The organism is Bacillus sp. SDLI1, from assembly GCF_001553895.1.
Classification (GTDB): domain Bacteria; phylum Bacillota; class Bacilli; order Bacillales; family Bacillaceae; genus Bacillus; species Bacillus siamensis.
This window is the reverse complement of the sequence record NZ_CP013950.1, coordinates 2,638,701-2,694,935: the sequence shown is the minus strand read 5'-3', so window position 1 is coordinate 2,694,935 and position 56,235 is coordinate 2,638,701. Positions and strand designations below refer to the sequence as shown.

Genomic DNA, 56,235 nt, shown 5'->3' with positions numbered 1-56,235 from the left:
GTCAGCCATATCAAAATCTCCGTCATATACTCCGTCCAGCAGAGATGTCATTGTTGATACTTGATAGATCTGATCCTCAGGTGAGCCTTTTTCTCCGCGGCTCATCACTTGGATGTCATTTGCATTTTTCATTCTCTTCACTCCTTTTAAATTAGGCTGTTTTAGAAAACAGGTCATGGTGCGCAGAGTGCTAGAGAGCTTTTGCTTTCATTCTTTCTTTGAATTGCTTCGGAAGCATGTCACTTGATAAATGAACGTTGTCACTGTAATCGACAGGAATGTCGATGATGACAGGGCCTTCTGTGTTCAAGCCTTTTTGCAGCACGTCTGCCAGCTGTTCCGGTGACTCGACACGCAAGCCGGTGGCGCCGAAGCTTTCTGCATATTTTACGATGTCAATGTTTCCGAAATCTACGCATGATGTACGGTTATATTTTTTCATTTGCTGGAATGCGACCATATCATATGTGCTGTCATTCCATACAAGGTGAACGATCGGCGCTTTTAAGCGGACTGCCGTTTCCAGTTCCATTGCGGAGAACAGGAATCCTCCGTCTCCTGAAACGGATACGACTTTTTCACCCGGATTCACCAATGTGGCGGCAATCGCCCAAGGAAGCGCTACGCCCAATGTCTGCATGCCGTTGCTGATCATCAGCTTCAACGGCTCATAAGCGCGGAAGTAGCGGGACATCCAGATCGCGTGAGAACCGATATCGCAAGTGACGGTTACGTCGTCATCAATTGCATTGCGCAGTTCTTGGACGATTTGCAGAGGATGCGCTCTGTCGGATTTATGATCGCTTGGCGCCTTCTCGCTGTCTGATAGCATTTGTTTTAATTCGCTCAGCACTTCTTGTTCACGGCTGCCCATTTCAAATGTCACAGCGTCGTGTTCAATTTGTTTAACCGTAGCGGCGATATCACCTAATAATTCTAATTCCGGCTGATACGCATGATCGATATCGGCCTGAATTTCATCAAGATGGATAATAGCACGGTCGCCGTTTACGTTCCAGAACTTCGGATCGTATTCAATCGGATCATAACCGATCGTTAATACGACATCCGCCTGTTCAAGCAGAAGATCGCCCGGCTGGTTGCGGAACAGTCCGATCCGGCCGAAATATTGGTCCTCAAGCTCTCTGGACAATGTGCCGGCCCCTTGGTACGTTTCTACGAAAGGCAGTTTTGTTTTGGCAAGCAGCTTGCGGATTTGTTTTACCGCCTCCGGTCTTCCGCCTTTCATGCCGACTAACAGAACGGGAAGTTTCGCCGTCTGGATTTTCGCGATAGCCGCGCTGACCGCTTCTTCCGGTGCAGGGCCTTGTTTCGGCGCCGGCACGCTGCGTACGTTTTTAACGTTTGTGACTTCATTCACAACATCCTGCGGAAAGCTCACAAAAGCCGCGCCTGCCTGACCTGCTGACGCTGCCCTGAAGGCGTTTGTTACCGCTTCTGGTATATTCCCTGTTTCCTGTACTTCTACACTGTATTTTGTGATCGGCTGAAATAGTGCCGCATTGTCTAATGATTGGTGTGTCCGTTTTAACCGGTCCGCGCGAATCACGTTTCCCGCCAGTGCCACTACCGGATCACCTTCTGTATTAGCCGTTAACAAGCCGGTCGCTAAGTTGGATGCCCCCGGGCCTGAAGTAACGAGACAAACGCCAGGTTTTCCTGTCAGTCTTCCGACAGCCGCTGCCATAAACGCAGCGTTCTGTTCGTGACGGCATAAAACCAGTTCAGGTCCTTTATCTTTTAACGCATCAAATACTGCATCAATTTTTGCACCCGGAATGCCAAAAACATGTGTGACACCTTGCTCCACTAAGCAATCAACAACAAGCTCCGCCCCGCGATTTTTTCCAGAGGTTTTCAGTTCATTTGTTGCTTTTGCCAACACCCTCACTCCTTATTATGCATATTAAATATAAAATTTTAAGTAATTTGTGATATTATTCACTATACACCCTTTGGAAATTGACCTCCAATATCAATTCGCCGTATGATTAATATGTTTCACGAATAATTAACAAAGGGAAAGGAATGGATAAGGATGGAGCTTCGCCATCTTCAATACTTTATTGCCGTCGCTGAAGAACTTCATTTCGGCAAAGCCGCGCTTCGGTTAAATATGACACAGCCGCCTCTCAGCCAGCAGATCAAACAGCTTGAGAAAGAAGTCGGCGTGACTTTATTAAAGCGTACGAAACGGGTTGTAGAGCTTTCAGCTGCCGGAGAAAGTTTTTTGAAACACAGCAGAAACGCGATCGAACAAATAGACAAAGCGATTGAAATGGCGCAGAGGACGGCGCGGGGAGAGCTCGGACGGCTTGTCGTCGGTTTTGTCGGCTCAGCCACATATGAATTTCTGCCGCCGATCATTCGGGAATTCCGCGAAAAATTCCCCTCCGTCAAGCTTGATCTGCGTGAAATTTCTTCTTTCAGACAGCAGGAAGAGCTTCTGAAGGGCAACATTGATATCGGCATCCTTCATCCGCCTTTACAGCATTCGGCTTTACATATGGAAAAGGTGCAGAGCAGTCCTTGCATTCTGGCCTTGCCGAAGCAGCACCCGCTTACCGCCAAAGAGACAATCGACATTGAGGATTTAGAAAATGAACCGATTATCACACTGGCGAAAGAAACATGGCCGACTTTATATCTGGAATTTGTAAACTATTGCGAGCAGGCGGGCTTTAAACCGAAAATTGTTCAGGAAGCGACGGAGTATCAAATGGTGATCGGATTGGTAAGCGCCGGAATCGGTGTAACCTTCGTGCCTTCTTCAGCTAAAAAGCTGTTTAATCTCGAAGTCGCCTATCGCGACATCAATCAGGTTCAGCTTACCGCCGATTGGGTCATCGCCTATCGCAAGGACAACCAAAACCCGATCCTGAAACATTTCTTGGAGATTATCAATAAACGCCAGGCTTTATTGCAGGCGGATAAGGAAAAAGTATAAAAAAGAGGACGCCGAGAAGCAGCCTCTTTTTTTTGTGCTTTTATGGAATTTTACTAAATTAGTAGAAACGCTCAGTACACCTTTCGGCCTGTACTCGTATACATACAGTACAACTGATCAGGAGGGATAAAAATAACGGGGCGGCAATGACCCATCCAAAAAGGAGGCAGAACACATTACACATATTAGCGTCATATTGACCCTGATTTCTTTCTTTGTGACCATTATTTTTATTTTTTGGAGACCCCGGGGATTAAATGAAGCCGTTCCGGCATCGCTGGGCGCCATTTTCGTTTTGTTATGCGGAACCGTTTCCTTTCATGATTTGGGAGATATAGGGTCTAAAGTCACCGGAGCATCGATCACCATTATTTCCACAATGATTATGGCGATCGCGCTCGAAAGCTTCGGTTTTTTTAATTGGGCGGCAGCCAAGCTGCTCCATCGCGCCAGAGGATCAGGCATCCGGCTGTTTTGGCTGACCAACCTGCTTTGTTTTTCAATGACGCTCTTTCTGAATAATGACGGCAGCGTCTTAATCACCACTCCTATTTTACTGTTGGTATTAAAGTATCTCGGACTTAAAAAACATCATAAAACGCCCTATTTAATCAGCGGCGTCTTAATCGCGACGGCAGCAAGCACTCCTATCGGCGTCAGTAATATCGTCAATTTAATTTCTCTCAAAATGATAGGCATGGACCTTTATTTGTACACCAATATGATGTTTATCCCCGGCACGCTGGGGCTCGTGTTTATGGCCTTTCTGCTGTTTGCTGTTTTTTACCGCCGCTTGCCGAAACAGCTCCCCGATATTCCGGTTCATTTTGATTCACTGGAACATAAAAGATATCATCCGCTCCTGCCTCCGCCAGATCAGGCCCAAAACAGCCGTACGAAAATCATGTTTTGTGTTTTGGCGTTTGTATTGTTAGTGCGGGTCAGTCTGTTTGCCGCTTCATACAGCGGCATATCCGTTTCACTTGTGGCAGTCATCAGTTCAGTCATCCTGCTTGCCTGGAGATGGTTTCATTTGAAAATCAGTCCGGCAGACTTATTAAGGAAAGCGCCCTGGCATATCTTTGTTTTTGCCTTCACGATGTACATTATCATCTACGGACTGCATAATATCGGACTGACCGCATTGCTTGTTCAGTATATTGAGCCTTATGTCTCACAAAGCATTGCCCACGCGGCATCTATTATGGGTATTGCTACATCCGTCCTCTCTAATTTGTTTAATAACCATCCTGCCCTAATGATCAGCACCTTGACATTAACTGAAATGTCAATTGACCCATTAACCGTAAAAATCATTTATTTGGCTAATATTATCGGCAGTGATATCGGATCATTGCTTCTGCCGATCGGGACATTAGCCACACTGATCTGGATGCATATCATCAGACAGCACGGCGAAAAAGTCTCTTGGTCAGAATATATCAAAACGACCATTGTCGTTGTCCCTCTCACCGTTGTGTTTACCATTACCGTTTTATATGTTTGGATCAGCTGGATATATCTTTAGCACCGATGAAAAAAACTGCCTGCTGTATAAGAGAGGCAGTTTTATCATTTATGGGAGGTGCATGGTTTTTAAATGATTCAATTTCCAAAAGACCGTATCTCCGTCCGCATTGGTCAATTCAAGAATGTTATCTGAGACGTCCTGTAACAGCCCCACTTTATTCGGTATATCTCCTAAATCCAAAATAATCAATTTGCCGGTATATTTTTTTAATTGCTCCTCAAAATTCCGGACAAGGGGCACACTAGCGGGAACGACCGGCAGTTCTGAGCTGTTTAATGTATACGGCGTCTGCTCATCGGAATATGGTGTCAGCCATTTTAAATGATGCATTGAGATGAAAAGCGTCTTATAAACCGGAGAGAAGAAAACAAAATAATCGTTTAAAACACTTGTTACATACCCATGAATGGACCGGTCTCCCGTAACGAATATTTCTGTAAATCTGCCTTTTATATGCTGGAGGGTATTCCGGTAAGAAAATGAATGTTCCTGTTTTTCAGGATGCGGACTTTCTTCTCTTGTGTACGGCCCTTTATTCTCATCATCCGGCACAGTTAAAGTCATCCGCTGCAGATGCAGCAGCGGGATATAAAGAAAGGTCCGGCCGTCATGGATCACAATGATATCATGACCGATATCCAAAAGAGTTCCTGAAAATGTTGTATTTCCCGATATCTCAATATCGACTTGTTTATCCAGAAATCTGCTTAACCCAGCCAATTCATCCTCCCCTCCCCCTCGTTTTCGGACAATCTTTCCGGTCATTTACGGCCGTGTTTCCACCGGTAATCTATTGTTCTTAATACAGTGGCGTAACTATAAGATTCATCTTTTTCCTGTTTTGAGGATCGTACGGACTTTGATGATCTTTTCGATTTTTTAGAGGAAGTCTGCTGCTCTTCATGTGATTCTTCTTCAGCGCACTCTTTCTCATCTTTATTCTCGTCTTTTTTGGCCGCTCCTTTTGCCCCTGCGCTGATGCTCTTGATATGAAAAGGGTAGATCCGCAGCACTTCTTTATCTTTCACAAGAGTATAGTGGCCGTCAGAATTATCCACAAGTATCCCTTCAACGGCTTCAGGACCCCCGCGATTGATTGAAACCCATTTGTGGATCAGGCGTTTAAATATGCCGTGAAAATCATCAGCCATTTCAAATTCCGGGCGCTCCTCCTCTTGGCCGTCCTCTTCTTGTTCGGCGCTGATGCTTTTGACATGGTCGGCGTTAAAATAGACGATTCCGTCATCTTCTGTTTCCAGCACGAGAAAATCATCCCCTGTTTCGTGAAGCTTTCCTCTTTTCGATTCCGGACCTCCCTGATTCAATTGCACCGTGCGATTGGTCATCCTGCTGATCAAGTCTTGAAAATCATCAGCTTTCTCGCATTCTGCCGGCTCAACCGGCGATAAGGTCTCACTCGTATTTTCCGTTACGCTTTTCACGTGCTTCCATTGATAGTAAACGATTTTATTATCAACCTGAAGAGCGATATAATCCGATTGAATGTCTGCCAATCTTCCTGTCTTGGACTCCGGGCCTCCCCGATAGACTGTAATCACTTTTCCTTCCATCGCATGCAGAAAGTTGTCATCAGACCGATGCCGATTCGTATTGCGTTTCATCTATTGTCCTCCTAGTCATATTTCTCATTAATTTCAAACATAATGCATATATACGTATCCCGATTCTTTTCGGGAACTGGTTCACCAGCCTATTTGTAAAAAATCTTTCTTCCTTCCCAAATCAGATATTCCACTGCTCTAACTCGCTGCTGATGAAAGCAGACCGTTCCTTAATGTACTCGCAAATCACATCAGGCTCCCGATCAAAGCGTTCAAGCTCATCTTTTTTATAAGGATCCTTCGCGACATGCGGCCTGATTTGCTCATACAGCGACATGACCTTCGGCTTCATATGTTCAATGGTAAACCGGGTCTGAAGCGTCTCTTTCAAAAGCTGTTTGTACGCTTTGCGGAAATACGGTTCATCCAGAAGTCTTGCAGTCAAGGTATTAAATCCTTGTATTCTGACATAATCAGCATCCATCCGGTCACCGTGAATATCTCTTCCCCACGTCGCATCGTAATCCCACGGAATGACTTCAAAAAGTCCCGTTTCATGGCTGCGGTACAAGGCGTAATTATGAACAAACCCATCGTAGTTTGAGGTAAACACGATGCCCGCAAGCCACCGCAAATACTTATCCGCGTCCAAGTGTTTGACAATCTCCCTCTTGAACTCTGACTTCGGCACGGTATTAATTTTATAAATCATATCCTGCAGATAAAAATCGTCTTCTTTCGTTCCCGTTTTCTTTTCATAGCCAAGTTCGAGCGATGTTTTCGTGTCCCGCTCCAAATCACTGACGAGGGAGAAATTTGCATCATCATCCACCGCGTAAAAAACAGCGCCGTCAGCCAGGTTCCGTTTCGCCAGAAAATATTCATCCACTGACTCCAGCTCAAGGTACACACCCTCATATTTGCCGTTGATCTGCAAGGATACGAAATTCGCCTTTGGTGACAGCGTTCCAAGCTCCGCGAAGAAATCGAGAGACAGCTTATTCCGCATCATCGACGGATCTTTGTACTCGGCGTTTAAATGTATTTCTTTAGCCCTGCGAAATGTTTTCGGCGAATAAAAAGTGACGTGATACGATTTTTTCTTAAAGTCTCTTATATGAGAGCCGCGGTACGCCAGATCAATGTCAAGCCGTTTTTGATTCACTCTCAGCACCGCGGGCACCGGATCATCATCCCAAATGTCTTTTTTCAGCTCCAACAAGTCCTTCGGGTGAATAAACAGCTGGTATAAAGGCAATGCTGATTGGTCTTTCACCTGAAAACCTCCTTGTATTAATTTAGGCTGTGCTTTTTCGATAAAACTCAGCGGAACACACATACACTTTTTTTATCCATGCGTACTATGTGGTAGTAAGGATCGCATCCTTAAAACATATATCAAGAGGAGGTTTCAAAATGGGCCACTATTCCCATTCTGATATCGAAGAAGCAGTAAAGTCCGCAAGCACCGAGGGATTAAAAGATTATTTGTACCAAGAACCAAAGAGCAGTAAGAAAAGAAAGTCCCGCAAAAATAAAAAATCTCGCAGCCACAAGAAATCACGTTCTCACAAAAAATCCCGCAGCCATAAAAAATCATGCCGCTCTCACAAAAAATCTCGCAGCCATAAAAAATCACGTTCTCACAAAAAATCCCGCAGCCATAAAAAATCACGTTCTCACAAAAAATCACGCAGCCATAAAAAATCACGTTCTCACAAAAAATCACGCAGCCGTAAAAAATCGTGCCGTTCTCACAAAAAATCACGCAGCCGTAAAAAATCACGTTCTCACAAAAAATCACGCAGTCAGAAAAAATCGTGCCGCCGCAAGAAAAAACGCACTCAGAAAAAACCTTACCGTTCTCATAAAAAACAAAGCCATAAAAAAGACGATTACTGCACCAAAACAGAGTACTGGAAAGATGGAAATGTCTGGGTTGTAAAGAAAAACTATAAGAAGTAATCCCCCAACAACCTAATATCACTTGTAAATAGGCTGCCGGCTAAACGGAAGCCTTTTTCCTCAAACAGATATATGCCACGAAATAAGATATGCATCCGGGTTTCTTTTGTTGTGCTTCCGAATTTTCTTTCGGTATAATCAGGTCATACGAAAAAGAAAGGCGGCTGACATGATGCATATCTTACGAGCAGACGAATTGAACGCGAAAGATACCTACAAATTGCTTTCGGGCACAGTAGTTCCCCGGCCGATTGCATTTGTCACTACGCGTTCATCTATCAACGGCGCCGTAAACGCGGCGCCCTTCAGTTTTTATAACGTTGTCTCCGCAGATCCGCCGCTTCTTGCCATTTCTGTAAACCGCGCGGAGGGACAGCAGAAAGACACTGCGAGAAACATAATCGCTCATCAGGAATTCGTCGTGCATGTCAGTGATGAGTCCATCATTGAAGACATTAACAAAACGGCGGCAAGGCTTGGCCCTGATGTCAGTGAGCTTGACATGACAGACCTTTCCGTGACAGACAGCGCCTGCATCAGCGTTCCCGGTATAAAAGAAGCGAAGGTCAGGTTTGAATGTATACTCGAACGCCACCTTCCGTTCCAAAATGACGGCGGGGAAACGACGACAGATCTCATCATCGGCAGAGTCGTTTGTTTTCATTTGAATGATCAAGTATATGATGCCGATAAGGGCTACATACGGACCGATGAACTGCAGCCTGCGGCGAGGCTCGCGGGGAATGAATACGCCAGACTCGGGAAGACATTTACACTTGTCCGCCCGATCTGAAACAGGAGACAATATAATAGAAGAAACTAGTCAAAAAGACCCCTTTTAAAAGGGGTCTTTTTTATCTGTTGACCGTTTAACTCAGTCTAATGTCTTATAGAATATTGAAACTTACAAGGTCCTAAACGAATGACAAGTGTTTAGGGGGCAGACGATGGATTTCATTCAGTTACTGATTTTTCAGCCGTATTTATTTTGCTCAGCCTTATGTTTCACGTATTTGCCGTCAAAGTTCTCCATTTGCCAAAGCCTGTTAAAAAGCAGAAGCCGATAAACGGCACACATCGATTAATCGAAATCACACTGCTTATTTCAGGCATCGCAGCGGTGTCATTATTCGATGAAATGTACGTATTTGCGGGAGTTGTTTCCATGCTTTTTTGCTGCAGCGGCTTAATGGAGCGGCGGCACCGACGGGAGAAAAAGCAATATGTGTACGATTCGTTTTACGCGGGTTTATCTGCCGCACTTGGCGTGCTTATTTTTTTCATCAGTTAGCGTAGCTCTATACTCCTGCGGCCGCTCCGTCGCCGCGCGGGTCGGCACCGCCTTGGAGAAAACCTTCGTCATCAATGACGATCGCTGCCGCGTGTCCCATGATCCGGTCAAAATTGCTAACCGTCTCGACGCGGTGGCCGCTTCGCTTTAATGCTTCTCTCGTTTCACGGCTGATCCGGCTTTCGACCCTCAGCCCTTCATACGCCTCTCCCCATGTCCGTCCCCACACCCAGCGCGGCTCACTGACCGCCTGCTGCGGGTCCATGTTGTAATCAATGATGCGTGTAATCAGCGCCGTCTGAGTTTGCGGCTGGCCTTCTCCTCCCTGGGTGCCGTACAGGATGTGCGGCTTCCCTTCTTTACAGGCCATCGCCGGCATGAGGGTGTGGAAGGTCCGTTTGCCGGGTTCGAGCGTATTGACATGAGATTCATCCAGCGAAAAAAATGACCCGCGATTTTGCAGCAGAATGCCCGTCTCCCCCGCCGTAACGGCTGACCCGAACTCAAAATAAAGGCTCTGTATAAAGGAAACGGCATTTCCTTCCGCATCTCTGACGGCGGCATAAGCAGTGTCGCTTCCGACCGGACGGCTTAGCGCCGGCGCAGCCGTGTAACCGATTTCTTCCGCCAGCTGCTTTGCATACTGTTTATCCAGTAACCGATCCAGCGGAATATGAGAAAACGCCGGATCAGTCAGCACTTCATTCCGATGCTGAAAACTCTTTTTCAGCGCCTCGATCAGCAGATGATAATATTCAAACGAGCCGTGTTCGATCTTAGAAAAATCATAGTTTTCCAATATATTAAGCGTCATTAAGCCTGTAAACCCCTGTGAATTCGGGGGAGCCTGATAGATGCGGTACCCGCGGTAATCAGAGGATACCGGGTCCGACCACTCGCCGCGATGGGCTTTAAAGTCTTCAAGCGTCAAACGGCCGCCGTTGTTTTGCAGAAATGATATGATGCTTTGGGCGATATCCCCTTCGTAAAAAGCGCTCCTGCCTTTTTCGGCAAGCTGCTCCAAGCTGGCCGCCAGATCCTTTTGGACAAACCGCTCGCCGGGCAGGGGCGCTTTTTTGTTTCTCGTAAAAATGGCTGAGGTATAAGGTGTTGAGGCTAAAAGAGCGAGATTTCGTTCTGTGTGGGCGTACTGGTCGGCGGACACCGGGAATCCGTCTGCCGCATAATCAAGGGCGGGCTTCAGCACCTCAGCGAGCGAAAGACGCCCGTACGCCGAAAGCACGGCATCCCAGCTGTCCGCCATTCCCGGAACGGTAATGGCGCTTTCTGTACCGCGCATCGGTATCGCTTCTCTGCCTCGATACAAGTCTCTCGTCACATGTTTTCCTGAGCGGCCGCTCCCGTTGTAAGCTTTGATTCGGCCCGTTTCTTGATGGTAAGTAAGCCAAAATGAATCTCCGCCAAGCCCCGTCATATGCGGATACACGACTGCCAGGCAGGCGCTGACCGCCACCGCTGCATCAAACGCGTTTCCGCCCTTTTCAAGAATGCCGGCCCCCGCCTGGGAAGCAAGATAATGCGGACTGACGACCATTTGTTTCGTTCCGATGGTAGAAGTATTCATGGCAAGCCCCTTTACAAATTTTCTCAAGTATAAAAAGCGGCACCGACGGCATCCACTTTTCTGAGAGAAAATCTCACACACTATTTTCTTTCCGATATAAAAAAATCACTTTTTATTACGTAACGAAAACAATTAAAAAATTTATCCTTCATACCGTAAGATTTCATGATACAATAATGTCTACCAGATGAAGGAAGTGGAAGCCGATTGGAACATGAGTACAGCATTCCGAACCTTGTACTTGATGAAACGGATAAACATATTCTCTCGATTTTGCACGAGGAAGGGAGGATTTCCTATACAGACTTAGGAAAGCGGGTTAATCTGTCGCGTGTGGCGGTTCAGCACCGCATCCAGCATTTAATGGATGCCGGCGTAATTGAAAAATTCACCGCTGTTATCAACCCGGCGAAAATCGGCCGCCATGTGTCCGTGTTTTTTAATGTGGAAGTGGAGCCGCAGTATTTGGAGGAAACAGCGTTAAAGCTTGAAAAGGAGCCGGCCGTGACAAGCCTTTATCACATGACCGGCCCGAGCAAGCTGCATATGCACGGCATTTTCGCAAATGATCAGGAGATGGAAGAGTTTTTGACAAAACGGCTCTATACGCAAAAAGGCGTCGTCAGCGTCGATTGCCAAATGCTGATTAAACGGTATAAAAGCAGAATGGGCATGAAGCTGTAAGGAGGAAACGGCAATGAAAAACCCCTATTGGGACATTACGGCAGCAATGGCGCGAACAGGCATTCTCGGATTCGGGGGCGGCCCGTCCGTAATTCCGCTCATCCGCCATGAAGCCGTCAATAAATACAAATGGATAGATGATGATGAATTCGGAGAAATATTAGCGATCGCAAATGCGCTTCCCGGGCCGATTGCCACAAAAATGGCCGCGTACTTGGGCTTTAAGCTAAAAGGCACGTTAGGCGCAATCTTGGCAACCCTCGCCCACATTCTGCCTACATGCCTTGCTATGGTAGGCTTGTTTGCCGCTGTAAATGTCTTAAGCCACTCAGCGGTTGTTGCCGGCATGATTGGCGCCGTCACGCCGGTGATCGCCGTCATGCTCGGCATCATGGCGTACGAGTTTGGCCAAAAAGCGCTAAAAGGTTTCGGCTGGGTCACCGGCATCCTGTTTTTTATCATCGCTTTTATCGGCCTGCAAACGCTTCAGATCAATCCCGGCTTTGTCATTATTATTTTCTTAGCATACGGCGCGTTTCATTTTAAATTGAAAGACAAAATCACAAATAAACGTTCAAAAGATAAAGGAATGTCGGCTTCATGATGATGATCTATTTATTTATGGCGTTTTTTATTGCAAATGTACTCGGATATGGCGGCGGCCCTGCGTCTATCCCGCTCATGTTTGAAGAAGTCGTCAACAGATACAGCTGGCTCTCAAACGATCAATTCTCAAACATGCTCGCCCTTGCGAACGCATTACCCGGCCCGATCGCCACTAAAATCGCCGCGTATGTAGGCTACAGCGCAGGCGGATGGCCCGGCTTCCTGATTGCGCTGATCGCCACCGTCGTACCGTCAGCACTCGCATTGATCGTGCTGCTTCGCATCATTCAGCGCTTCCGCCAATCACCCGTCATCAAAGGCATGACGCTGTCCGTCCAGCCCGTCATCGCCGTCATGATGCTCATTCTTACGTGGCAAATCGGCGCAGACGGCATCAAAGCGATCGGCTGGATTCAATCACTAGTCATTGCGGGGATTTCCCTCCTTGCCCTGACAAAATTCAAGCTGCATCCGGCCTTTCTGATTATCGCGGCGTTTTTGTATGGAGGTCTTGTGGTTCCTCATTTGTAGAAAAAAGCACCTGGACAGGTGCTTTTTTCTAGTATTCATTTTTCATTTCTTTCATAAAAATATGATCCAATTGTGTTGTTAATTCTTTAAGTCCTGTACACATAATATCCTCTAAAGGATTTTCCCAATCTCCGTTTTTTATCAGTTCAATGCCATAACTGCCGGTTGGATCCCCTTCTGGGTACCATCCTACGTCAAGCAACAAGTTTTTTGCCTTATGAGAGATTTGCAGAAGATCTTGATTGAAGTCAAATAACCACGCATCATCATTTGCCTCTAGAGTCTTAGGGTCAGTATCTTTTAATGAAATATAATCAACAGTCCAGCCCTCCGGTATCTTAAGCCTTAAGAAATTGGGAACATGTTGGCTTAGCGGCTGCAAACCCTCTAAAACCCCACTTCCCACAGTCCAGATTTGATATTCTAACTCTTCTAATAATTGCTCTATTTCATTAAAAGATTTTTCTTCATAAATCTTTTCTGTTTTTAAACCCGCTACTTTGACATGGTATTGATCATTTTCAAATATTACCTTAATAACAGCATTACGTTTTTCATTTTGTAGTTTTAGTAGTTCATATTTTTCTTGCATTCTTTTTTCTGAACTTAAATTGTTCAGTACTACAGACCAGCCATTACAGATTTTTAATGGCAGCAATTGAGAAATATGGTCTCTGTCCATCCAGTTTCTCCTTGTACTTTGTTGGCCTATCTTTAAAAAGCTTCATCATTCTAAAAAAACTTGCCGATACAACACAGCAAGTTTTTATATATAGTAATTCTAATACATCAGTAAACCAATGCATCTCCTAATGTTAATCTCCGGAATGCATATTAGCTTTTAGAACATCTAATTTAATATATTTACTTACCATGAGAACCTCTGTTAGCAACTATTCATTTCCTAAGCTTTATTTTTTATAAGGTTCAATGCTATAACTTCCGGTTCAATCTCCTTCTGGGTACACCCCAAATAAACTAATCATTCATATCTTTAGGGGGTATAAAAGCGACTAATTGACCTTCAGGATATATACCTTTCCATCCACAAGGCCATCCGCCTGTTTTATACACTTGAAACATTTTCTCAAAAAGATTGTCTTTATTACCGTTTACTAGACGATTGATTGCACATTTATACAGATCTGACTCTACTTCTTCAGCAATATCCCAAAAATCCATAGGAATGAAATCTTCAGAATAGTTATCATCAGAATTGAAAATATTCGACAATTCTTCATCTAATGTTTTTAAGTGATCATCACTTAAAATTATACCCAATAACTGTCCGCTTTCATCTGATTTTACATCTTGCCAAACTACTTCAACTTCATCAGTATCTTGAGACCATGCTAATTGTTGCGCTATCTCAAAATCTTCTATAAGTGTAATATCAGACAAATTCCTATTATTATTCTTAAATAATTCTTCGTGCTTAATAAAGTCAATTACCTCTTCCACTAAATCGCTATATTTACCGTAACTACTCATTTATTTAACCACCTTTCCCATAATTCCTCTGTAGCCTCCGCCTCTTTGCTAAAAAGAAGGCTTTTTGTTTTATTCCCCTCTTTAGTTTCATACCTATAAAAAACCTGAAAGGCGTAAAACCAATTCAGGTAGGAGTTCTATCGTTTTTTAATCAATTAGTAACTCCAAATAATATATTTAATTAAGGTTTCTCTCCAATGTTCATAAAAAGAGTAAAAACTAAAAAGCAGGTACAGTATAATACCTGCTTTTCACAACAAATTTATGCTCAGGAAATTTTTATTCCAAATGACGTTCCAATTATTATCCATTACATAAATTGCATAAGTTAAAGGACTATCAGTAAACTCATACGCTAAATCCAGAATAAAGCAATCATCTACTTTAACTATATGAGGTGAAATAATATCCTTTGATAGGACATCTTTCTCTGATCAGGTCTCAACGCATCAAAATGAAAATTCATTATTCATATAAACTTTCTATTTCAATACCCCAGAAGTTCCCTTCATTTATACAATTTGAGTCTACTCTTTTCAGTTCTTCTTTCAACCGTTCAATTACATATTCAGGAATATCATTGTCGATAAAAGCATCTTCTCCATTAATTTGAATAGCTTTGTCAATCATTTCTGAGAAAAGCAGTATACTTTCTGCAAATTGATTTATTGAAGAGTTAATAAATACTTCTTTATATTCATTACCATTATCTAAATAAACAATTCTCTCGTTATTTTCTATAATACAAATTGGATCTCCGGAACCAGTAGAACCTAACAACCAATATTTTCGAAACGTTTCCGACACATCAAAGATACTTGTAATTGGTTTAAATGATGTTTGAAAAGAAGTGAAATCCAAATATGGCGGAGGGGTTTCAGGTAAACCTCCTAAAGAAATAAATTTTTTAAATCCCTCCGAAAAAGGAGTCTCTACTAAGTCATCATATGGGAACTTTAATATCGGACCATTTTTATTAACATCCCAACTTCGATTAAATTCTTCGGGTAATAACATCGTGTCACCTTCCTGATTCTTTTCTGAATGTTTCTAGTCTATTCGCAATTTGATCGTCTACCCCAGTAATTCCCCATTCTTTCTCAACATTATGAATACCACCATACCCAGGGTGAAGGCTTTTAGGTAAAGCTGCGGCCTGGCCTCCTTCTCCAATATGATGATGTCTCATTGGGTCTTTTAAGTAATCTGCATACTGTGGAAAGTGTTTTATAAATTGTTCATCAACAACTGGGACTCTTCCTCTTTTAATCTTAGCAGTATTTTCAGCACTCCAAAACTCAGGATTACTTTTTAGCAGCGTGTTAAAAAACTTTTTCGCATTTCTCTCCCAGCCAGCAGCATTTGTCCCAGATTTCCCTTTCCCCTTAAAATTCATCTCTACTACAAGCCTAGGATCAATTAAATACTTATTATCGTAGTTTGAAAGTTCTCTGCCTTTATATCCTCTAATTCGATCGTATTTTCCGTCATTATTCCATTTGCCCGCCATCTTCACAATCCCAAGATCTTTCACAGCTTTCGTTTTCACATCAGCATGAATGATTGGGAAAGTTGCGCCATCCGGTGTGACAGTCTTGTGGACGCGAATTTTTACATTCGTTGGGACTTTGAATTCTTTTACTTGGTCTAGAATCTTTTTCCCTTTTTCAACTTTTGCTGCTTGTGGCGATTTTGCAAGCGGGATGCCTTTGTTTACATGTTTCGCCAATACACCGGCTCCAACCAAACTCAATGCCGCTTCCAGTGCTCCTTGCTTCCGCTTCTCCTCAGACACTTTGTTTCCGAACATATCTCTGCCTGTGACGGCTTCTGAGAAACCGTTTGAGGCGACGAGGCCGTATGCGCCCATTTCTGTCATTTTGAGAATGTCTAAGGATTTTCCGGTTTTATAGACGTCTAAAGCGTGTTCTGCGGCCATGACGGTTTTTCCGGTTTTGTAGATGGCTTTTCCGCCTTTGAAAGCGCGTCCCGCCCAGCCGACGACCGGTATGAATCCGGCGGCGGCCATCGCTCCTGCTGTGACGCGTTCTGCGGTGGAGAGTTTTTCTCCTGTCACCGGATCGACGCCTTCGGCTGCTCTTTTATAATCATAATAGCCAGTGACTTCTCCGGTAAAGTTGCAGATACCGTCCCATGTTTTCTCGTACCATGGTTTATTGGCTTCTTCTTCAGCCTTTTCCTGAAGCCGTCTTGCTTCGGCCTGCTGGGCTTTTGCATCAATATAGTCCGTTCCCTGCTTTTCTGCTTCAATGACGCTTTTGTAGATTTCATTGCTGTGGAAGGCTTTTTTGTCATAGTACATAGGGGATGCGCTTTTCCCGTTGCTGGTGGCTTGCATGAGAACGGAATATTTGCTGAGAACCGCGTTGTCCAGAGATTCTAAATTTTGATATTCAGTGGTCAGGGATTCATCAAGCTTATCGACTGCCGTGATCGTGTCACGTCTGGTTTTCTGGGCATCGCCCATTTTATCTGCGTAATCATCAAGCGTATACGTATCGAGATGAATAATATCGCTGATGCCTGACAAAATGGAGTCGATTTCGGCTTTATGGGCGGAGACAATCTCTGAAGCCTTCAAGTCCGCGTTGGGCAGCTCATGCTCCAAAAACGAAGTCTCCACATATGAATCGCTGAGTTCTTGATCTTTAATATCACCTGAAATGCCGTTTAAAAACGCAATTTGAGCAGAAACAAGCGTCAGCCAGCTTTCGGCGATTTCCGCTTGTCCCTGAAAGAAATCTTTTATATTGTCTGCGCCTTTTCCTTTTAAAGCATCACCCAGATCAGCCATGCCTTGAAAGGCTTTTTTGAGCGAATTCAGCTGTTCTTCAAGAGCTTCGTATTGTTTCTTTCTCTTGTCTGCTTCATCCGTTAACGATTGTGATTCAAACACTTTGCTCATCGGCAAGTCCTTTCTTTCGTTATTTTACGGCGATCGCCTCGTCCTGTTCTTTCAGGGAATCTACGTTGTCTTTTACGTCCGCGATGTTCTTATGAACGGCTTGCTTATATTCGCTGATCATGGATACAAGCTTTGCCTCGCGGGAGTGGTACTTGGAGGTATAGTCAAGCTTGTTTTTCCCGGTTGAACCCGCATTCCCGATCGAAACGGCCTCCAGCGCGCTGCTGACGGATTCAAGCTGTTTCATGACGGCTCCGTATTTGAGTTTTATTTCTGTCATTAAAACCAACTCCAGCTTCTTTTGATTGATTGTATTTTGTCTCCCACGGCGTCAAGGGCTTCTTCACCAAGCGTCAGCAGGTGCTCTGCTTCTCTGGCGATGCTTCTGGCGGCAAGGAGCCCTCCTTTTTCAATTTCAAGCTGTGTCATCTTTAAGCCGATCCGATAAATATACCCGTCGTATTTGTCTGTAACGATTCTGTATGCCTCTGTATGGGCCTGATCGCGCCGCTCATCAAATTCCTCAGCGAAAGTGCCGGTCCAATGATGATCCAGATGCGGTCTGAGGATGTCTTTGATTTCAGACATGCCCTCTTCCTGCAGAGATTCTATATCTCTCTTCGCTTCTTTTAATTTATCAATTTGGTGTTCGATCTCGCCCAGTTTATGGCTGATTGTGCTGTTAATATGGCTTAATGTGCTTGAATGGCTCATCTGTTTTCACCTCGTCTTACGCAAAAAGTCGTACAAAAAGCACAGACTTTTCCATACTATATTTCCATATATTATATTTTAAAATAGACAGAAAGCGGCTTAAATAGGTTAAACGGCTTATTTTCATCAGCCGAGGTGCTCTTCACCAACGCCAAAAGACTCATGAAACCGGCACGTTCATTCACAGATCTCCTCTATATATCCATGATAAATTCCCTAAAAAAAGGAGCCGGTTATCAATAACCGTCTCCTTTGCCGTGTATTATCATTATAAATATGATAAAGGCCGGCGCGGACGCCGGCCTTTCAAGTGACAGAATCAGTCTGAGGCAGGACGGCTCTTCTTCCGATTGAGATATATTCCACGCCCGCCTGTTCCGCTTCTTTAAGCGAGTGGCAGTTTCTCCCGTCGAAAATAACCGGAGTTTCCATCAGCTCTTTGTAGGCTTCAAGCGGAAAATGCTTAATATCTTCCCAGTCTGTCAAAATCAGAACGGCATCCGCTCCCCTGACCGCTTCCTCTATAGACTCCCGATAGGAAACCCCGGCCGGAAGCAGCTCGGAAGCCCGGAACGAAGCGATCGGATCGTACGCCGTCATCCGGGCGTCAAGAGCCGCCAGACGATCCGCAATGACAATGGACGGCGCATCCCGCATATCATCGGTATTCGGCTTAAAAGACAGCCCTAATAACGCAATGGTTTTTCCCGTAACTCCGCCAAGCCTGTTCAGCACTTTATCAACCAGCATGGACTGCTGGTTATTGTTGACTTTAATGACGGACTTCAGCAATTCAAAATCATGCTCCACATGTCCCGCGATCTGCACGAGGGCATTTGTATCCTTCGGAAAGCAGGAACCCCCGTAGCCTATGCCGGCTCTTAAGAATTGATTGCCGATCCGTTTATCCAATCCCATTCCGTATGCGACTGATTCCACATCCGCACCGACTTTTTCGCATATATTGGAGATTTCATTAATAAAACTGATCTTTGCCGCTAAAAAAGCGTTCGATGCATATTTGATCATCTCGGCGCTTCTGATATCCGTATGATAAACCGGAATGGCAAACGGCGCGAAAACCCGGTCAAGCGTTTCTCCCGTCTGCCGGTCTTCAGTTCCGATTACGATGCGGTCGCCGTGAAAGGTATCGTGAATCGCCGAACCTTCACGGAGAAATTCCGGATTCGAGGCGATTGAAATATTCACGTCCGATTTCAGCCGTGAATGAATAACTTCGCTGATCCTGTCATTCGTTCCCACGGGAACCGTGCTTTTTGTCACGACGATCGCATCTTTAGAAATAGATTCGGCAATCCGTTCGGCGACATTTTCAATATAGGTAAGGTTTGCGTGCCCGTCTTCTTTTTGCGGCGTTCCGACCGCTATAAAAATAACCTCTGCTTCCGCAAGCCCTTTTTCATAGCTCGTTTCAAAGGCCAGCCGATGCCGGCCGATGTTTCGTTTCATCATATCTTCAAGGCCCGGTTCAAAGATAGGGGATATTCCCTTTCTCATCTGCTCAACCTTACGTTCGTCAATATCTATGCATGTTACGTCATGGCCGATTTCTGAAAGAGACACTCCTGTCACAAGACCGACGTAGCCTGTTCCGATCACTGTTATTTTCATCGTGTTCCCCCAACCGTTTAGAAATTGCTGCTGGGCAGCTTACCGTTATTAGCATATGATCCCGGCGCCGGCAGAATGCCGGAAGCCTGCGGTCATGATAGAAAAAACGGTGCCGGCCGCTGATTATAGCATAAGCATAAAAAGATCATCTTGCAAAACAGCCGCTTATGCTTCATTTAAACGGGATAGGGAAGTTGGTTAAAAAAGACCCCAGCGCTTACGGCGGGCCACAGGCAGCGGAGGTTCCTTATAAACGGCTTTGTTTTCAACGAGAAGCGTCGCGTTTTCCGTAAGCATGTAAATCAGCTCCGCCCCGGCTTCTTTTTTCAGAACGCCGAGCGCCTCCTGATAATAAAAATGTCTCGATCCGAGATTATGGGCGTCAGATGCGAGAAAGTGGATCAAATTCGCTTCAATAAGCTGCAGCGAAAAGCTCTTCGCTTTCCGCCCGAATGCTCCGGCAAGGCAGCCGGCCGTCACTTGGGCAGCAGCGCCTTTCTTTACGAGACTGTAAAGGACGGACGGGTTTTCGCGTATTTCTCTGTTCCGCTCCGGGTGGGCGATGACAGGGACATATCCCCTCAGCTGCAATTCATAAAATAGCCGTTCGGCGTAGGCCGGAACATGATCCGCCGGAAACTCCGCCAGCACATACTTTGTATCATGGAGCGGGATAAGCCGGCCGCTTTGAAGACCTGCCAGCAGATCTCCGTCTGTTCTGATTTCCTGTCCGGGCAGAACGGTCAGCGGTATGCCTTCCTTATTCAAACGTTTGTTTAACAGTCTGACCGCTTCTTTGACCGTATGCCGGTCCGTGTCATAGCGGTATTTCACGTGATGCGGCGTCGCAATGATCGTATCAATTCCCTGTCTGACCGCTTCTCTCGCCATCTCGAGGCTTTCTGTATCATCCGCCGCGCCGTCGTCTATGGAAGGAAGGATGTGACAATGGATATCTATCATATTTAATCCCTCCTTCTTAAAAAGAATGGACCGCGCCCATTATGACATTACTGTCCATAATAGGCGTAGTCCGAGTGTTTCGTTTGTTTTTTTCCGTTCATCACGGCCCCGAGGAGCTTGCACGGGCAATAATCGAGCGCTTCTTTCGCCTTGGCCGCTTTTTCCTTGTCCGTTTTCCCGCTTGAGATCACCATAATGGCCCCGTCAGTATAGCTGCCTAATATTTTCGTATCGGCTACGGCCAAAACGGGGGGCGTGTCCAAAATCACCTTATCATAAACAAGGGCTGCTTCTGACAGAAGGTCCCTCATGGCCCCCGTCGATAAAAGCTCCGCCGGATTGGGCGGGATCGGCCCGCTCGTTAAAATATCGAGATTGGCTTCCTCAGCCCGCAGGACGGCTTTCTGAAACGGAATCTGTTTTAACAGCAGCGACGTTAAGCCGGTTCCGTTATCCAATTTGAAGGTGAAATGAACCGTCGGTTTGCGCAGATCCGCATCAATTAAAAGTACTTTTTTCCCCTGCTGGGCAAAAACGACGGCAAGATTGGCCGCGGTAGTCGACTTTCCTTCTTCCGGACCTGCGGATGTGATTAAAAGGGACTTCACCTCTGTATCGACGGAAGAAAATTCAATGTTTGTACGGATCGTCCGATATTGTTCTGAGTTGATGGACTTCGGCTCTGACATCGTAATCACGCTTCGTTTTGCCGGCTTGTCTTTTTTACGCGTCAACTTGTCCGCCTCCCGCTTGTTTGATTTCTGCCATCCTCAAATTTTTGGCAACGCTGTCTTTTGCGCTGATTGAAGTAACCGTTCCCAAGACCGGGATGCCGAGCAGCGATTCCAGCTGTTCCTCCGATTTGATCGTATTATCCAGATGTTCCAGCAAAAAGGCGAGACCGATTCCGCCCAAAAGTCCGGCCGCAAACGCAATCGCGATGTTCAGCTTACGGTTAGGCTCTGCCGGTGACTGGCTGTCCGCCGCTTCGGCCTTTGAAAGAATGCTGACATTATCCACGTTCATGATGGCCGTGATCTTGTCCTGAAAAACGGCTGCAACCGTATTTGCCATAACGGCCGCCCGCTTTGCATCCGTATCCCGCACGGCGATCGTCACGACTTGTGAATCCTGCTCGCTGGATACCGTGATTTTCGATTCCAGCTCTTTCGAAGTCATGGACAGATTCAGCTCTTTAATCACCTCATCGAGGATGACCGGGCTTTTGATGATGACATTATACGTGTTGATTAATTGGAGGTTGGTTTGAACGTCATTGAATTGGACTTCTTTTTGATTGTTTTTGGATTGACTGACCAAAATTTGCGTTGAATTTTCATAGACCGGCGTAAGAGCGAAGAAACTGATGAGTCCGCCTGCGGCAGATGCCGCCGCGGTGATAATAAGTATAAACAGCAGACGCTTTCTCAGTATTGCGAATATTTCTTTTATACTTGAAGATTCTCCCATATAACCTCCATATCACTTTCCGTGTATTCCTATTCCCTCCAATAACTTTTCCAATTACGATTATACAGCTTTGAACTGTCATTTCTAACCTTTTCAAATGACAATATTCGACAAAAATACACAAACACTTCTATTCGGTTTATTTTTGTAAGCGTTTTAAATACTGGTATCGCAGGAAGATTAAAAAAGTCCCGCGGTCAAGAGCCCGCGGGACTTTATGTTGCATATCCATTTTTAATATGAGAAATCAAATTCTCAAGCATTTCTTTTGTGGTCATCTCAGAGGACTGCTCACCGATGTCGTGCGCATGCATTAAAATCTTCAGAAACTCCTCTTGATCTAACTTCGTTTTCTTCATCATTCGTTTCCTTTCGGCTTCCATTAAATTGAAAACAAGATTATTATATGCTGTCGGGTGCTGTTTTGCAATCTCTAATACATCATTCGACACACTCGGGTTTTTATGTCCTTTTTTAGGAAAAACTTTTTCCGGACCATGTGTTGCGATATAATAGAGGAATTGGAATCTTTTTATTTTGTGACTCGTTAGGAGCGATAATCATGCTTCAGGATATGATTGCTAAAGAAGATGTGCTCGCAGCGGCTGAACAGCTTAAAGAACTTCTTCCTTACAATGAAGACAATGTTCAGCTGATGAAGAAAGCACTCATTTTATATCGGCAGGATTCCGTCTATCGTATACAGGTTCAAACCCCGACAGAGATTTCCGCGTATGTGCAGGATGTTGTGCCTGTAAGGGTCACGCTGAACTTATTTTTTATGGTGAAAAGCGGCTGCGCATGCCCGTCTGAGGCGATCTGCCGCCAAGTGCTGGCCGTTTTTCTTTACGTATATGCCCAATTTGAACGGGTCGGTTCCTTTACCGAGCATTGGCTGGAAAGAGAAAAGCTTGAGGAAAGCAGGGAGCTTGTCCGCCGGCAGTTTCAGGAAAAAGTGCTGCCGAATGAAGAGTCGCTGTCAAGCTGGCTCGCTTTTTTTGATTCGGAATTCTCGCTGTGGGAGGCGCGGACGCCGGCCGGAAGCCAGACGATGCAGGGGCTTTATTATGGCTATTTGTCAGCGCTCAAAAAACACGCCCCGAAAAAACCCGAGCTCAAAAGCTTATATCAGATTCACTCGGCGCTTGCCGTCTGGCTTCACATGTTTACTTTGATTGAGTCTGGCAGACTGGATGCCGAAAAAGATTATTACAGCATCAACCCATACGTCGAACAGCTGATGGATACGATTTACTCCTCCATTGACAGACTGAAAACGTATGCCCTGTCTTTCTCGCTTGATCCCTTTTTGGACCGGACGCCTCCAGTGATCCGCAGGCTTCTGCTGAAAGAAGAGCTTTTTCAATACGAACGCCTCCGGGTATTCGGCGAAGTTTGGAGCGCGCTTTTGAACCGGCCGAAATGGGTCGCGCGTGAACAGGAGATTCTCGCACAGGAAAGCGGACGCCGTTTTTCGCCGGAAGTACGGTTCGGCCGGCTTCATTTGGCCTTTTTGCAAAAAGATGATGCAGCGGTCTTTGAAGATATTTCACGCTTCCCTTCCGAAGCGCTGCCTTATACCTTTCAATGGCTCAGTGAGCTCACCGCGAAAAAAGACTGGAAACGGCTGAAAACATGGTACGGTCAGATCGAACCTCTTGCCGTAAACTACACGAAACTTGATAAGCCGTTTAAAGAAATGCGCGATATTATCGGAGAGCTGTTTGTGCTGCTGGCGGATTATGCGCGGCACTCACGGGATGATCAGCTGTTTGAACGGTTTGCCTCCGGCTGCCTTCCCTATACCTTTACAGAGTACAGCCAGTATCTGTACGAAAAACGGCGGTATGCGGAGTGGGTGGAGATTCACAGCCTCGTCGGTTTTTCCGTCTGGGAAATCGAAAAGGACATTTTGAAGGAAATTGCCGCCAATGATCCGGAAGCGCTCATCCCCTCCTATCACCGGGCGGCGGCCTTTTTTATCGATCAAAAAAACCGCAGCGCCTATAAAGAGGCTGCGCGCCATCTGAAAAAACTGCGGACGCTTTATAAAAAGGCAAAAAAACAGCAGGTTTGGGAGCGGTATATCAGCCAGCTGAGCGCAAGCTACAAGAGGCTGCGCGCCCTTCAAGAAGAATTGCAGAAAGGAAAGTTGATTGATGGCGAGTCTTAAGGAAATTTTCATTCATGTAGAACAAATGGAAGATTGGACATTTACGCTGTCAAGCCATGACGAGAAAGAACAGCCGCTTACGCTCAGTCAGATGAAGACTCATCTGTTCCAATGGCATGAGTCCACCTTTTACGGAACGTTTCTTGAAGACGTCAGCTTCATCGGCACCCCGGCCGTTCTGCTCAGCCCGTGGATGACCGTCGAGCTGCTCGGAAAAAACTCGTTCAATTCATTCAGCACCGTTCAGCTGACAAAGGAAACGGAACCATTAATCGAAGCGGCTTCGACGATATACGAATTTATAGCCGACGGCGATTTTCTTCCGGATTATGAGGCTTGGCAAAACGGCGTCCTGCGCTTTAAAGACCGCGAGCTTTTGCTGGAAGGATTTACGGCTGACTGGTTCTCGGCCGCGGTTCAGGACTACATTCAGTACAATGATGACCTGCGGGAAAAATGGCAGCAGATCGAAACCCGTTCGCCGGCCGTTCATACGTTTAAAGGCTCCTTTTTGGACGAAGATGATTTTCTCGAGGGAATCGGCTGGAATGATGATCTGACGCCGTTTACCGTCGGGCTGCGATTAAACGAGCCTGATTTTGACGGTGACGACTGGAAAATCGAAATGTTTTTACGCGAGAAAAAAACCGGAGCCATAACCTTTTTCGACGGACTGAAGGGGCTGAAAAAAGCGTGGCAGGCATACAGCGGAAAAATCGCGCGTGAACAGGACCGCTTCCGCCGAACGGTTCCCTGGCTTTCATTTGATTCGGGAACGACGCTCATTTCTGAAGAAGAGGCTTGGATCTTCTTATCAGAAGCGAGTGAGACGCTTGTCGATATGGGCGTGGAGATTCTTCTTCCATCGTGGTGGCAGATTGTCCGGGAAAGCAATATGATGCTCAAAGCAAAAGTGTCATCCTCCCCGCGGGGCGAGTCCTTTGTCGGCATGAACGCCCTGCTTGATTTCAACTGGAGATTCGCCACAAACGGAATTGAGCTGACAGAGGATGAGTTCAATGAGCTTGTCGCAAACAACAGACGTCTCGTCAACATCCGCGGCCAATGGGTGAAAATTGATCCGCAATTTATTAAACAGATGAAAAAACTGATGGAAAAAGCGGAATCTGAGGGTCTCCACATGTCCGACGTGCTGGCGCGCGAACTGATGGATCACGGGGAAAACGGAGCAGAGGACACGGACATCATTGACTCATCGGCATTTGCCGGGGTCAAGATCGAATTATCAAAGCAGCTCAGAAGCCTGATCCGCAAACTGACGGATGCCCGGGATCTGCCGGAGCATGAAGTCAGCGCCGCGTTTCAGGGCCAGCTCCGCCCTTATCAGGTGTACGGCATGAACTGGCTTCTCTTCCTGCGGGAAAACGGCTTCGGCGCCTGTCTCGCAGATGATATGGGACTTGGAAAGACGATTCAGATGATCGCTTATTTTCTCCATGTGAAGGAAAGCGGCCGGCAAAAAGCGCCTGCCTTAATCATTGCGCCGACATCGGTGCTCGGCAACTGGCAGCGTGAGCTCCAGACCTTCGCGCCGCAGCTGAAGGCCGTGCTTCATTACGGACCCCGCCGGCCGAAGGAGGAAGCATTTGTCCCGGCCTATCAAGACGCAGATGTCGTTCTTACTTCATACGGCCTCTCGCACGCCGATCAGGAAGAGCTTTCTTCCGTGACATGGAGCACTATCTGCCTTGATGAAGCGCAAAATATTAAAAACGCGCATACGAAGCAGTCCCGCGCGATCAGAAAGCTGAAAGGCGTCCATCATATCGCGCTGAGCGGAACACCGATGGAAAACCGCCTGACAGAGCTTTGGTCGATCTTTGATTTTATGAACAAAGGCTACCTCGGCAGCCTGACCGGCTTTCATAAACGCTATGTGCTGCCGATTGAAAAAGACCGTGACGAAAAAAGAATCAACAAGCTTCAGCAGTTAATCCGGCCGTTTTTACTGCGCCGGACAAAACGGGATGAAGAAGTGGCGCTTAATCTCCCTGACAAGCTGGAACAAAAAGAGTTTATCCCGCTCTCGGCCGAACAGGCCTCCCTTTATGAGCAGCTTGTCAAAGATACATTTGAACATATGGCTTCTCTGACCGGCATGCAGCGGAAAGCACTGATTCTGAGCATGCTCGGTCGCTTGAAGCAAATATGCGACCATCCTGCGCTCTATTTGAAGGAAGAACAGACAGAGCTGTTAAACGGGAGATCCGTCAAACTGGAAAAGCTGCTTGACTTAATGGCGGCGATCCGCGGACAAGGGGAAAGCTGCCTCATTTTCACCCAATACATTCAGATGGGCAACATGATGAAGCGCCTCCTGGAAAAAACATTCGGAGAGCCTGTTCAGTTTTTAAACGGAAGCCTGTCCAAGCAGGAACGCGATTCCCTTGTAGAACGGTTCCAGAAGAAAGAATACCCGACGCTGATTTTGTCACTGAAAGCGGGCGGAACCGGCCTGAACCTGACGGCTGCCAATCACGTCATTCACTATGACAGATGGTGGAATCCGGCGGTGGAAAACCAGGCGACCGACCGCGCCTACCGAATCGGCCAGGAGCGGTTCGTCCACGTGCACAAATTAATTACGACGGGAACGATTGAAGAAAAAATTGATGCCATGCTCGAAACGAAGCAAACGCTGAACGATCAGATTATCCAAAGTGAAAATTGGATCACCGAGCTGTCATCCGATGAGCTTGAAGAATTATTCACCCTCAGCGCATCGGCGCAATCACATTAAACGCAAAAAGGCCGGCTCTCTCGGAAGAGCCGGTCTTTTATGCCGTCCTTACTGTTACGCCGCATTTGCCATGAATGCGTCACGCCAGTCGTGAACAGTATCGCCAAACCTTTTAAAGTAAATTCCTGATCATATGCGCAACGCCGTTTTGATCATTTGTCAATGTAACGGCGTCAGCGATCTCTTTAATGTCTTCTCTCGCATTTCCCATCGCTATGCCTTTTCCGGCCGCCTGAAGCATTGAGTAATCATTTAAGCTGTCACCGACCGCTGCGGTTTCAGCCATCGGAATGCCGAGCTTTTGCGCCAGCCGTTTAAGCGCCTGCCCTTTAGAAGCATGTCGCGACGACAGTTCAAAGTTGTGATCGGCAGAGCTGACAAGGGTGAGGTCTTTCTGATCGCTGAATCGGTCCCAGCCCGCTTTCAGCTTCCGCTCATCAAACGAAAACCCGAGAATATTGTAAAAATCCAGATGTTCTTCTTTCTCAAAGAGCTCACGGTATGATTGAATGTAAGCAAAGCCCGACTGGCTGTATTGCACAGAAGCCGCCTGCTCCAAAATAGAAAGGTCGGTTTCCGGATTGGCGCTTTTTACCCGATCCATTTCGATATCGAGCAGCTGCCTGCCGGTTTCAGGCGTATAGATGGCTTTGTTTGTAAACACCTCATAGTAATATTGATTCTCTTCAAGCCAGGACAAAATCCCCCGGGCCCTTGTTTCTTCAATCGCATCACAATGGTACAGGCTGCCGTCAGGAGCATGAATGGCGGCTCCGTTTGCACTGATAATCCAAGTTTTTATGCCGAGCGGTTCGAATATGGAGTACACGTCAAAATGCGCGCGTCCCGTGGACACCACGATTTCAATTCCCGCTTGCCGGGCTTCCCTTAAAGCCCGCTCGTTTTCATCGCTTACTTGATGACTGCTGTTCAGCAGTGTGCCGTCCAGATCTATGGCAATCAGTTTCACATGTCCTCATCCTCTTCTTCAGAATCAGTTACAAGCAATTCTACGCCGTGCCGGTCGAGCAGATCACAAAAATCCTGATCAGGCAGCCGATCGGTGATCAGCAGGTCAACCTCGTGCAGGTCTGCATATTGATAAAAACTCGTACAGCCAAGCTTGGAATGATCGCTCAGCGCAATCACCTGTTCCGCCTGCCGGATCATTTTACGCTTGACCATGCCGTCTTCTTCATGCGGTATCGTCAGACCGTTTTCCGAGATGCCGACAACGCCGATCAGCACCTTATCGGCGTGATAATCCCCCAGTTTTTCTACCACAGAAGCGCCGTATAAAAACCGGTGTTCCTTTTGCAGCTTTCCGCCGAGCAGATGAATGTCAATTCCCTCTTTTGCAGAGAGGATATCGGCCTGATTGATCGAATTTGTAATAACAGTGCAGCCAGTGACATTTAAATGTTCGGCGCAGGCCTGCACGGTTGTGGAGGTATCCAGGATGATCCGGTCTCCTTTATGGATCAGGGAGGCGGCCAGTCTGCCGATTTTGTTTTTCTCTTCAGAAACGGTTTTCAGCCGGCCGGAATAGCCAGGCACTTCCTGATGCACAGACGGCAGAATCGCGCCGCCCCGTGTTCTGATAATGGCTCCGCGCTCTTTCAGCTTGACAAGGTCCCGTCTTGCGGTGTCTCTTGAAATATGAAGCAGCGAACATATCTGTTCAGCGGTGATCCGCCGATGCTGTTTCAAATATTCCATTATCGCAATCAGTCTTTCTTCTTGATACACGTCCTCATTCCTTTTTTCGTCACTTATCTGTAAGTAATTATAAGTTTTTATCTTAAAACATTCAATTATTTTAAGTGTTTATAAGCAAAATCACTTCTTTTTAACCATTTTTTAGACCCCGAACCAAAAAACCAGTCTTTCGACTGGCGTATAGGAAGGGGGTATTGCGGGGCCCGCCAAAAGGCGGGGAAAAGAGGAAAAAAAGCATGTTATTCAGCCAGCGGCTCTTTCCGTTTTTGATCCATAAACCGAACGGTATCAGCCATGACCTCGGTCACATAAACTTTTACGCCGTCTGTCTTTTCATAGCTTCTCGTCTGGATTCTGCCGCTTACACCGACCAATGACCCTTTTTGGCAGTACAATGCTGTGTTTTCAGCGCTTTTTCTCCAAATGGTGCAGTTGACAAAGTCAGTCCCGGTTTCACCTGACGCGCTTTTAAAATTGCGGCTACAGCCAAGGTAATATGAGCCACGGCAATGCCCGCTGATGTAAAACGGAGCTCCGGGTCTTTCGTCAGCCGGCCGACAAGCATCACGTGGTTAAACAAGCCGTATCCTCCTCTCTTTTTCGAGGGTGGCTTCATTGTAGTACAAGAGCTCCAGAAAGCAAAAAGCGGAAAAAACCGTTATCCGTTTATGCCTCTCTTATGATTTCGCTTTTCTTTCAGATAAAAAAAACTTTTTCTTTTGACCGCTTATGTAATATGTATTTTTGAGCAGCCGCGAGAAAAGTTTCGTTTTAAGCCAGTTTTTCTCAAACATCCTGACGAACTTTCCGCCGTCCCATGCGAACCAGTAAAAACTCAGCTTTTTATCAGTCAGCGAAAGCTGAATTTTATACTGTTCCATGCGGTCTTTTGTTTCATACAAAAAGACGACATTCCCTCTTCTGTTAAGATGCACCTCGCACTCTTCCTTTTTGGATACTAAGTAGGAATGATCGTCCTCCCGCCTTAAGCCGTCTTCTATATAAATTTCCTTCAGGCGCAATTGATTCATAAGCATCTCTCCATGACTATATTCTTTTACATTATAATGAAAAAATAGAAATGATTAAATGTTGACCGCCTACAAAAATGATGAAGCATGTCTTACAGCATTTTCCCGGAAAAAGTGATATGTGTTATAATAAATGAACGAAAAAACATGGACAACAGGGGTGAAAATAGAGATGAAGACCTTTAAACTGGTTGATCTGAATGTGGAACGTTTAGATAAAGACGATCGGCCGATTGAACAGTTTCCCCTTTTAGACGGATTGATTATCAATAAAGAAGACGGTGAAAACCATTGGTTAATTGAAGCTCTGGTGCCGGCCGAACACTTTTCTTTTTTTGACATGCTGATGAAAAGCCAGAAAGAAGCGAAGGTGTTTGTAACGATTACGAAAAAAAGCAACCGTCCCGCCCAGCTGACGGGAAGCATCAAAAATATCGTCGAGCTGGAAAAGAGTATACAAGTTTTAATTTACGGTCAAATGGTGTCAAGAAATCACCCCGGATCAGAAAGCATTCTGGAGTCGCTCGTGAAAGAAGGATATTCAGGCAGCCGGCTGATTGAAGCGTTCAAACAAAAATTATAATCATGAAAAAGGCCGGACGTTAATCATCCAGCCTTTTTTTATGCCCTAGTCATTGTGATGCGCCCGCTGTTTCAGCAGATCTCTGATTTCAGTCAGCAGTTCTGTCTGCTGATCTGTTTCTTCGGCTTCTTCCGCCTCTTCTTCTGCTTCTTTTTTACGTCTCAGCTTGCCTAATGTGCGAATCACGATAAAAATAGAAAATGAAATAATGAAGAAGTTCACAATCGTTTGTATAAAGCTTCCGTACTTGATATGGGCGTCGCCGAATGTCACTGCCAGTCCTGAAAAATCAAGGCCGCCAAGAAGAAGACCGACAAGCGGCATAATGATATCTTCAACGAGTGACGTCACGATTTTTCCGAAAGCGCCGCCGATGACAACACCGATTGCCAGATCCATGATATTGCCCTTCATCGCAAAGCTTTTAAATTCTGACCACATTACATTCACCCCATTCTACACGAAATGGGCTTTTTTATAAGCCCATTTGTTTATTTTTATTCTCCGAGCGCAAAGGTTAATTCGGCTTCACACACGAGCTCGCCGTCAACTTTGGCAACGCCTTTTCCGCGTCCGATCGTCCCGCGTGCACGTGTAATGTCCACTTCAAGCTCCAGCTTGTCACCCGGTTTTACCTGCTTTTTGAAACGGCAGTTATCAATCCCCGCAAAAAACGCGAGTCTGCCTCTGTTTTCTTCTTTAATCAGCATCGCCACAGCTCCGACCTGCGCCAAAGCCTCTACGATTAATACGCCCGGCATAACAGGGTATTCAGGAAAATGGCCGTTAAAAAAATCTTCATTCGCCGTCACATTTTTATATCCCGCCGCCCGTTTTCCTTCTTCGACTTCCGTAATTCTGTCTACCAGAAGAAACGGATAGCGATGGGGAATAATTTCTTTAATTTGCTGAGTATCAAGCATTCTCTTGACATCTCCTTCATCGACAATAGTATGTATAGAAGGTATAAGTGGTAACCAATCTGTACATTTGGAAGTATATTATGAATCAATTTCTTTTTCAACCGCGCTATAAACTGTAACCAGCTGGCAATGAGCCTCGTCCATTAATGTGTTATGATAAATAAAGATTTTTATCCTAAGCAAAGAGGTTGGAAGATGATTGCTAAGTTTACTGAGAAACGCACGCTGGTGATGCTGAATGAGTGGTATGACGCCATGGGAAAACGCCAATTCGATCTAGCCCGTTCCCTTCACGAACAAATCAATCAGCATCTCCCCAAATTACAAAAGAATGCAAAGCTCAATCTTAGATATCAGCTGTTTTTTGCACGGTTTCAGCTGCTATTTGAGAAAAAGGACGGCCTGAATAAACTGTTCTGTGAGCTGAAGCGGCGCAAAGATGAGATGGATCATGAATTAACTTATTATTTCCATTTTTTTAAAGGATTATTCCATATGGTGAACGGCACTCCGAACCGGGCTGTCTGCCGCTTTAAAGAAGCCGAACAGTACCTGCCGGCCATCCAGAACCGTATTGAAGCCGCTGAATTTTATTATAAAACAGCGGGTGCTTATTACATGATGAAGTCGCCTCCGCTTTCCATTCAATATGTCAACAAAGCGCTGAAGATCTATCAAAATGAATTCGGCTACATCAAAAAAACGCTCAGCTGCCAGCTGCTTCTCGCCGTAAATTACATAGACGAGGCACGCTATGAAGACGCTGAACAGCTCTTCAATGAATCCATAAAAATAACAGACCGCATCAATGACAATAACCTGCTGTGCCACGCTTATTACAATTTTGGTTTTTTAAAGACCGCTCAGAAAAAAGATAAAGAGGCGCTTCCTTTTTACAAAAAGGTATTGGGCAATCAGCGTTTTGAAAAGGAGTCTCCCGTTTCCTACCTTCATTGTGTATACGAAGCGGTCAGAGCACTTTTTAAAACCGGATGCCCCGCCGAAGGACAAACCGTGCTGCAGAAAGGATTATACATAGCTGACAAAGTGCAGAGCAACATCATGAAACTGAAGCTGGCCGCGCTCAAAACACTGTATACCTCTCAGGAGGATCCGTACGACCGATTGCAGAAGCTCGTGCTGGAGCTGCAGAAAATTGAAGCGTGGGTGGATTTGGAAGTGCTGCTTCAGGATATTACGGATTACTACAAAAAAAAGGGCGATTTTGAGAAAGCCGCATTTTTCATCATGCGCGGCTGATCAAAACGCCCCTTCTTTTATTATCTGACTGAGTTGATTAAGCCCAGCATTTGGTCTCCCAATGTAATCGTGCGGCTGTTCAGCTGGTAAGAACGCTGCGACACGATTAAGTCGGTCATTTCCTTAGACATATCGACATTTGAATTTTCAAGCGCCCCCTGCTCCATACCGATCTCCTGCCGGTTTGCGCCGGTCAGCTCTTCAATCGCTGAAGCTCCCGCACCGTTTACGGAAAACAGATTATCCCCTTCCGCATGAAGCGCCTGAGGGTTATTGACATTGACGATGCCGAGATTAAACGTCTGGGAACGGGTCCCTGCCTGGTCTGAAGCTGTCAGAGTTCCGGTTTTGCTGATTTTCAGCTTAGTCAGCGAGCTGTCAATTTGGATGGGCTGACCGTTCTCATCGAGGATGGGATTGCCTCCCGCCGTCATCAGCTGCAGAACCCGGTTATTTCCGCCGGCCGGCTTGAGGGTGAGTGAGCCGTCCCTTGTATACACCCGCCGTCCGTCCGCTTCTGCCTGGAGATATTGATATGGTGATGTGAACGCGATATCAAGGTCACGGTCGGTTTTTTTGATGCTTCCCTGCCCTGAATCCAGCTGCGGCGTCATCATCGCTCCGGCGCCGAGACGCAGGCCGGGCGGTGTTTTCCGCATGTTCGGCGAATTTTCCTTTTTATCATCTATTTGATCATACTGCTGCCTGATCAGCTCGGAAAAGCGGGAGTCCCTCGCTTTATAGCCTGTCGTATCACTGTTTGAAAGGTTGCTGCTGACTGTATCCATCTGCTGCTGAAGCTGGTTTAAGGCTGTTGAAGCCGTCAGCATTGATCTGAGCATCATAATTGAACGTCCCCCATTTTATTACACTTTGCCGATTTCATTTGCGGCTTTATCCATGCTTTTATCGTAAGCCTGAATGACTTTCTGATTGGCTTCAAATGATCTGTATGCTTCCGTCATTTCTGTATACGTGCTTGTCACGTCCACGTTTGAAAGCTCCGAGACGCCTTGTTTTAAGGTATACGAGACTTGGGGATTCGCCGCCGCACTCGGCAGTTCAGAGCCGTCGGCCGTGCTGTATAGGTCATTGCCGTCCCGTTTCAGATTGCGCACGTCTTCTTCCATTCTGATGTCAATCTGCCCTGCCGGCCGGCCGTTTGTTGTGACCGTGCCGTTTTCTGATACGGTGAATTTTTCATTGTCGACTGTAATCGGCTGTCCGTTTGTTGATAAAACAAGATTTCCGTTTATCGTAAGCTGATTGTTTTCATTTAATGAGAAAGTGCTGCTTTTTGAGTAGCGGACGCCGCCCGCAGTCTGAACCGGATAAAACAGTTCGGCATTTTCATTCGTTTCGGCATTCTTGGGAACTTGATTCTCCATAAGCGCGATATCCGTCGGCTGATCGGTCGTTTTCAGGCTTCCCTGCGTGAACAATGGTTTCAGCTCCTGCATGTACACGCCTGTGTTGACGGAACCGATTTTCGTTTTTTTGTCGCCTTCTATTCGGCTCAAAAGCATTTCGGGAAAGGCGCGGATTGAACCTTGATCCTCTTTGTACCCTGATGTATTCGCGTTTGCGATATTATTTGACAGCATTTCCGTTCTTCTCTGCTGTGTAATCATTGCGGACGTTGCGGTATATAATCCTTTTAACAAGTCTTCCACCTCTGAAATAGCATGATTTCCAGTTGCCTAACCGGAACATTTGTTCTATAATGAAGATCAGCATTTTTTCTTATTATCGGATTTACATTCCCTTTCGTGAAGGGTTTTACAGAAAAAACCTCATTCTTTTTCAAGAATGAGGTTTTATGATCAGCTCAGTTTGCGTTTTGGAAGCTTGTCCATGTTATCAAGCATGACGCCGGTTCCGACCGCAACACAATCCATCGGATTCTCAGCGACAAGAACAGGCACCTTCAGTTCTTCGGCAAGAAGCTGGTCAAGTCCATTTAAAAGCGCTCCCCCGCCGGTAATGATGACGCCGCGGTCGATGATATCGGCGGACAATTCAGGCGGTGTTCTTTCAAGAACCTGCTTGGCAGCCTGCACAATGACGGCAACTGATTCACGAAGGGCTTCTTCCACTTCTTTGCTGTTTACTGTAATCGTTCTCGGCAGACCGGAAACCATGTCACGGCCGCGAATGGTGATTTCTTCATGACGTGCGTCTGGGAAAACCGTTGCGACCTTCACCTTAATATCTTCAGCGGTACGCTCACCGATCAGCAGCTTGTACTCGCGTTTGATATAATTTAAGATTTCCATGTCAAACTTGTCCCCAGCCATCTTAATAGAAGAGGAGGTGACAATATCGCCCATAGAAATAACTGCGATATCCGTCGTGCCGCCTCCGATGTCAACAACCATGTTACCGCTCGGCTGGAAGATTTCCATACCTGCGCCGATAGCGGCAACTTTCGGTTCTTCTTCAAGGTACACATGCTTTCCGCCGCTTTTTTCTGCGGCTTCTTTAATCGCTTTTTGCTCAACGGACGTAATATTCGTCGGGCAGCAGATCAGCATACGCGGTTTTGAGAAAAGTCCTTTTACATTCAGTTTATTAATGAAGTGTTTCAGCATGGCTTCTGTTACTTCGAAGTCTGCGATTACGCCGTCTTTCAGGGGACGGATCGCAACAATGTTCCCAGGTGTACGTCCAACCATTCGTCTGGCTTCTTCGCCGACCGCCAGCACTTTGCCGCTGTTTTTATCAAGCGCCACAACGGACGGCTCATTCAGAACAATTCCTTTTCCTTTTACATGGATCAGTACATTTGCAGTACCGAGGTCAATTCCAATATCCCTTGCAAACATCTATTTATATCCTCCTTGATATCTGTTTCACAGTAAAATATCCACATTGTTCCCTAATTATATATATTATCATAATTTATCAAAAAAAAGCTGCTGAACGAGATAAGTTCTTGACAAAATTTTGCGGATATTCGTGAAACCGCCAGGAGGAAAAAAAGGGAGCCGGCAGACGTCAGACGCTACGGCTGCTGAACGGGCTCCCCTTCTAGAATTTCATCTTTTTTGTACTTTAATTTCGTCGCCTCTCCCCCTCTTAAATGTCTGATGGATTTATGATAATCGAGTATTTCTTTTACTTCATTCGCCAAGTCAGGATTGATTTCAGGCAGGCGCTCTGTCAGATCTTTGTGTACGGTACTTTTGGAAACACCAAACTCTTTCGCAATGACACGAACGGTTTTTTTCGTCTCCACGATATACTTGCCAATCTTGATTGTTCGCTCTTTGATGTAATCGTGCACACCACTCGACCTCCCCAGTTGGATGTGAGAAGTGTGAAATGAGATCCGTATTCTGTAACAGATTCACTGATGATGCAGCTTCTTTGTTGTCCGATTATATAAGAAGGTTTTTGAAATATGCCCACGATCCCTCACCTCAAACACTCTCTTTGATAGGTTTGTAACAGTGTATTAGCAATGAATTGGGAATATGCTAAAAACTCAATAAGGACAAGGGACGGATCGCAATTTTCTGCTTTTTGAACGGGGGGCTTTACATCCGCGCGATCCTGCTGTAGAATGAAACAGCGCAATTAGTTACTTAGGTAAGTTTTTTGAAAAGGAGAACGGAAATGATCCCCGTCAACAGACGCCTCATTCATCAAATCAATCAATGCGCCCGCCTGATTACGAAGAAAGCCAATGAGCGGCTGGAACCATTCGGCCTGTACTCCTCTCAATGGTCAATCCTATATTGCTTGAAAACGATCGGACCGATGACCCAAAAAGAAATCTGGTCCTATCTGAATGTGGAGGCGCCGACCGTTACCAGAACGATCAAACGCCTTGAAGAAAACGGCTGGATTCAGCGGGAACAGGGAGAAGACAAGCGGGAAAAGCTCGTCGTCTTGACGAAGGAAGCTGAATTGAAATATGACTGCATCAATCAAGAGATGCTGAAGTTCGAGGAAGACATGCTTGCGGATTTCCAAGATGGAGATAAGGAAGCTTTTTCTGAGTTTCTGAATGTGTTTTTAACAAAATAAAAAAGAAAGGGAAGTGCTGTACTTTTGAGTAAATCTGACTCGATCTGGACCAAAGATTTTATTATGGTCGTACTCGTGAATTTATTTGTCTTTGTGTTCTTTTATACATTTTTGGCCGTGCTGCCTATCTATATGATTCAGGAGCTTGGCGGCAGTGAATCGCAAGGAGGGCTTTTGATCAGCCTGTTCCTGTTATCTGCTATTATTACCCGTCCTTTTTCAGGGTCGATTATTGAACGGTTCGGCAAGAAAAGAATGACGATTGTATCTCTGGCGCTGTTCGCCCTGTCTTCTTATCTGTATTTGCCGATACACAATTTCTATCTGCTGCTCGGACTGCGTTTTTTCCAAGGCATCTGGTTCAGCATTTTAACGACGGTCACGGGTGCAATTGCCGCTGACCTTATTCCCGCCAAGCGGCGCGGCGAGGGACTCGGTTATTTCGCGATGTCTATGAACCTTGCCATGGCGATCGGTCCGTTTCTCGGGCTGAGCCTTGTGAAAGTCATTTCATTCCCGGTTTTCTTTACGATTTTTGCCGTGTTTGTTTCTTTAGGCTTGTTAATCGCTTTCATGATTCGCGTGCCGGATCAAAACAACAGCGGAACGACTGTCTTCCGTTTTTCTTTCTCCGACATGTTTGAAAAAGGCGCGCTTAAAATCGCGATTGTCGGGTTGTCCATTTCTTTCTGTTATTCAAGTGTGACTTCATATTTATCCGTTTATGCAAAGACGATCCATCTGTTGGATGTCAGCGGCTATTTCTTCGTCTGTTTCGCCGTGACGATGATGGCCGCCCGTCCTTTCACAGGAAAGCTGTTTGATAAAATCGGGCCGGGAATCGTCATCTACCCGTCGATTATCGTGTTTTCCGCAGGGCTTTGCATGCTGGCGATGACAAACAGCGCCCTCATGCTTCTCTTATCCGGCGCCGTCATCGGTCTCGGCTACGGCTCTATCGTACCGTGTATGCAGACTTTGGCGATTCAGAACTCGCCCGGACACCGTTCAGGCTTCGCAACGGCTACCTTCTTCACTTTCTTTGACAGCGGGATTGCCGGCGGGTCCTATGTATTCGGCCTCTTCGTCGCTTCGGCCGGATTCCATTCGATTTATCTGGCAGCAGGGCTGTTCGTCCTGATTGCTTTACTTCTGTATGGCTGGAGCCAGAAAAAAAGAACGCCGCTTGAAGCGGACGGAAACGTTTCAATCGCAGACTGATATGACAAAAAGCCGGGGGAAGCCCCCGGCTTTTTTTATTCTGCCGCTCTTTCCCGCACCATTTGTCCCGCCGCTTTCGCATAAGGCGGATGGAAATACATAAGCGCCGTATAACCGAGACATGACACAATCACACCCGCGAACCAGGAAATATCGTAGATGCCGGCGAACGCCGGGACGTACATCCCGATTAAGGAGATAAACGCGCCGAGAAAGGTCGCGGCAAAGGCCCGGTAATTATAGCCTTTGTAATAAGTGTACTGTCCGTTTTCCGAATAAAGGTCTTCAACTGAAAGCTGTCTTTTTCTGATGAGAAAATAATCAGCCATCATGACCCCGGCTACCGGTCCGAGCATCCCGCCGATGAGTCCGAGAAACGCATATACATTCGTGGCGCTCTCCATCAGCTTCCAAGGTATTGTGAACAGGGCCAGAACGGCGGTCAGATACCCTCCCCTTCTGAACGTAATATATTTCGGCAGGGCATTCGCCAAGTCATAGGCCGGTGACACGATGTTTGCCGCCACGTTGACCGAGACGGCGGCGATGCAGAGTGTGATGACCGAAAGAGCGATAACGAAAGGATTATCAAACCGGGCCAAAATCTCCACCACATCCCAAATCGGTTTCCCGAATGCTACCTGTGAACCGGATGTCACCGTAATGCTTGCAAACGCAAACAGGGCAAACGTTCCCGGCAGGCCGTAAAACTGGCCGCGAATCTGTTCTTTTTGCGACGCGGCGAACCGGGTGAAGTCAGGAATATTCAGAATCAATGTCGCCCATATTCCGATAATGCCCGTTACTCCGGCTGCAAACGGCCAAAACGTTTCAGAAAAGGTATGAAATTTTCCCGGCTGTGAGTAAATCGGACCGAGCCCGCCGGCAATATCTATCGCCCACCAGACCATGCCGCCGAATACGAGATAAACAAGCGGGCCCGCCCATACTTCAAATTTTTTGATTGATTCCATGCCGTGCCGCAGCACAAGCAGATGAATGCCCCAAAAGAAAATAAACGACAGAAAGCCCGGCAGATGAAGTCCGAGTATATTCCAATCTCCGCCGAGGCTTCCCCAGCCCGGCCATATGTTCAGCAGCAGAATGTTTAAAGCTGTGCTCCCGGCAAATGTTTGAATTCCGAGCCACATAATGGCCGTAAACGCCCTGAGAAGCGCCGGAATGTTTGCGCCGTATATTCCGTAAGAAGCCCTGATGATGACCGGAAAGGGAAGCCCGTATTTCGTTCCGGCATGTCCGTTTAAGGCGAGAGCGGCGAATAAAATGAGTGATGCTGTCACGATAATGGCGAGCACCTGCCACGGAGAAAGGCCGATCGCAATGAGCCCGCCTACAGTCGCATAGGTCGGGATGTTATGAATGCAGCCCATCCAGATAGATGCAAAATTCACCGCTTTCCATGTCCGTTCTCCTTCTTCTAAAGGCAGTAAATCTTTGTTGCTGAGCCGATCATTCGTTGGTTTTTTCATCTTCACCCTCCTGTATGTACGGTTTCCTCACATATCATGTTAAAGAATATAACTGAAAATTCCGCAAATAACATTGGGCGCTATCGACAATTTTCGTTTTGATTTTTGAGCACATTGCACATAAAAAAAGAGACGGGGAGTACCCGTCTCTTTTTGATGCGGCTGTTAAGAGGCCTTTTTGAGAAGAACTGAAAACCGGAACGCCATCAAAAGGCTTACGGCGCCGACAATGATAAGAATCGTGCCGAGCATATGAAAATGGCCTGCGGTTATTTCTTTTCCGAAAAGAATGCCCAAAATGACGGAAGATAAGATCGAACCGAGATACCGGCAGGTCTGAAACAGGCCGGACGTTGTTCCGACCATGTCGGCTGGACTTGTTTTCAGCATGGCCGCCTGAAACGTCACATTGCCGAAGCCGTAACCGACACCCAGCACAGACAGAATCAGCCCTTTTCCTATCATAGGCGCCTGAAGGAAGAAGAACGTTAACAGGACCGCCCCGATCGCGGTCAGGCAGGTTCCGGCAACAATCGGCTGAAGAACCCCTTTCTTATCTATCCATTTTCCGGTCAAAGGCGACACCAGGATGCTCATGCCCGACATAAACAGCATAATCATTCCGCTTGTCTGAACGGACAAATGCATTTCATCCTGAAAATAGCTCGGAAGCCCGAAAAAGATGCAGTAAAAGAATATATTCAGCAGAATAAATTGAATATACACCGACGATAGTTTCCGATGCGTTTTAAACAGCCTGACATCAATAAACGGCTTCTCCGTTTTCAGCTCGCGCCAGATAAACAGCCCGACAAACAAAAGCCCGAATATACCTTCTGTATAATGGGGCTTCGTACTGAAGGACAACAAAAATGACAAAAGCAGAATAATCGCCCCGGCAAACAGGAGTATCCCGATCGTATCAAGCTGGCGGAGCACGGCTTTCAAGCCGCCGATCTCGCGTTTTTCATCTTTCGGAAACATATACATCCCGAGAAAAAAGCTGAGAATGATAAACGGCAGATTGACGAAAAAGATTGCCGGCCACCCTCCCCAAACGATCAAAAAACCGCCGAGTGTCGGACCGAGCGCCGTCATGGCTGAGGCAAAGATCGACAGGACGGCAAGCGCCGACGCCTGCTTCTCCTGTATATTCGAACGGATCAATCCGACGCCGGACGGATATATCGCGCTGCTTCCGATCGATTGAAACAATCTCATCATTAACAAAGTCATGAAAGTCGGCGCAAACGGCGCGCCGACGGCCGAAACGGCAACAAGCAGAAGCCCGATCAAAAACAGCTTCTTCCTGCCGAGCATATCACCGAGCTTTCCGGTAACAGGCTGCGCCACCGCACTGGCCAGATAAAAGGACGATATCAGCCAGGACACCGTTGTAAACGACAGGCGAAATTCATGCTGAATACTGTGAAGCGCAAGAGAAATCATCGACGAGTTCAATGGGTTCAGCATCGTCCCCGAAGCCACGGCTGTTAAAAACAGAACGCGGCTTTTTTTGGAGATTGTCATTTGGTCTCTTCGATGAACTCTTCCGTCGTCCGGCTTCTGCCGATTTTCGGGAAGATAAACTTGAGTGTCGCTTCATGCTGTTCATCGCTGAACGTCGCCATCGCGTCAGTTATGAAAACTTGCTGATACCCGAGCTGAAAAGCTTCCCGCGCCGTGCTTTCCACACCGATGTTTGTCGCAATCCCGCATAATACAATCGTGTCGATTCCCCGTCTTCTGAGCTGAAGATCAAGATCAGTGCCGAAAAACGCGCCCCACTGCCGCTTTGTCACCGTATAATCATCTTCTTTCACTCCGATTTCAGGCACAAATTCAGCCCAATCCGCCGCCGGAGCCGAATGGCCCGCCGCCCCTTCATCCGTCAGCGGCTTCAGCGCATCAGCCCCGTCATGAAAATCAACGTTCACAAAGCTGATAAAACCGCCTTTTTCCCGGAACACATCAATTAATTTTTTCGCGTTCGGCACAACGGCCCCGCTTTTATCCATCGGCACAATGCCTTTTTGTAAATCAATAAGGACCAAAGCCGTTTTTTCAAATTGCAGATTCAATGATGTTGTCATATTCAATTCCTCCTGATGCAGTTAGTGTTTCTCACCCCGATTATTTTACTCTTTCCCGGACAGGATTTCTTCTTCGGTGCTCCGATGCTCTTTTTATGGATATAAAGTCACATGACGTTCATTTGAAAAGCGACATGATGAACGCAAAAAACCATGTTAGATAACCTTACACGAAAATGTTTTATCATTCTTTTTTCTCTATAATAATGAATTAATCACAATTACATTCTGAATGAGACGGAGGAATACAACATGCAGATGGGCGATACAGTATTTATGTTCTTTTGCGCTTTACTCGTGTGGCTGATGACCCCCGGGCTGGCTTTATTTTACGGCGGAATGGTAAAAAGCAAAAATGTGCTCAGCACGGCGATGCACAGTTTTTCTTCCATCGCCATTGTATCCGTCGTTTGGGTTTTGTACGGATATTCACTTGCTTTTGCTCCCGGCAATACATGGCTTGGCGGCATTGAATGGGCGGGGCTGAAGGGAATCGGCTTTGCCCCCGGAAGCTACAGTGATACGATCCCGCATTCATTGTTCATGATGTTCCAAATGACATTTGCAGTCCTGACGACGGCGATTATTTCCGGAGCATTCGCTGAACGCATGAGATTCAGTGCTTTTCTTTTATTTTCCTTTTTGTGGGTTTCCCTCGTATATACACCCGTTGCGCACTGGGTATGGGGCGGCGGCTGGATCGGCCAAATGGGCGCCCTTGATTTCGCAGGCGGAAATGTTGTTCACATCTCTTCCGGAGTTGCCGGACTCGTTCTGGCGATTGTCCTCGGGAAACGCAAGGACGGCACGGCGGCTTCTCCTCACAATTTAATTTATACGTTCTTGGGCGGGGCGCTCATTTGGTTCGGATGGTTCGGCTTCAATGTCGGCAGCGCCCTGACGCTTGACAGTATCGCGATGTTTGCTTTCATTAATACAAACACCGCAGCTGCGGCCGGAATTATCGGCTGGATTTTAATCGAATGGATGCTGAACAAGAAACCGACTATGCTGGGCGCTGTATCAGGCGCTATCGCCGGACTTGTCGCCATTACGCCGGCTGCCGGGTTCGTTACGCCGTTTTCTTCCATCGTGATCGGTTTTATCGGCGGGCTTGTCTGCTTTTGGGGCGTGTATTGGCTCAAAAAGACTTTCGGATACGATGATGCACTTGACGCTTTCGGCCTGCATGGAATCGGCGGGACATGGGGCGGCATCGCGACCGGTTTATTCGCGACCACTTCCGTCAATGACGGCGGGGCAAACGGGCTGTTTTACGGCGATCCGGGACTGCTTTGGAAACAGGTTGCGGCCATTGCGGCAACCTATGTATTTGTATTTATTGTCACTTTCGTTATCATTAAAATTGTAGGTCTCTTCATTCCCCTCCGCGCCAGTGAAGAAGAAGAATCACTCGGGCTTGATTTAACGATGCACGGGGAAAAGGCATATCAGGACTTATAAAGTGAGGAGTGACTTAGATGAGCGGTCAAATGTTCAAGGTAGAAATCGTTACGCGTCCGGCTAAGTTTGAAACATTGAAGCAGGAACTCGGTAAAATCGGAGTCACATCGCTGACTTTCTCCAACGTACACGGATGCGGCCTTCAAAAAGCCCACACCGAACTGTACCGCGGAGTCAAAATTGAAAGCAATGTGTATGAACGGCTGAAAGTGGAAATCGTTGTCAGCAAGGTCCCCGTTGATCAAGTGGTGGAAACGGCGAAAAAAGTGCTGAAAACGGGAGAGCCCGGCGACGGCAAAATATTTGTCTATGAAATCGGAAACACGATTAATATCCGCACCGGAGAGGAAGGACCAGAAGCTTTATAAACATACAGAACGCCCGGAGACAGCATGTCCCGGGCGTTTTTTTTCGGACTTCATTAAAAAGAAGAAGCCTTTTTTTCATGCGGGACAGGCCGCTTATGCCGTACGGTTTGTTTTTTTGAATATGTACTGATATTGACCAGTATGCCGCACAAAAACAGCGTCATAATCAATGAAGAACCGCCGTAGCTGATAAACGGCAGCGGCACACCCGTAACCGGGAGGAGTCCGCTCATCGCTCCCAAATTCAATACAACCTGAAACATCAATTGAAACGTAATTCCGATGGCGAGAAGCTTTCCGAACGGGTCATCAGCACGCATGGCTGTTTTTACGCCGAGAAGCATTAACGCGAAATATAATCCCAACACGATCAGAACACCGAATATCCCCAGTTCTTCGCTGATCACGGCCATAATGAAGTCAGTATGCGCCTCAGGCAGGTAATTCATTTTTTCAACACTGTTCCCAAGTCCTCTTCCGAAAAATCCGCCTCCGGAAATGGCAAAATAAGATTGAATCAGCTGATAACCGTCCCCGTTCGCGTCACCAAACGGATTGGTAAAGGAAACAAGCCGCTTCACACGATAGGAAGCGGAAAATGCGAGATAAACGACTCCCGACACCGCCGTCGCGCCGAGCACGAGCAAATGGCGCTTTTTCAAGCCGGCACATAATAAAATTGACCCGCACGCCGCCAGAATTAAGGAAGCCGTCCCTAAATCAGGCTCTGCCAATGTCAGCAGAAAAGCGGTTCCCAAAATGACTAAAGGCGGCAGTACCCCCTTCACAAATTGATGAATGTACGGCTGCTTTTTCGTGTAAATCGCAGCGAAATACAAAATCATCGCGATCTTCGCCAATTCAGACGGCTGTATGACAAGCGGCCCCGCTCCCAGCCATCTGCGGGAAAAATTCCGCTCCAGCCCGATTCCCGGTATCAATACGAGCAGCAGCAACACCAGCGATCCGACCACAAACAGCGGTACAAGCCGGGCATACCGCTTATACGGCAGACAGGCTGCAAATAAAAATAAGCATATTCCGAGCAGCAGAGAGGTTCTCTGTTTATGGAAGAAATAGGATGGATCTCCGTATCGCTGAGACCCCATCACATCACTGGCGCTGTACACCATTAACAAACCGAATCCGCAAAGCAGCATGATGACAAACACAAGCGGCAGATCGGCGTTTTTCAAACGTTTCAGCAACGGACAAAACTCCTTCGGCTATTCTTTTCCCTCATACTTGACGCACAGTAATACAGTCACGTTTCATTCTGTTTACTTTTTTATAATTATTTTTAATACCAATTGTGTCTCATAGAAAAAAGCATTACACTGTTCATATAAAATAAAGATAAAAGGTGATATTTGTGAATTACGAACTGTTTAAAGCGATCAATGGTTTGTCGCACCATAGTGCCATTCTCGACTCTATCATGGTATTTATAACGGAATACGCCCTTTACGCCTACGCCCTTTTCCTGCTTGCCATGTGGCTGTTTGGAAACACAAAAGGCAGACAAAACGCCCTGTACGCCGGCTTTACCGGCATTGCGGCGCTTATCGTCAACTACATCATCACAAAAATCTATATCGAGCCGCGCCCCTTTGTCGATCATACGGTTCATACGCTGATCCCTCATGCCGCGGATGCGTCTTTTCCGAGTGACCATACGACAGGCGCTTTGGCCATTTCAATTGCGATTCTGTTCCGCAACAAAAAACTCGGCTGGCCGCTAGTGATTTTCGGCCTTTTGACCGGCTTCTCAAGAATTTGGGTCGGCCACCACTATCCGATTGATGTACTCGGAAGCATTATCGTTTCCCTCGTTGTCGGATTCCTGCTGTTCAGATTTTCAAATGTGCTTCGTCCGATTGTCGACCTGATCGTGCGAATCTACGAAAGTATTGTTCATAAAAACAAATCGACAAACCATAACATATAAAAAAAGCCGGCGTCTTTCACAGACTGCCGGTTTTTGTATGTTTGGCGGTATGTTTTTTCCTTTGTAAAACACAGAATACAGCAATGCCGAGACTGTCAATCAGCACATCGCGGAGGCAGCCGTTTCTGCCGAAAAAGAGCTGGATGATTTCTGTCAGGAAGGCGGCGGCCAATGCATAGAGCACCGCCCTCTTCATGCGTCTGCGCTCTCTGAAAAACAAACCAGTGAGCACAAAAAAGGAAAACGCGTGCCCGAGCTTTTGAATCGCCGCTTCAGGTACGGTGAGCTCCGCCATATCGAACACAAAGAAACCGGATGCATCCGGATGGGGCGTGAAACGGAAGGCCATCGTCTGCGTCACAATCATATCGTGAAAGCTTTCAGTCAAAGCAGAAATGAAAATAAAGACGAGCCATCCCGCCGCCAGACATTTATTCATTCAGCATCTCCCTCGTTTTCTATTAGTATAAAGGCACATGAGGCAAAATGAAAAGCGCCTATCAGAGCTGATAGGCGCTTAGGGATCACAGTTACTTGCCTGAATCTTTCATTGAACCGTCATCTTTACCATCTGTCTTGTCTTTTGTGCCGTCTTCTTTACCGCCGGGTTTTTCCTCGGTTTCTTGTTTAGGCGTCACATCTTTTTTCTCGGAAGACTGCTGAATGGATCCTTCCGTTTCTTCTGTTACAGCGTTTTTCTCTTCAGCTGCCGCTTTTTCAATAGATGTTACCGGTTTGTCCATAAAGTTCAGCGGATTCATCGCAACGCCGTCTTTGCGGATTTCAAAGTGCACGTGGTTTCCGCTTTCTTCACTGTAAAGGTTTTTTCCTGATTTTCCGATAACCTGGTTCTGCTTCACTTTGTCGCCCTGATCGACGCTGACTTCAGATAGAGACTGATAGACAGTAGACAGGCCGTCTGAATGTTCAATTTCAACCACATATCCCAGTACCGGATCTTTAGCAGCTTTCACAACCGTACCGCTCAGAGAAGCGGAAACGTCAAATGATTTTCCGTCTTTCTCAGCTAAGTCAATTCCTTTACTTAGGCTGTACGTGTTATTATAGTTAACAAGTGCTGCTTCTTTCTCTTTTTTTGCGGCATTCGTTTCATAAAACTTTTTCACAACAGAAACATTTTCAGAATGAGCAGCCGGCATTGCGACGTTTTCCATTGACTTTCCTACTTCGACGGCATCGTCTTTGCCGCTGTCATACGCGGAGTTTCCGCCGTTATTCGTCAGATTGTCCTTCACATCATTTGAAACGGATTGATACCAAAGGACAGCTGTTAAAATGACGGCCGCACTGACTAAGTAAATTGCAGGGAATATCCAGCGTTTGCGAAAGAACCGCTGAAGTTTTTTGACTTGAGAAGTTTTCTTTTCTTCCTCTCTCATTTGTTCATCACCTCAGCAACATTCTGAACACTTTTCTGAAAATATATACACATCTTAAAAAAACTTTTTTGGAAGTAGTATGTGCAGATTGCTCTTAATTATGTAATGAAATGTGAAGGGAGATCCCGGAATATGAATTTGACCCTGCGCAAAGCCGTATTGGAAGATTTAGATGCGGTTGTGTCTATATACAACTCGACGATCGCCTCACGGATGGTCACGGCTGATACGGAAGAAGTGACACCCGAAGACCGGATGGATTGGTTTTTGCGGCACACGGACAGGCGCCCGCTGATGGTTGCGGAAGATGAAAACGGAAAAGTGGCGGCCTGGATCAGCTTTGAAACGTTTTACGGCCGTCCGGCCTATGACAAAACGGCGGAGATCAGTATTTATCTGCATCAGGATTGCCGGGGCAAAGGAGCGGGAAGCTTTCTGCTGAAAGAAGCCCTTGCGATGGCTCCGAAGATCGGCATCCGTAATCTGATGGCTTTTATCTTCGGCCATAATGTGCCGAGCATTAAGCTGTTTGAAAAATTCGGTTTTACCGAATGGGGCGTATTCCCGGGTATCGCCGAAATGGACGGAAAACGATATGACTTGAACATTTTAGGGAGAGAACTGTCATGATCAGCATCGATAAAGAAGAAAAAGACGGTAACCAGCCGCTCAATAAAAAAGCCCGTTCCCTTGCCGACATCGCCAAGTGGGGAAAAATCACCGCCGTGTTTCTTATCATTACGGGCTCTCTTTCCGCCCTGTCAGCCATTGTGACGCTGCTCGGAGCCATACCGGGTGTTTTGCTCATCATTTCCGGCGTCATGCTGATGCGCTCGGCAAAAGCCGCAGCCGCCCTTCAGGAAGAATCAGAAGAAAACGCGGAAGAAAATATGCTCGAACATTACGCATCCTTTATCAAAATGCAGTTTTTTTACGCGGTATCGAGTGTGGCATTGGGCATTATCGCTTTTATTTTATTCGTCATTTTCGCTGTCATCGGAATTGTGGCTTACCACAGCACTGATACGCATGACGCGCCTGATTCATATTACTATGAGAACGACCCTGTGTTTGAATGACAAAAAGAGCTGATCGCGCGTCAGCTCTTTTTTAATACAGCATCTCTTTTTTCCGGTCTTCTTCTGTTAAAAATTCAATAAAGCTTTTCATCGCAAACGGCTCCTCCGCTACCAATCGGGTATAGGCGCTTTTCCGTTCCTCGGATAGAATATTGCTTTTTCTGATTCTGTTCAGCATATACAGGCGGATCGTTTTTTGCACCTGTTTCCGCTGGTAGCCGGCTTCTTTAAAAAACGCAAGACCCAGAGCCGCAAGGAGTGCAAAAATGCCGGCCGACACGAGGGCTCCTCTCCCGGAAGGGGCCTGAATCAAAAGCGATGCCAGATGAAACAGACTAAAAGCGGCGAGCGGGAAAGCGAGAAAACGGTAAATGATGCTTTTTTTCATCAGCGGTGCGATGGCGATTTGTATTTTCTGAATTTCTTTTTTTATGAATCCCGGCAATTGTTCCGCATGTTCCAGCTTCATACCCTCTCCCCTTTGCTGTCATTTTTGTCTTCTTTTTCATATATGCTTATTCTACCGCACCCGGAACTTTCTTTGAAAGAAAACTGCATCCATCTTTGATTCCGGCTCTTTATTCTTTTAAAATGTCAATGTTATAATTTGAAATGGGAATCAGATTGCTGCACTTGTCGGAATACTAATGGGCACAGTCTTGATAAATATGATATAGCGGGGTTGCAAAGTGAGCATTTCATTTATTTTATTCGGATTTTTTTTCGTTTTAAATATACTTTTGGCCGTCATCATGATTTTCAAAGAAAGACGCGACGCCAGCGCTTCATGGGCCTGGCTCTTGGTTCTTTTTTTTATTCCCATTTTAGGGTTTATTTTATACCTGTTATTCGGCCATAACCTGAGACGCAAGCACCTGTTTCAATGGGAAGACCGTAAAAAGATCGGAATTGAAAAGCTGCTGAAGTCTCAGCTGAAAGATCTGAAGTCGAGGCAATTCCAATTTAACAACAGGGCGACCGTGGATAATAAGGACCTCATCTATATGCTTGTCATGAACAACCACGCGGTTTTTACAGAGGATAATTCGGTTGAGATTTTAACGGACGGGCGCGATAAGTTCAAACGTTTAATGAAGGACATTTCCAACGCAAAAGATCACATTCACCTTCAATACTATATTTATAAAGGTGATGAGCTGGGAAAAAAATTGCGTGACGCCTTAGTGAAAAAAGCACAGGAAGGCGTAAAGGTCAGAGTGTTATATGATGAACTCGGTTCACGATCACTCAGAAAAAAATTCTTCAAACCGCTGCGGGACGCCGGCGGCTATGTGGAAGTCTTCTTTCCTTCCAGGCTTCGGCCGATTAATTTGCGGCTCAATTATCGGAATCACCGCAAGCTCGTGATTATTGACGGCGAAACCGGCTATGTCGGCGGCTTTAACGTCGGAGATGAATATCTCGGCCTGAATCCGAAATTCGGCTATTGGCGGGATACGCACCTCAGGCTTCAAGGCACGGCGGTCCATGCCATTCAGACACGGTTTATCCTCGATTGGAACCAAGCCTCCCATCACCATACGCTCACTTACGTTCCGAATCATTTTCCGGAATGCGAGCCAAAGGGCAATGTCGGGATGCAGATTGTCACAAGCGGACCGGATTCAGAATGGGAACAAATTAAAAACGGCTATATCAAGATGATCTCAACGGCGAAACGGTCGATCCTGATTCAGACGCCTTACTTTATTCCTGACTCCAGTCTTTTAGACGCCCTCAGGATCGCCTGTCTGTCAGGCATCGACGTCAAAATCATGATCCCGAACAAACCGGATCACGCTTTCGTTTACTGGGCGACTTTATCTTACATAGGCGATCTTTTGAAAGCCGGGGCCTCGGTCTACATTTACGATAACGGCTTTATTCATGCGAAAACGATTGTCGTCGATGATGAGACGGCTTCGGTCGGTACCGCGAATATCGACGTCAGAAGCTTCAGGCTTAATTTTGAAGTCAACGCCTTTATTTATGACGTCACCATCGCGAAAAAGCTCATTTCCTCATTTAAAGAAGATCTGCTCGTCTCCAGAAAATATACGTATGAAGAATATCAGGAGCGTTCGCTGCGGATCCGCATTAAAGAATCGGTTTCAAGGCTTCTGTCGCCGATTTTGTAATTCCTGGGTGCATCCCGGGAATTTTATCATATAGAAACAGATGCACGGCAGAAAAAAAACACATTTTATATTCAAAAGAATGACCGAATAGTGTATAAATGAAAAGTGAGTATTTTTTTGTAAAGGAGTGCCATGTTTTGAAACCTGAATCAGTAAATCGTTCGCTTATTTCTATTTCGAAATGGGGAAAAGCGACAGGTATTTTATTCATTATTATGGGCGCATTTGCGGCGCTGTCAGGTGCGTTTTTCTTCTTAATCGGAGCCATTCCCGGCGTTTTGCAGATTATTGCCGGCATTTTTCTGATGCGCTCGGCAAAAGAAGCGGGACAGATGGCGGAACAGTTCAATGAACTGACAGAGGAACATATGCTGGAGAATTACGCAAAATTCGTGAAAATGCAGGGGATCTACCTCATTGTAACGATCGGCCTGTCCGTTCTCGGCATCATTCTCTTCATTGTCCTCATGACGTTCGGCATTGTTGACGGTATGTTTGATAACATTGATGCAAATACATATTAAAAATCCCGGCGCGTGAGCCCGGGTTTTTTTCTTATTCGGCTTGCAGCTTTGCCTTTTCTGCCTTTTAACGAGGCTGACCATTCCTCTGCAGGTTCTCAAAATGCCATTGTCCGCCGCAATATCATAAGCAGATTTCCCTGTTCAGTGAGCGGCTTATCGGCGATTAAATCCCCTCTTACATCGAATACAAAGTAAAACATGACAGATGACTCCGTCAGATTCAGAAACAAGAATTGTGATTCTGCGAAAAAAGAATAAGGCTATGGCGGAACAGGACCGCCCATAATGTATTTTTTGGGCCTTTGTAATTAAATTACAAATACTCTTAATCTTCACTTATGCATTCGTGATATGATATTGAAGGGAGCGATCAAAAGCTTTGGCGTTAGTCATTAAGAATGTTTTAAATATATACGGGTGCTGCCTCACGTCAACGTCAGAAAAAATAGTATAGGAGGTCACATATGTTTAAATTTAAAAAGAAGTTCTTAGTTGGATTAACGACAGCTTTAATGGGTATTAGCTTGTTTTCGTCAACCGCGTCTGCTGCCGGTACAGACTACTGGCAAAATTGGACTGATGGAGGCGGAATCGTAAACGCTGTCAATGGGTCTGGCGGGAATTACAGTGTTAATTGGTCCAATACCGGAAATTTCGTTGTTGGTAAAGGCTGGACGACAGGTTCCCCATTCAGGACCATAAACTATAATGCCGGAGTTTGGGCGCCGAATGGCAATGGATATTTGACTTTATATGGCTGGACGAGATCACCTCTCATCGAATATTATGTAGTGGATTCATGGGGTACTTACAGACCTACCGGAGCGTATAAAGGTACTGTAAAAAGTGATGGAGGTACATATGACATCTATACAACGACACGTTATAACGCACCTTCCATTGATGGCGATAACACTACTTTTACGCAGTACTGGAGTGTCCGTCAGACAAAGAGACCAACTGGAAGCAACGCTGCAATCACTTTCAGCAATCATGTTAACGCATGGAAGAGTCATGGAATGAATCTGGGCAGTAATTGGTCTTACCAAGTCTTAGCGACAGAGGGATACCAAAGCAGCGGGAGTTCTAACGTAACAGTGTGGTAACACATTATCTTTAATCAGGGGCAGCTAACGGGCTGCTGATCGTTCCTTGAGAAATTTTAAAATCATTATGATTGTGAGTGCTAAGAGGCGACGGTCTTTTAGTTGGACTCCCGATATGGAGCCAAAACCGCAGCCTCTTGATCTTTTACATTTGATGCATGTCTCCGATGGCTGTCATTTCATGCCTGCGTTCCTTCGCTTCTATCATAACGGCTTTTCCGCTGTTCTTTTCCTCCTTATTCCTGTAACCATTTTCATTACATCTCAAACGACATGAAGCCATCTCTTTTTAACAAAAGAGATGATTCATTACATCATAAAGAGATTTGTTCGCCAGTTCATTCTCCATTGCCCGCTGTACGCTTCCGAACGTCTCATCAAGCGCGCGCTGAATATTTTTGCCGACCGGACAGTCCGGATTCGGATTGTCGTGAACCGCAAAAAGCTCTTCCTTATTTTGTACCGCCCTGTAAACCTCTAAGAGGGTAATCTCCGACGGATCTTTTTTCAGGCTGGCTCCCGCAACACCTGCCCGGGATGTCAGAAGACCTGCTTTTTTCAGCTGGCTGATCGTTCTCCGCACTACGACGGGATTGGTGTTTACGCTGTCCGCAATCATATCTGACGATGCCCGTTCATCCGTTGAGATCAGCGAAAGAATGTGAATGGCCACAGCAAGACGGCTGTTAATCATGTTTTTCACCACCGGTGTAACCACAATAGTTACATTTCATTTGTTTTTCAATTATTAATATACACTAAAATACGCGGCAGTATGAAATCAAGTTGACAATAGAGGTGTAAATAGGCCGGCGGAAACCGGCCGGAGAGGGATTAAAATAAAAAATAACGCTGTCCGAGCGGAACATGGCTGACAGGCTGGCATGCCAGTTCTTCTCCGTCGGCGAACACCTGATAGGTTTTCGGATCGACTTGTATATTCGGCATTGCGTCATTCAGCTTCATGTCGAGCTTACTCAGCTTGCGGATATTCCGTACGGGGGAAATCATTTTTTCAAGCCCGAGCTTTTCCGGTACACCGTTTGCGATACCGGCCTGGGACATAAATGTTATAGACGTATTGCGGTTCGCTTTCCCGTAGGATGCGTACATCTGGCGCATAAACACAGGCTCAGGCGTCGGGATAGAAGCATTCGGGTCTCCCATCTGGGCGCGGGCGATCATGCCCCCTTTGAGCACAAGTTCAGGTTTGACGCCGAAGAAAACCGGATCCCACAATACGAGGTCAGCGAGCTTTCCTTTTTCAACGGAACCGACTTCATGACTCAGGCCGTGAGTGACGGCAGGATTGATCGTGTATTTGGCGACATAGCGTTTGGCGCGCACATTATCATTGCCGCTTTCTCCTGAAAGAGCGCCTCGCTGCTTCTTCATTTTATCGGCAACCTGCCATGTCCGGATAATCACTTCTCCCACCCTGCCCATCGCCTGCGAGTCAGATGATGTCATGCTGATCGCGCCGATATCGTGCAGAATATCCTCCGCCGCGATGGTGGCCGCTCTGATGCGTGAATGACTGAACGCCACGTCTTCAGGGACTTTTGAATCTAAATGATGGCAGACCATCATCATATCAAGATGCTCGTCCATCGTGTTGACCGTATACGGAATCGTCGGCGTCGTAGAGGACGGCAGGATATTGGCGTAAGAAGCGAGTTTCATAATATCAGGTGCATGGCCTCCGCCGGCTCCCTCTATGTGATATGTATGGATAACCCGGTCGCCGATCGCATCAAGCGTATTTTCTAAAAAGCCCGCTTCATTAATCGTGTCTGTGTGGATTGCCACCTGAATATCCGCCTCATCCGCGACTTCCATGCACGCTTTAATGGCGCTTGGCGTTGATCCCCAATCTTCATGCAGCTTCAGGCCGATCGCGCCGGCTTCTGTCTGTTCAATGAGAGGCGCTTTATCAGAGGCATTCCCTTTCCCTAAAAAGCCGACATTGATCGGAAACTGCTCAGCCGCCTCCAGCATTCTCGCCATGTACCATGCGCCGGATGTACAGGTCGTCGCTTTACTTCCCGTCGCAGGGCCCGTTCCGCCGCCCAAAAGCGTGGTCACGCCTGAAGAAAGCGCGACTTCCATCTGCTGCGGGCAGATGAAGTGGATGTGCGTATCAACGCCGCCGGCCGTTACGATTTTTCCTTCGCCGGAAATGACTTCTGTTCCGGCGCCGATGACCATGTGCGGGTCCACCCCATCCATAATATCCGGGTTGCCGCTTTTCCCGACGCCGACAATCCGGCCGTCCTTCACCCCGATATCCGCCTTGACGATCCCTGTATAATCCAAGACGACGGCGTTTGTAATGACCAGGTCAAGCGCTCCGTCTTTCCCGGTGATACGGCCGTTTTGCCCCATGCCGTCCCGGATTGTTTTTCCTCCGCCGAAAATCATTTCTTCTCCGTAATTCGTGAAGTCTTTTTCGACTTCAATCCATAAATCCGTATCTCCGAGTCTGACTTTGTCTCCCGTTGTCGGTCCGAACAGCTCTGCGTATTGCTCACGTGACATTTTCATCGGATCGCTTCCTCCATCCATCCGGCTTTTTTAAGATTCGACAGAGTCTTTTCTTTTCCCCGCTCATCCATATACGTATCGGCCATGCCGTTCAGGCCTCTGACCGTTTTTCGTCCTCCGATTTCCACGAGTGTGACGGTCTTCTCTTCTCCCGGTTCAAAACGGACTGAGGTGCCTGACGGGATGTCAAGACGCATGCCGATTGCTTTCTCACGATTAAAGGACAGGGCGCCGTTGGCTTCCGCAAAATGAAAATGCGACCCTACCTGCACTGACCGCGTTCCATGATTGGTAACTGATACTTCCAGCGTCTTTCGGTCTTCGTTAATGGTGATGGTCCCTTTTGCGACTTGAATGGCTCCCGGCTTCATGACTTCACCTCCGCTTTGATCGGCTGATGAACGGTGACAAGCTTGACCCCGTCCGGAAACGTCGCTTCCACCTGAATGCTGTCCAGCATTTCCGGAACGCCTTCCATAACGTCTTTTTCCGTCAATACGCTGCGGCCGGATTCCATCAGCTCAGCGACGCTTTTTCCGTCTCTGGCGCCTTCCATCAGATAACAGGTCAAATATGCGGCAGCTTCAGGATAATTCAGCAGAACGCCGCGCTCTTTCCGCTGTTTTGCGAGCTCTCCCGCTGTGAAAATAAGCAATTTTTCTTGTTCAACCGGTGTCAATTTCATCTGTATTCCCCCTTAGTGATAGTCAAACGCAATCCACATGGTCATACCGAAACGATGCAGGCGATTACCACCCCCTTCACCTCATGAAATGTTAAGTAATAAAAAGTATTCGACGGTGAACGGCCTGATTCCTTTTGCGGAAATTTCAGATTTCTTATTTTTTTAAACAAACGTTTAATCAAATGTGAAAAAAGATCACATTCTTTGTGAATATTATAAAGAAATTACCGCATAATTTATAGAATATTTAAAAATTTAGTGAATATTAACCAATCGAACTGGAATTTTTGTCATTTCTCATAACAAAAAGCCCAAAATATTTTGGGCTTTTGCTTTGTTTCAATATCAAATTAATCGTCACTGAGTTTATCTTTCGTTTCACCGACACCCTTTTGCAGGCTGCCTTTCGCTTTGTCCTTCTTCCCTTCAGCTTTTAAGTCGGACTTGTTTGCCATGTCACCTGCTTTGTCCTTCGCTTCCCCTTTCATTTTGTTCATGCCGCCTTTTACTTTGTCTTTTAACCCGTTATCTTGACTCATATCTCTTCAGCTCCTTTTTTGTTTTGTGTACTTGTTTTCTTCCCTTTCAGCCCTATCGCAAACATGTAAACTCTCAATTATTGATTTCACAGCGCTCCCCGTAGCGGAGCACTTTGTAAACGGCCAATCCGTCTGACAGCTTATTATCCCCGTATTTGACCGGCAGTAGAGCAAAGAATACATAATACGTTGAAAAATAGACAAATTGGTAAAAAAATAAGTTTGGCTCGAGAACATCTTTTATGATCAGCAGATTTATTATAAAGATAGAAGCGAGATTAAACAGACAGCCTCCGGAATAGACGAGCGCGCTCGTCAGACGGTTATCTATCCGCAATTCGCCGAACTTGCAGAAAGAATCTATAAAGTAGATACGCCGCACCTGAATCGGCCCCACTTTTAAAAAACGTTTCCCCATACCGATATCCAATGACGCCTTGCCTCCGAACAGCATCGCCATAAAGCTGTGGCCTGACACATGGATGACAGACACCATCGGCAGAATGATGAGAAAGGATACGAAAAACTTTATCATATCATTAAATCCGAACAACAAATCCCTCCTTTCAATCGTCCGTTTTTCCCTCTTTTGCGATTTTTCCGATTTCTTCAATGATCAAACGTCATAATGTGCATAAAAAAAATAACCATCTGCCGATCAGATGGTTAGAAAATTTATATATCGTATAAACATTGTTCTTTTTGAATGTTTTCTCTCATGTGAATCACTTTTTCATAAAAATACGCCGCTTCTTTATATTGCTCATGGGCGCTTGTGTATATGGCAGCCTCCAAGGCGAAATCTTCAATATACACATACAGCGATTTTTCATTCATATAGTCAAACACTTCATGGATTAAGTCCATATTGAGGGATTCCAAGTAAAGCGCTTGTAAAAACTTATATTTCTCTAAACTGAATCGGTCGCCCCGTTCTTTCGCGATCGTGACCCCTTTTTCATAATAAGTAAGGGCCGCTTCGTCATCACGCAGCCTGAAAAGGGTGTGTGTTAAGCTGAACAGCGCCTTCGGAAGCTGTTCAAGCTGATGTTCTTCAAAGACGGGCACCGCTTTTCTAAAGTAACGGGCCGCTTCAGCCAGATCACGCTTTTCAGAATAACAATTCCCCAGATTGTAAAGCGAAGACCCGATCAGGCGGGGCTGCCCTTCAAGCAAAGAAAGGCGGAGCGCTTCGTCTAAATGCCCAAGCGCTTTGTCGTAGTTTTTGCAGTCGA

General features: G+C 46.2%; 61 protein-coding genes and 2 pseudogenes (2 of these 63 running past the window's edge). 22 read left to right on the top strand and 41 right to left on the bottom strand.

Annotated features, from left to right (window positions below):
• Together budA and alsS are read right to left on the bottom strand one after the other, a co-directional pair.
• Window positions 1-132 carry the beginning of an acetolactate decarboxylase gene (budA, locus tag AUL54_RS13020; RefSeq protein WP_016937721.1) on the bottom strand. Its footprint begins 636 nt before the window's first position, so only the first 132 of its 768 coding nucleotides appear in the window; the start codon lies at window positions 130-132; its stop codon lies beyond the left edge, outside the window.
• Window positions 133-190: 58 nt separating this feature from the next.
• The gene (gene alsS / locus AUL54_RS13015) at window positions 191-1,903 is read right to left on the bottom strand and encodes an acetolactate synthase AlsS (RefSeq protein WP_060964103.1); all 1,713 of its coding nucleotides are present in this window, start codon (window positions 1,901-1,903) and stop codon (window positions 191-193) included.
• A gap of 156 nt (window positions 1,904-2,059) precedes the next feature.
• On the opposite strand from alsS, the gene alsR reads away from it, so the two are divergent.
• The gene (gene alsR / locus AUL54_RS13010; RefSeq protein ID WP_060964102.1) at window positions 2,060-2,968 is read left to right on the top strand and encodes an acetoin biosynthesis transcriptional regulator AlsR; all 909 of its coding nucleotides are present in this window, start codon (window positions 2,060-2,062) and stop codon (window positions 2,966-2,968) included.
• 196 nt (window positions 2,969-3,164) lie between these two features.
• Complete coding sequence (locus AUL54_RS13005) at window positions 3,165-4,496, top strand: arsenic transporter (protein ID WP_060964101.1); 1,332 nt, start codon at window positions 3,165-3,167, stop codon at window positions 4,494-4,496.
• 48 nt (window positions 4,497-4,544) lie between these two features.
• On the opposite strand, the gene AUL54_RS13000 is transcribed toward AUL54_RS13005, so the two are convergent.
• From AUL54_RS13000 to AUL54_RS12990, 3 genes are all read right to left on the bottom strand, one after another.
• A complete protein-coding gene (locus tag AUL54_RS13000) occupies window positions 4,545-5,219 on the bottom strand; it encodes a hypothetical protein (protein WP_060965101.1) in 675 nt (224 codons plus the stop codon).
• Between the two features lie 41 nt (window positions 5,220-5,260).
• Complete coding sequence (locus AUL54_RS12995; protein ID WP_060964100.1) at window positions 5,261-6,121, bottom strand: hypothetical protein; 861 nt, start codon at window positions 6,119-6,121, stop codon at window positions 5,261-5,263.
• Window positions 6,122-6,242: 121 nt separating this feature from the next.
• Entirely contained in the window at window positions 6,243-7,337 is a 1,095-nt protein-coding gene (locus tag AUL54_RS12990; protein WP_060964099.1) for a CotH kinase family protein, read from the bottom strand.
• Between the two features lie 140 nt (window positions 7,338-7,477).
• Here AUL54_RS12990 and cotG point away from each other — a divergent pair, with 140 nt between their 5' ends.
• From cotG to AUL54_RS12975, 3 genes and pseudogenes are all read left to right on the top strand, one after another.
• Window positions 7,478-8,026 (top strand): CotG/ExsB N-terminal domain-containing protein, encoded by a 549-nt coding sequence (cotG, locus tag AUL54_RS12985; protein WP_060964098.1) that lies wholly within the window; start codon window positions 7,478-7,480, stop codon window positions 8,024-8,026.
• Window positions 8,027-8,198: 172 nt separating this feature from the next.
• Window positions 8,199-8,819 (top strand): flavin reductase family protein, encoded by a 621-nt coding sequence (locus AUL54_RS12980; RefSeq protein ID WP_060964097.1) that lies wholly within the window; start codon window positions 8,199-8,201, stop codon window positions 8,817-8,819.
• Between the two features lie 154 nt (window positions 8,820-8,973).
• Window positions 8,974-9,317 (top strand): annotated as a pseudogene (locus AUL54_RS12975) (DUF4181 domain-containing protein).
• Window positions 9,318-9,324: 7 nt separating this feature from the next.
• On the opposite strand, the gene ggt reads toward AUL54_RS12975, so the two are convergent.
• Window positions 9,325-10,902 (bottom strand): gamma-glutamyltransferase, encoded by a 1,578-nt coding sequence (gene ggt, locus AUL54_RS12970; protein WP_060964096.1) that lies wholly within the window; start codon window positions 10,900-10,902, stop codon window positions 9,325-9,327.
• Between the two features lie 207 nt (window positions 10,903-11,109).
• On the opposite strand from ggt, the gene AUL54_RS12965 reads away from it, so the two are divergent.
• From AUL54_RS12965 to chrA, 3 genes are read left to right on the top strand one after another with little or no spacing between them, the layout of a single operon-like run.
• Window positions 11,110-11,586 (top strand): chromate efflux transcriptional regulator ChrS, encoded by a 477-nt coding sequence (locus AUL54_RS12965; RefSeq protein ID WP_016937711.1) that lies wholly within the window; start codon window positions 11,110-11,112, stop codon window positions 11,584-11,586.
• 13 nt (window positions 11,587-11,599) lie between these two features.
• Window positions 11,600-12,190 carry a chromate efflux transporter subunit ChrB gene (chrB, locus tag AUL54_RS12960; RefSeq protein WP_060964095.1) on the top strand — a complete coding sequence of 197 codons (591 nt, stop codon included), beginning with the start codon at window positions 11,600-11,602 and terminating at the stop codon, window positions 12,188-12,190.
• Window positions 12,187-12,723 carry a chromate resistance efflux protein ChrA gene (chrA, locus tag AUL54_RS12955; protein ID WP_049627544.1) on the top strand — a complete coding sequence of 179 codons (537 nt, stop codon included), beginning with the start codon at window positions 12,187-12,189 and terminating at the stop codon, window positions 12,721-12,723. Before chrB ends, chrA begins: the two co-directional genes overlap by 4 nt.
• 28 nt (window positions 12,724-12,751) lie before the next feature.
• Here the strand turns inward: chrA and AUL54_RS12950 are convergent, their stop codons facing one another.
• The 11 genes from AUL54_RS12950 to AUL54_RS21215 form a co-directional block, all read right to left on the bottom strand.
• Entirely contained in the window at window positions 12,752-13,405 is a 654-nt protein-coding gene (locus tag AUL54_RS12950) for a hypothetical protein (RefSeq protein WP_060964094.1), read from the bottom strand.
• A gap of 296 nt (window positions 13,406-13,701) precedes the next feature.
• Complete coding sequence (locus AUL54_RS12945; protein WP_060964093.1) at window positions 13,702-14,214, bottom strand: hypothetical protein; 513 nt, start codon at window positions 14,212-14,214, stop codon at window positions 13,702-13,704.
• Between the two features lie 465 nt (window positions 14,215-14,679).
• A complete protein-coding gene (locus tag AUL54_RS12940) occupies window positions 14,680-15,231 on the bottom strand; it encodes an SUKH-4 family immunity protein (RefSeq protein WP_060964092.1) in 552 nt (183 codons plus the stop codon).
• 4 nt (window positions 15,232-15,235) lie between these two features.
• Window positions 15,236-17,140 (bottom strand): T7SS effector LXG polymorphic toxin, encoded by a 1,905-nt coding sequence (locus AUL54_RS12935; RefSeq protein WP_060964091.1) that lies wholly within the window; start codon window positions 17,138-17,140, stop codon window positions 15,236-15,238.
• 19 nt (window positions 17,141-17,159) lie between these two features.
• Complete coding sequence (locus AUL54_RS12930) at window positions 17,160-17,420, bottom strand: YwqI/YxiC family protein (RefSeq protein WP_060964090.1); 261 nt, start codon at window positions 17,418-17,420, stop codon at window positions 17,160-17,162.
• Window positions 17,420-17,854: a DUF5082 family protein gene (locus tag AUL54_RS12925; RefSeq protein WP_049627551.1), complete on the bottom strand. Its 435-nt coding sequence runs from the start codon at window positions 17,852-17,854 to the stop codon at window positions 17,420-17,422. The genes AUL54_RS12930 and AUL54_RS12925 overlap by 1 nt, the downstream gene beginning before the upstream one ends.
• A 306-nt stretch (window positions 17,855-18,160) precedes the next feature.
• The gene (locus AUL54_RS12920; protein WP_060964089.1) at window positions 18,161-19,486 is read right to left on the bottom strand and encodes a UDP-glucose dehydrogenase family protein; all 1,326 of its coding nucleotides are present in this window, start codon (window positions 19,484-19,486) and stop codon (window positions 18,161-18,163) included.
• Between the two features lie 198 nt (window positions 19,487-19,684).
• Window positions 19,685-20,449 (bottom strand): tyrosine-protein phosphatase, encoded by a 765-nt coding sequence (locus AUL54_RS12915; protein ID WP_060964088.1) that lies wholly within the window; start codon window positions 20,447-20,449, stop codon window positions 19,685-19,687.
• Between the two features lie 47 nt (window positions 20,450-20,496).
• Window positions 20,497-21,138: a CpsD/CapB family tyrosine-protein kinase gene (locus AUL54_RS12910; RefSeq protein WP_060965100.1), complete on the bottom strand. Its 642-nt coding sequence runs from the start codon at window positions 21,136-21,138 to the stop codon at window positions 20,497-20,499.
• Between the two features lie 34 nt (window positions 21,139-21,172).
• Window positions 21,173-21,919 (bottom strand): protein-tyrosine kinase activator TkmA, encoded by a 747-nt coding sequence (locus tag AUL54_RS12905; protein WP_060964087.1) that lies wholly within the window; start codon window positions 21,917-21,919, stop codon window positions 21,173-21,175.
• A gap of 215 nt (window positions 21,920-22,134) precedes the next feature.
• The gene (locus AUL54_RS21215) at window positions 22,135-22,278 is read right to left on the bottom strand and encodes a YwzD family small protein (RefSeq protein WP_014471134.1); all 144 of its coding nucleotides are present in this window, start codon (window positions 22,276-22,278) and stop codon (window positions 22,135-22,137) included.
• 203 nt (window positions 22,279-22,481) lie between these two features.
• On the opposite strand from AUL54_RS21215, the gene AUL54_RS12895 reads away from it, so the two are divergent.
• Both AUL54_RS12895 and AUL54_RS12890 read left to right on the top strand, forming a co-directional pair.
• Window positions 22,482-24,092 (top strand): hypothetical protein, encoded by a 1,611-nt coding sequence (locus tag AUL54_RS12895; RefSeq protein ID WP_060964086.1) that lies wholly within the window; start codon window positions 22,482-22,484, stop codon window positions 24,090-24,092.
• Window positions 24,079-26,853, top strand: a complete 2,775-nt coding sequence (locus AUL54_RS12890; protein WP_060964085.1) for a DEAD/DEAH box helicase — start codon at window positions 24,079-24,081, stop codon at window positions 26,851-26,853. The genes AUL54_RS12895 and AUL54_RS12890 overlap by 14 nt, the downstream gene beginning before the upstream one ends.
• Before the next feature lie 112 nt (window positions 26,854-26,965).
• On the opposite strand, the gene AUL54_RS12885 is transcribed toward AUL54_RS12890, so the two are convergent.
• From AUL54_RS12885 to AUL54_RS12870, 4 genes and pseudogenes are all read right to left on the bottom strand, one after another.
• The gene (locus tag AUL54_RS12885) at window positions 26,966-27,823 is read right to left on the bottom strand and encodes a Cof-type HAD-IIB family hydrolase (RefSeq protein ID WP_060964084.1); all 858 of its coding nucleotides are present in this window, start codon (window positions 27,821-27,823) and stop codon (window positions 26,966-26,968) included.
• Window positions 27,820-28,602, bottom strand: coding sequence for a transcriptional regulator GlcR (locus AUL54_RS12880; RefSeq protein WP_060964083.1), 783 nt, complete (start codon window positions 28,600-28,602; stop codon window positions 27,820-27,822). The genes AUL54_RS12885 and AUL54_RS12880 overlap by 4 nt, the downstream gene beginning before the upstream one ends.
• A gap of 209 nt (window positions 28,603-28,811) precedes the next feature.
• Window positions 28,812-29,137, bottom strand: a pseudogene (ssb, locus tag AUL54_RS12875) (single-stranded DNA-binding protein).
• Between the two features lie 112 nt (window positions 29,138-29,249).
• Window positions 29,250-29,603 (bottom strand): hypothetical protein, encoded by a 354-nt coding sequence (locus AUL54_RS12870; protein WP_060964082.1) that lies wholly within the window; start codon window positions 29,601-29,603, stop codon window positions 29,250-29,252.
• A gap of 172 nt (window positions 29,604-29,775) precedes the next feature.
• On the opposite strand from AUL54_RS12870, the gene AUL54_RS12865 reads away from it, so the two are divergent.
• Entirely contained in the window at window positions 29,776-30,186 is a 411-nt protein-coding gene (locus AUL54_RS12865) for a YwpF-like family protein (protein ID WP_016937685.1), read from the top strand.
• A gap of 45 nt (window positions 30,187-30,231) precedes the next feature.
• Here the strand turns inward: AUL54_RS12865 and mscL are convergent, their stop codons facing one another.
• On the bottom strand, window positions 30,232-30,627 hold the full coding sequence (mscL, locus tag AUL54_RS12860) for a large conductance mechanosensitive channel protein MscL (RefSeq protein ID WP_049627557.1): 396 nt from the start codon (window positions 30,625-30,627) through the stop codon (window positions 30,232-30,234).
• 56 nt (window positions 30,628-30,683) lie between these two features.
• Window positions 30,684-31,109, bottom strand: coding sequence for a 3-hydroxyacyl-ACP dehydratase FabZ (gene fabZ / locus AUL54_RS12855; RefSeq protein ID WP_003151242.1), 426 nt, complete (start codon window positions 31,107-31,109; stop codon window positions 30,684-30,686).
• A 195-nt stretch (window positions 31,110-31,304) separates the two neighbouring features.
• Here fabZ and AUL54_RS12850 point away from each other — a divergent pair, with 195 nt between their 5' ends.
• The gene (locus AUL54_RS12850; RefSeq protein ID WP_060964081.1) at window positions 31,305-32,369 is read left to right on the top strand and encodes a tetratricopeptide repeat protein; all 1,065 of its coding nucleotides are present in this window, start codon (window positions 31,305-31,307) and stop codon (window positions 32,367-32,369) included.
• A 20-nt stretch (window positions 32,370-32,389) separates the two neighbouring features.
• On the opposite strand, the gene AUL54_RS12845 is transcribed toward AUL54_RS12850, so the two are convergent.
• The 4 genes from AUL54_RS12845 to spoIIID form a co-directional block, all read right to left on the bottom strand.
• Entirely contained in the window at window positions 32,390-33,211 is an 822-nt protein-coding gene (locus AUL54_RS12845) for a flagellar hook-basal body protein (RefSeq protein WP_060965099.1), read from the bottom strand.
• A 24-nt stretch (window positions 33,212-33,235) separates the two neighbouring features.
• Entirely contained in the window at window positions 33,236-34,033 is a 798-nt protein-coding gene (locus AUL54_RS12840) for a flagellar hook-basal body complex protein FlhO (protein WP_047475848.1), read from the bottom strand.
• Window positions 34,034-34,192: 159 nt separating this feature from the next.
• Window positions 34,193-35,194, bottom strand: a complete 1,002-nt coding sequence (gene mbl / locus AUL54_RS12835) for a cell shape-determining protein Mbl (RefSeq protein ID WP_016937680.1) — start codon at window positions 35,192-35,194, stop codon at window positions 34,193-34,195.
• 179 nt (window positions 35,195-35,373) lie between these two features.
• On the bottom strand, window positions 35,374-35,655 hold the full coding sequence (spoIIID, locus tag AUL54_RS12830; RefSeq protein ID WP_003151236.1) for a sporulation transcriptional regulator SpoIIID: 282 nt from the start codon (window positions 35,653-35,655) through the stop codon (window positions 35,374-35,376).
• A gap of 332 nt (window positions 35,656-35,987) precedes the next feature.
• On the opposite strand from spoIIID, the gene AUL54_RS12825 reads away from it, so the two are divergent.
• Window positions 35,988-36,401 (top strand): MarR family winged helix-turn-helix transcriptional regulator, encoded by a 414-nt coding sequence (locus AUL54_RS12825; protein ID WP_016937679.1) that lies wholly within the window; start codon window positions 35,988-35,990, stop codon window positions 36,399-36,401.
• A gap of 24 nt (window positions 36,402-36,425) precedes the next feature.
• Window positions 36,426-37,622 (top strand): MFS transporter, encoded by a 1,197-nt coding sequence (locus AUL54_RS12820; protein WP_045926376.1) that lies wholly within the window; start codon window positions 36,426-36,428, stop codon window positions 37,620-37,622.
• A gap of 35 nt (window positions 37,623-37,657) precedes the next feature.
• Here the strand turns inward: AUL54_RS12820 and AUL54_RS12815 are convergent, their stop codons facing one another.
• The 3 genes from AUL54_RS12815 to AUL54_RS12805 all read right to left on the bottom strand — a co-directional run bounded on the left by AUL54_RS12815 (window position 37,658) and on the right by AUL54_RS12805 (window position 41,205).
• A complete protein-coding gene (locus AUL54_RS12815; protein ID WP_060964080.1) occupies window positions 37,658-39,112 on the bottom strand; it encodes an NCS1 family nucleobase:cation symporter-1 in 1,455 nt (484 codons plus the stop codon).
• Between the two features lie 165 nt (window positions 39,113-39,277).
• Window positions 39,278-40,642, bottom strand: coding sequence for an MFS transporter (locus AUL54_RS12810; protein ID WP_060964079.1), 1,365 nt, complete (start codon window positions 40,640-40,642; stop codon window positions 39,278-39,280).
• On the bottom strand, window positions 40,639-41,205 hold the full coding sequence (locus tag AUL54_RS12805) for an isochorismatase family protein (RefSeq protein ID WP_060964078.1): 567 nt from the start codon (window positions 41,203-41,205) through the stop codon (window positions 40,639-40,641). The genes AUL54_RS12810 and AUL54_RS12805 overlap by 4 nt, the downstream gene beginning before the upstream one ends.
• Window positions 41,206-41,457: 252 nt before the next feature.
• Here AUL54_RS12805 and AUL54_RS12800 point away from each other — a divergent pair, with 252 nt between their 5' ends.
• Window positions 41,458-42,669: an ammonium transporter gene (locus tag AUL54_RS12800; RefSeq protein ID WP_060964077.1), complete on the top strand. Its 1,212-nt coding sequence runs from the start codon at window positions 41,458-41,460 to the stop codon at window positions 42,667-42,669.
• Window positions 42,670-42,686: 17 nt separating this feature from the next.
• A complete protein-coding gene (locus tag AUL54_RS12795) occupies window positions 42,687-43,037 on the top strand; it encodes a P-II family nitrogen regulator (protein ID WP_014419080.1) in 351 nt (116 codons plus the stop codon).
• Window positions 43,038-43,090: 53 nt separating this feature from the next.
• Here the strand turns inward: AUL54_RS12795 and ftsW are convergent, their stop codons facing one another.
• The gene (gene ftsW, locus AUL54_RS12790) at window positions 43,091-44,245 is read right to left on the bottom strand and encodes a putative lipid II flippase FtsW (RefSeq protein ID WP_060964076.1); all 1,155 of its coding nucleotides are present in this window, start codon (window positions 44,243-44,245) and stop codon (window positions 43,091-43,093) included.
• 164 nt (window positions 44,246-44,409) lie between these two features.
• On the opposite strand from ftsW, the gene AUL54_RS12785 reads away from it, so the two are divergent.
• Window positions 44,410-44,985 carry an undecaprenyl-diphosphatase gene (locus tag AUL54_RS12785; protein WP_045926371.1) on the top strand — a complete coding sequence of 192 codons (576 nt, stop codon included), beginning with the start codon at window positions 44,410-44,412 and terminating at the stop codon, window positions 44,983-44,985.
• Between the two features lie 16 nt (window positions 44,986-45,001).
• Here the strand turns inward: AUL54_RS12785 and AUL54_RS12780 are convergent, their stop codons facing one another.
• Together AUL54_RS12780 and AUL54_RS12775 are read right to left on the bottom strand one after the other, a co-directional pair.
• Window positions 45,002-45,424: a VanZ family protein gene (locus AUL54_RS12780; protein WP_060964075.1), complete on the bottom strand. Its 423-nt coding sequence runs from the start codon at window positions 45,422-45,424 to the stop codon at window positions 45,002-45,004.
• A 91-nt stretch (window positions 45,425-45,515) separates the two neighbouring features.
• Entirely contained in the window at window positions 45,516-46,385 is an 870-nt protein-coding gene (locus AUL54_RS12775) for a stage II sporulation protein SpoIIQ (protein ID WP_016937669.1), read from the bottom strand.
• A 138-nt stretch (window positions 46,386-46,523) separates the two neighbouring features.
• Between AUL54_RS12775 and AUL54_RS12770 the strand changes: the two genes are divergently transcribed.
• Both AUL54_RS12770 and AUL54_RS12765 read left to right on the top strand, forming a co-directional pair.
• Entirely contained in the window at window positions 46,524-47,015 is a 492-nt protein-coding gene (locus tag AUL54_RS12770; RefSeq protein WP_101605593.1) for a GNAT family N-acetyltransferase, read from the top strand.
• The gene (locus AUL54_RS12765) at window positions 47,012-47,464 is read left to right on the top strand and encodes a DUF5362 family protein (protein WP_060964073.1); all 453 of its coding nucleotides are present in this window, start codon (window positions 47,012-47,014) and stop codon (window positions 47,462-47,464) included. Before AUL54_RS12770 ends, AUL54_RS12765 begins: the two co-directional genes overlap by 4 nt.
• A gap of 31 nt (window positions 47,465-47,495) precedes the next feature.
• Here the strand turns inward: AUL54_RS12765 and AUL54_RS12760 are convergent, their stop codons facing one another.
• On the bottom strand, window positions 47,496-47,933 hold the full coding sequence (locus AUL54_RS12760; protein ID WP_060964072.1) for a DUF5392 family protein: 438 nt from the start codon (window positions 47,931-47,933) through the stop codon (window positions 47,496-47,498).
• 220 nt (window positions 47,934-48,153) lie between these two features.
• Here AUL54_RS12760 and cls point away from each other — a divergent pair, with 220 nt between their 5' ends.
• The 3 genes from cls to xynA all read left to right on the top strand — a co-directional run bounded on the left by cls (window position 48,154) and on the right by xynA (window position 51,232).
• Entirely contained in the window at window positions 48,154-49,602 is a 1,449-nt protein-coding gene (cls, locus tag AUL54_RS12755; protein WP_060964071.1) for a cardiolipin synthase, read from the top strand.
• A 137-nt stretch (window positions 49,603-49,739) separates the two neighbouring features.
• Entirely contained in the window at window positions 49,740-50,126 is a 387-nt protein-coding gene (locus AUL54_RS12750) for a DUF5362 family protein (protein ID WP_060964070.1), read from the top strand.
• Between the two features lie 464 nt (window positions 50,127-50,590).
• Window positions 50,591-51,232: an endo-1,4-beta-xylanase XynA gene (gene xynA, locus AUL54_RS12745; protein ID WP_060964069.1), complete on the top strand. Its 642-nt coding sequence runs from the start codon at window positions 50,591-50,593 to the stop codon at window positions 51,230-51,232.
• Window positions 51,233-51,521: 289 nt separating this feature from the next.
• Here the strand turns inward: xynA and AUL54_RS12740 are convergent, their stop codons facing one another.
• The 7 genes from AUL54_RS12740 to AUL54_RS12710 form a co-directional block, all read right to left on the bottom strand.
• Window positions 51,522-51,926, bottom strand: coding sequence for an Rrf2 family transcriptional regulator (locus AUL54_RS12740; protein WP_045926364.1), 405 nt, complete (start codon window positions 51,924-51,926; stop codon window positions 51,522-51,524).
• Window positions 51,927-52,066: 140 nt separating this feature from the next.
• Window positions 52,067-53,776, bottom strand: a complete 1,710-nt coding sequence (gene ureC, locus AUL54_RS12735; protein ID WP_060964068.1) for an urease subunit alpha — start codon at window positions 53,774-53,776, stop codon at window positions 52,067-52,069.
• Window positions 53,773-54,147, bottom strand: coding sequence for an urease subunit beta (ureB, locus tag AUL54_RS12730; protein WP_060964067.1), 375 nt, complete (start codon window positions 54,145-54,147; stop codon window positions 53,773-53,775). The genes ureC and ureB overlap by 4 nt, the downstream gene beginning before the upstream one ends.
• On the bottom strand, window positions 54,144-54,461 hold the full coding sequence (ureA, locus tag AUL54_RS12725; protein WP_016937659.1) for an urease subunit gamma: 318 nt from the start codon (window positions 54,459-54,461) through the stop codon (window positions 54,144-54,146). Before ureA ends, ureB begins: the two co-directional genes overlap by 4 nt.
• Before the next feature lie 350 nt (window positions 54,462-54,811).
• A complete protein-coding gene (locus tag AUL54_RS12720; protein ID WP_016937658.1) occupies window positions 54,812-55,000 on the bottom strand; it encodes a CsbD family protein in 189 nt (62 codons plus the stop codon).
• A 73-nt stretch (window positions 55,001-55,073) separates the two neighbouring features.
• Entirely contained in the window at window positions 55,074-55,553 is a 480-nt protein-coding gene (locus AUL54_RS12715; protein ID WP_060964066.1) for a hypothetical protein, read from the bottom strand.
• Between the two features lie 122 nt (window positions 55,554-55,675).
• A protein-coding gene (locus tag AUL54_RS12710) for a response regulator aspartate phosphatase (RefSeq protein ID WP_060964065.1) crosses the window boundary here: on the bottom strand, window positions 55,676-56,235 show its 3' end. Its footprint extends 571 nt past the window's final position; only the last 560 of its 1,131 coding nucleotides appear in the window; its start codon lies beyond the right edge, outside the window; its stop codon occupies window positions 55,676-55,678.

What these genes read in the sequence shown, in the direction of transcription:
- alsR (WP_060964102.1), top strand. Translation starts at nt 2,060, where the DNA reads ATGGAGCTTCGCCATCTTCAATACTTTATTGCCGTCGCTGAAGAACTT.
- AUL54_RS12995 (WP_060964100.1), bottom strand. Translation starts at nt 6,121, where the DNA reads ATGAAACGCAATACGAATCGGCATCGGTCTGATGACAACTTTCTGCAT.
- cotG (WP_060964098.1), top strand. Translation starts at nt 7,478, where the DNA reads ATGGGCCACTATTCCCATTCTGATATCGAAGAAGCAGTAAAGTCCGCA.
- AUL54_RS12980 (WP_060964097.1), top strand. Translation starts at nt 8,199, where the DNA reads ATGCATATCTTACGAGCAGACGAATTGAACGCGAAAGATACCTACAAA.
- ggt (WP_060964096.1), bottom strand. Translation starts at nt 10,902, where the DNA reads ATGAATACTTCTACCATCGGAACGAAACAAATGGTCGTCAGTCCGCAT.
- chrB (WP_060964095.1), top strand. Translation starts at nt 11,600, where the DNA reads ATGAAAAACCCCTATTGGGACATTACGGCAGCAATGGCGCGAACAGGC.
- chrA (WP_049627544.1), top strand. Translation starts at nt 12,187, where the DNA reads ATGATGATGATCTATTTATTTATGGCGTTTTTTATTGCAAATGTACTC.
- AUL54_RS12950 (WP_060964094.1), bottom strand. Translation starts at nt 13,405, where the DNA reads ATGGACAGAGACCATATTTCTCAATTGCTGCCATTAAAAATCTGTAAT.
- AUL54_RS12945 (WP_060964093.1), bottom strand. Translation starts at nt 14,214, where the DNA reads ATGAGTAGTTACGGTAAATATAGCGATTTAGTGGAAGAGGTAATTGAC.
- AUL54_RS12940 (WP_060964092.1), bottom strand. Translation starts at nt 15,231, where the DNA reads ATGTTATTACCCGAAGAATTTAATCGAAGTTGGGATGTTAATAAAAAT.
- AUL54_RS12935 (WP_060964091.1), bottom strand. Translation starts at nt 17,140, where the DNA reads ATGAGCAAAGTGTTTGAATCACAATCGTTAACGGATGAAGCAGACAAG.
- AUL54_RS12930 (WP_060964090.1), bottom strand. Translation starts at nt 17,420, where the DNA reads ATGACAGAAATAAAACTCAAATACGGAGCCGTCATGAAACAGCTTGAA.
- AUL54_RS12925 (WP_049627551.1), bottom strand. Translation starts at nt 17,854, where the DNA reads ATGAGCCATTCAAGCACATTAAGCCATATTAACAGCACAATCAGCCAT.
- AUL54_RS12920 (WP_060964089.1), bottom strand. Translation starts at nt 19,486, where the DNA reads ATGAAAATAACAGTGATCGGAACAGGCTACGTCGGTCTTGTGACAGGA.
- AUL54_RS12915 (WP_060964088.1), bottom strand. Translation starts at nt 20,449, where the DNA reads ATGATAGATATCCATTGTCACATCCTTCCTTCCATAGACGACGGCGCG.
- AUL54_RS12910 (WP_060965100.1), bottom strand. Translation starts at nt 21,138, where the DNA reads ATGTCAGAGCCGAAGTCCATCAACTCAGAACAATATCGGACGATCCGT.
- AUL54_RS12905 (WP_060964087.1), bottom strand. Translation starts at nt 21,919, where the DNA reads ATGGGAGAATCTTCAAGTATAAAAGAAATATTCGCAATACTGAGAAAG.
- AUL54_RS21215 (WP_014471134.1), bottom strand. Translation starts at nt 22,278, where the DNA reads ATGAAGAAAACGAAGTTAGATCAAGAGGAGTTTCTGAAGATTTTAATG.
- AUL54_RS12895 (WP_060964086.1), top strand. Translation starts at nt 22,482, where the DNA reads ATGCTTCAGGATATGATTGCTAAAGAAGATGTGCTCGCAGCGGCTGAA.
- AUL54_RS12890 (WP_060964085.1), top strand. Translation starts at nt 24,079, where the DNA reads ATGGCGAGTCTTAAGGAAATTTTCATTCATGTAGAACAAATGGAAGAT.
- AUL54_RS12870 (WP_060964082.1), bottom strand. Translation starts at nt 29,603, where the DNA reads ATGAATCAATTGCGCCTGAAGGAAATTTATATAGAAGACGGCTTAAGG.
- AUL54_RS12865 (WP_016937685.1), top strand. Translation starts at nt 29,776, where the DNA reads ATGAAGACCTTTAAACTGGTTGATCTGAATGTGGAACGTTTAGATAAA.
- mscL (WP_049627557.1), bottom strand. Translation starts at nt 30,627, where the DNA reads ATGTGGTCAGAATTTAAAAGCTTTGCGATGAAGGGCAATATCATGGAT.
- fabZ (WP_003151242.1), bottom strand. Translation starts at nt 31,109, where the DNA reads ATGCTTGATACTCAGCAAATTAAAGAAATTATTCCCCATCGCTATCCG.
- AUL54_RS12850 (WP_060964081.1), top strand. Translation starts at nt 31,305, where the DNA reads ATGATTGCTAAGTTTACTGAGAAACGCACGCTGGTGATGCTGAATGAG.
- AUL54_RS12845 (WP_060965099.1), bottom strand. Translation starts at nt 33,211, where the DNA reads ATGCTCAGATCAATGCTGACGGCTTCAACAGCCTTAAACCAGCTTCAG.
- mbl (WP_016937680.1), bottom strand. Translation starts at nt 35,194, where the DNA reads ATGTTTGCAAGGGATATTGGAATTGACCTCGGTACTGCAAATGTACTG.
- AUL54_RS12825 (WP_016937679.1), top strand. Translation starts at nt 35,988, where the DNA reads ATGATCCCCGTCAACAGACGCCTCATTCATCAAATCAATCAATGCGCC.
- AUL54_RS12815 (WP_060964080.1), bottom strand. Translation starts at nt 39,112, where the DNA reads ATGAAAAAACCAACGAATGATCGGCTCAGCAACAAAGATTTACTGCCT.
- AUL54_RS12810 (WP_060964079.1), bottom strand. Translation starts at nt 40,642, where the DNA reads ATGACAATCTCCAAAAAAAGCCGCGTTCTGTTTTTAACAGCCGTGGCT.
- AUL54_RS12805 (WP_060964078.1), bottom strand. Translation starts at nt 41,205, where the DNA reads ATGACAACATCATTGAATCTGCAATTTGAAAAAACGGCTTTGGTCCTT.
- AUL54_RS12800 (WP_060964077.1), top strand. Translation starts at nt 41,458, where the DNA reads ATGCAGATGGGCGATACAGTATTTATGTTCTTTTGCGCTTTACTCGTG.
- AUL54_RS12795 (WP_014419080.1), top strand. Translation starts at nt 42,687, where the DNA reads ATGAGCGGTCAAATGTTCAAGGTAGAAATCGTTACGCGTCCGGCTAAG.
- AUL54_RS12780 (WP_060964075.1), bottom strand. Translation starts at nt 45,424, where the DNA reads ATGAATAAATGTCTGGCGGCGGGATGGCTCGTCTTTATTTTCATTTCT.
- AUL54_RS12775 (WP_016937669.1), bottom strand. Translation starts at nt 46,385, where the DNA reads ATGAGAGAGGAAGAAAAGAAAACTTCTCAAGTCAAAAAACTTCAGCGG.
- AUL54_RS12765 (WP_060964073.1), top strand. Translation starts at nt 47,012, where the DNA reads ATGATCAGCATCGATAAAGAAGAAAAAGACGGTAACCAGCCGCTCAAT.
- AUL54_RS12760 (WP_060964072.1), bottom strand. Translation starts at nt 47,933, where the DNA reads ATGAAGCTGGAACATGCGGAACAATTGCCGGGATTCATAAAAAAAGAA.
- xynA (WP_060964069.1), top strand. Translation starts at nt 50,591, where the DNA reads ATGTTTAAATTTAAAAAGAAGTTCTTAGTTGGATTAACGACAGCTTTA.
- AUL54_RS12740 (WP_045926364.1), bottom strand. Translation starts at nt 51,926, where the DNA reads ATGATTAACAGCCGTCTTGCTGTGGCCATTCACATTCTTTCGCTGATC.
- ureC (WP_060964068.1), bottom strand. Translation starts at nt 53,776, where the DNA reads ATGAAAATGTCACGTGAGCAATACGCAGAGCTGTTCGGACCGACAACG.
- ureB (WP_060964067.1), bottom strand. Translation starts at nt 54,147, where the DNA reads ATGAAGCCGGGAGCCATTCAAGTCGCAAAAGGGACCATCACCATTAAC.
- ureA (WP_016937659.1), bottom strand. Translation starts at nt 54,461, where the DNA reads ATGAAATTGACACCGGTTGAACAAGAAAAATTGCTTATTTTCACAGCG.
- AUL54_RS12720 (WP_016937658.1), bottom strand. Translation starts at nt 55,000, where the DNA reads ATGAGTCAAGATAACGGGTTAAAAGACAAAGTAAAAGGCGGCATGAAC.